This is a genomic window from Fictibacillus arsenicus, assembly GCF_001642935.1.
In the GTDB taxonomy this organism is placed as follows: Bacteria; Bacillota; Bacilli; order Bacillales; family Fictibacillaceae; genus Fictibacillus; species Fictibacillus arsenicus_B.
The window spans coordinates 3052093-3109763 of the sequence record NZ_CP016761.1; the positions used below are offsets into that span (position 1 = coordinate 3052093).

The 57671-nt window shown below is 39.1% G+C and carries 59 protein-coding genes, 1 pseudogene and 2 riboswitches; of the genes and pseudogenes, 9 read left to right on the forward strand and 51 right to left on the reverse strand.

Annotated features, from left to right (window positions below):
- Positions 1–37: 37 nt before the first annotated feature.
- The 6 genes from ABE41_RS21110 to ABE41_RS15650 all read right to left on the reverse strand — a co-directional run bounded on the left by ABE41_RS21110 (position 38) and on the right by ABE41_RS15650 (position 6037).
- Positions 38–142, reverse strand: a complete 105-nt coding sequence (locus ABE41_RS21110; protein ID WP_156774290.1) for a MetS family NSS transporter small subunit — start codon at positions 140–142, stop codon at positions 38–40.
- A 1-nt stretch (position 143) separates the two neighbouring features.
- Complete coding sequence (locus ABE41_RS15630) at positions 144–1646, reverse strand: sodium-dependent transporter (protein ID WP_066292262.1); 1503 nt, start codon at positions 1644–1646, stop codon at positions 144–146.
- 189 nt (positions 1647–1835) lie between these two features.
- On the reverse strand, positions 1836–3425 hold the full coding sequence (locus ABE41_RS15635) for a Na+/H+ antiporter NhaC family protein (RefSeq protein WP_066292265.1): 1590 nt from the start codon (positions 3423–3425) through the stop codon (positions 1836–1838).
- Between the two features lie 142 nt (positions 3426–3567).
- Positions 3568–3749: riboswitch (Lysine riboswitch) on the reverse strand.
- A gap of 103 nt (positions 3750–3852) precedes the next feature.
- Positions 3853–4707, reverse strand: coding sequence for a sporulation protein YunB (gene yunB, locus ABE41_RS15640; RefSeq protein ID WP_066292269.1), 855 nt, complete (start codon positions 4705–4707; stop codon positions 3853–3855).
- Positions 4708–4763: 56 nt separating this feature from the next.
- Entirely contained in the window at positions 4764–5246 is a 483-nt protein-coding gene (locus ABE41_RS15645) for a dihydrofolate reductase (protein WP_066292270.1), read from the reverse strand.
- Positions 5243–6037, reverse strand: coding sequence for a thymidylate synthase (locus ABE41_RS15650; RefSeq protein WP_066292271.1), 795 nt, complete (start codon positions 6035–6037; stop codon positions 5243–5245). The genes ABE41_RS15645 and ABE41_RS15650 overlap by 4 nt, the downstream gene beginning before the upstream one ends.
- A gap of 392 nt (positions 6038–6429) precedes the next feature.
- Here ABE41_RS15650 and ABE41_RS15655 point away from each other — a divergent pair, with 392 nt between their 5' ends.
- The gene (locus ABE41_RS15655; RefSeq protein WP_066292272.1) at positions 6430–6732 is read left to right on the forward strand and encodes a YunC family protein; all 303 of its coding nucleotides are present in this window, start codon (positions 6430–6432) and stop codon (positions 6730–6732) included.
- A gap of 34 nt (positions 6733–6766) precedes the next feature.
- Here the strand turns inward: ABE41_RS15655 and ABE41_RS15660 are convergent, their stop codons facing one another.
- The 7 genes from ABE41_RS15660 to sspL form a co-directional block, all read right to left on the reverse strand.
- On the reverse strand, positions 6767–6979 hold the full coding sequence (locus ABE41_RS15660; protein ID WP_066292275.1) for a hypothetical protein: 213 nt from the start codon (positions 6977–6979) through the stop codon (positions 6767–6769).
- A gap of 95 nt (positions 6980–7074) precedes the next feature.
- The gene (locus ABE41_RS15665; RefSeq protein WP_066292278.1) at positions 7075–7917 is read right to left on the reverse strand and encodes a DUF72 domain-containing protein; all 843 of its coding nucleotides are present in this window, start codon (positions 7915–7917) and stop codon (positions 7075–7077) included.
- 27 nt (positions 7918–7944) lie between these two features.
- Entirely contained in the window at positions 7945–8691 is a 747-nt protein-coding gene (gene nfsA / locus ABE41_RS15670) for an oxygen-insensitive NADPH nitroreductase (RefSeq protein ID WP_066292280.1), read from the reverse strand.
- A 122-nt stretch (positions 8692–8813) separates the two neighbouring features.
- Positions 8814–9263 carry an SRPBCC family protein gene (locus tag ABE41_RS15675; protein WP_066292282.1) on the reverse strand — a complete coding sequence of 150 codons (450 nt, stop codon included), beginning with the start codon at positions 9261–9263 and terminating at the stop codon, positions 8814–8816.
- Positions 9264–9529: 266 nt separating this feature from the next.
- Positions 9530–9979, reverse strand: a complete 450-nt coding sequence (locus ABE41_RS15680) for a VOC family protein (protein ID WP_066292285.1) — start codon at positions 9977–9979, stop codon at positions 9530–9532.
- 54 nt (positions 9980–10033) lie between these two features.
- Positions 10034–10222, reverse strand: coding sequence for a hypothetical protein (locus ABE41_RS15685; RefSeq protein ID WP_066292287.1), 189 nt, complete (start codon positions 10220–10222; stop codon positions 10034–10036).
- Positions 10223–10537: 315 nt separating this feature from the next.
- Positions 10538–10675, reverse strand: coding sequence for a small, acid-soluble spore protein L (gene sspL, locus ABE41_RS15690; protein WP_066292290.1), 138 nt, complete (start codon positions 10673–10675; stop codon positions 10538–10540).
- 676 nt (positions 10676–11351) lie between these two features.
- Between sspL and bla the strand changes: the two genes are divergently transcribed.
- Complete coding sequence (gene bla, locus ABE41_RS15695; protein ID WP_066292293.1) at positions 11352–12287, forward strand: class A beta-lactamase; 936 nt, start codon at positions 11352–11354, stop codon at positions 12285–12287.
- Positions 12288–12725: 438 nt separating this feature from the next.
- Here the strand turns inward: bla and sufB are convergent, their stop codons facing one another.
- The 16 genes from sufB to ABE41_RS15770 form a co-directional block, all read right to left on the reverse strand.
- The gene (gene sufB, locus ABE41_RS15700) at positions 12726–14123 is read right to left on the reverse strand and encodes a Fe-S cluster assembly protein SufB (RefSeq protein ID WP_066292294.1); all 1398 of its coding nucleotides are present in this window, start codon (positions 14121–14123) and stop codon (positions 12726–12728) included.
- 54 nt (positions 14124–14177) lie between these two features.
- Complete coding sequence (gene sufU, locus ABE41_RS15705; protein ID WP_066292297.1) at positions 14178–14618, reverse strand: Fe-S cluster assembly sulfur transfer protein SufU; 441 nt, start codon at positions 14616–14618, stop codon at positions 14178–14180.
- A complete protein-coding gene (locus tag ABE41_RS15710; RefSeq protein ID WP_066292300.1) occupies positions 14608–15828 on the reverse strand; it encodes a cysteine desulfurase in 1221 nt (406 codons plus the stop codon). Before ABE41_RS15710 ends, sufU begins: the two co-directional genes overlap by 11 nt.
- Position 15829: 1 nt before the next feature.
- Complete coding sequence (gene sufD / locus ABE41_RS15715; protein WP_066292303.1) at positions 15830–17128, reverse strand: Fe-S cluster assembly protein SufD; 1299 nt, start codon at positions 17126–17128, stop codon at positions 15830–15832.
- A gap of 19 nt (positions 17129–17147) precedes the next feature.
- Positions 17148–17933, reverse strand: a complete 786-nt coding sequence (gene sufC / locus ABE41_RS15720) for a Fe-S cluster assembly ATPase SufC (protein WP_066292305.1) — start codon at positions 17931–17933, stop codon at positions 17148–17150.
- 245 nt (positions 17934–18178) lie between these two features.
- Positions 18179–18331 (reverse strand): YuzK family famiily protein, encoded by a 153-nt coding sequence (locus tag ABE41_RS21275; protein ID WP_165389351.1) that lies wholly within the window; start codon positions 18329–18331, stop codon positions 18179–18181.
- Positions 18332–18577: 246 nt separating this feature from the next.
- A complete protein-coding gene (locus ABE41_RS15725) occupies positions 18578–18958 on the reverse strand; it encodes a carboxymuconolactone decarboxylase family protein (RefSeq protein ID WP_077359601.1) in 381 nt (126 codons plus the stop codon).
- 85 nt (positions 18959–19043) lie between these two features.
- Complete coding sequence (locus tag ABE41_RS21470; protein ID WP_301336190.1) at positions 19044–19169, reverse strand: hypothetical protein; 126 nt, start codon at positions 19167–19169, stop codon at positions 19044–19046.
- 63 nt (positions 19170–19232) lie between these two features.
- Positions 19233–20051, reverse strand: coding sequence for a MetQ/NlpA family ABC transporter substrate-binding protein (locus ABE41_RS15735; protein ID WP_066292311.1), 819 nt, complete (start codon positions 20049–20051; stop codon positions 19233–19235).
- A 25-nt stretch (positions 20052–20076) separates the two neighbouring features.
- Positions 20077–20745, reverse strand: coding sequence for a methionine ABC transporter permease (locus ABE41_RS15740; protein WP_066292313.1), 669 nt, complete (start codon positions 20743–20745; stop codon positions 20077–20079).
- Complete coding sequence (locus tag ABE41_RS15745; RefSeq protein ID WP_066292314.1) at positions 20738–21763, reverse strand: methionine ABC transporter ATP-binding protein; 1026 nt, start codon at positions 21761–21763, stop codon at positions 20738–20740. Before ABE41_RS15745 ends, ABE41_RS15740 begins: the two co-directional genes overlap by 8 nt.
- Before the next feature lie 342 nt (positions 21764–22105).
- A riboswitch (SAM riboswitch) is annotated at positions 22106–22230 on the reverse strand.
- Between the two features lie 77 nt (positions 22231–22307).
- Positions 22308–22652 carry a PNPOx family protein gene (locus ABE41_RS15750; protein ID WP_066292319.1) on the reverse strand — a complete coding sequence of 115 codons (345 nt, stop codon included), beginning with the start codon at positions 22650–22652 and terminating at the stop codon, positions 22308–22310.
- 127 nt (positions 22653–22779) lie between these two features.
- Positions 22780–23901 (reverse strand): anti-sigma-I factor RsgI family protein, encoded by a 1122-nt coding sequence (locus tag ABE41_RS15755; RefSeq protein WP_066292326.1) that lies wholly within the window; start codon positions 23899–23901, stop codon positions 22780–22782.
- Positions 23902–23990: 89 nt separating this feature from the next.
- A complete protein-coding gene (gene sigI, locus ABE41_RS15760) occupies positions 23991–24746 on the reverse strand; it encodes an RNA polymerase sigma-I factor (protein WP_066292328.1) in 756 nt (251 codons plus the stop codon).
- A gap of 453 nt (positions 24747–25199) precedes the next feature.
- Positions 25200–25541, reverse strand: coding sequence for a thioredoxin family protein (locus ABE41_RS15765; RefSeq protein WP_083207835.1), 342 nt, complete (start codon positions 25539–25541; stop codon positions 25200–25202).
- A gap of 610 nt (positions 25542–26151) precedes the next feature.
- Complete coding sequence (locus ABE41_RS15770; protein WP_066292329.1) at positions 26152–26499, reverse strand: toprim domain-containing protein; 348 nt, start codon at positions 26497–26499, stop codon at positions 26152–26154.
- A 254-nt stretch (positions 26500–26753) separates the two neighbouring features.
- Between ABE41_RS15770 and ABE41_RS15775 the strand changes: the two are divergent.
- Positions 26754–27053 (forward strand): annotated as a pseudogene (locus tag ABE41_RS15775) (KGG domain-containing protein); the annotation flags it as partial.
- Positions 27054–27243: 190 nt separating this feature from the next.
- On the opposite strand, the gene ABE41_RS15780 reads toward ABE41_RS15775, so the two are convergent.
- The 13 genes from ABE41_RS15780 to pyrH all read right to left on the reverse strand — a co-directional run bounded on the left by ABE41_RS15780 (position 27244) and on the right by pyrH (position 42204).
- Positions 27244–27483 (reverse strand): YusG family protein, encoded by a 240-nt coding sequence (locus tag ABE41_RS15780; RefSeq protein ID WP_066292337.1) that lies wholly within the window; start codon positions 27481–27483, stop codon positions 27244–27246.
- Between the two features lie 64 nt (positions 27484–27547).
- Entirely contained in the window at positions 27548–27934 is a 387-nt protein-coding gene (gene gcvH / locus ABE41_RS15785) for a glycine cleavage system protein GcvH (RefSeq protein ID WP_066292340.1), read from the reverse strand.
- Positions 27935–28007: 73 nt separating this feature from the next.
- Complete coding sequence (locus tag ABE41_RS15790) at positions 28008–28367, reverse strand: arsenate reductase family protein (protein ID WP_066292342.1); 360 nt, start codon at positions 28365–28367, stop codon at positions 28008–28010.
- A 683-nt stretch (positions 28368–29050) separates the two neighbouring features.
- The gene (locus tag ABE41_RS15795; protein WP_066292345.1) at positions 29051–30835 is read right to left on the reverse strand and encodes an acyl-CoA dehydrogenase family protein; all 1785 of its coding nucleotides are present in this window, start codon (positions 30833–30835) and stop codon (positions 29051–29053) included.
- 18 nt (positions 30836–30853) lie between these two features.
- Positions 30854–32035, reverse strand: a complete 1182-nt coding sequence (locus tag ABE41_RS15800) for an acetyl-CoA C-acetyltransferase (RefSeq protein WP_066292348.1) — start codon at positions 32033–32035, stop codon at positions 30854–30856.
- A 15-nt stretch (positions 32036–32050) separates the two neighbouring features.
- Positions 32051–34447, reverse strand: a complete 2397-nt coding sequence (locus ABE41_RS15805) for a 3-hydroxyacyl-CoA dehydrogenase/enoyl-CoA hydratase family protein (protein WP_066292353.1) — start codon at positions 34445–34447, stop codon at positions 32051–32053.
- A gap of 419 nt (positions 34448–34866) precedes the next feature.
- On the reverse strand, positions 34867–35784 hold the full coding sequence (locus ABE41_RS15810) for a proline dehydrogenase family protein (RefSeq protein ID WP_066292354.1): 918 nt from the start codon (positions 35782–35784) through the stop codon (positions 34867–34869).
- Between the two features lie 169 nt (positions 35785–35953).
- Positions 35954–36205, reverse strand: a complete 252-nt coding sequence (locus ABE41_RS15815; protein ID WP_066292355.1) for a YusU family protein — start codon at positions 36203–36205, stop codon at positions 35954–35956.
- A 21-nt stretch (positions 36206–36226) separates the two neighbouring features.
- On the reverse strand, positions 36227–37312 hold the full coding sequence (locus tag ABE41_RS15820) for a copper resistance D family protein (RefSeq protein ID WP_066292356.1): 1086 nt from the start codon (positions 37310–37312) through the stop codon (positions 36227–36229).
- 145 nt (positions 37313–37457) lie between these two features.
- Positions 37458–38324, reverse strand: a complete 867-nt coding sequence (locus ABE41_RS15825; RefSeq protein WP_066292362.1) for a hypothetical protein — start codon at positions 38322–38324, stop codon at positions 37458–37460.
- 430 nt (positions 38325–38754) lie between these two features.
- Complete coding sequence (locus tag ABE41_RS15830) at positions 38755–39843, reverse strand: Ger(x)C family spore germination protein (protein ID WP_066292364.1); 1089 nt, start codon at positions 39841–39843, stop codon at positions 38755–38757.
- A complete protein-coding gene (locus ABE41_RS15835; RefSeq protein ID WP_083207836.1) occupies positions 39840–41363 on the reverse strand; it encodes a spore germination protein in 1524 nt (507 codons plus the stop codon). The genes ABE41_RS15830 and ABE41_RS15835 overlap by 4 nt, the downstream gene beginning before the upstream one ends.
- A 106-nt stretch (positions 41364–41469) precedes the next feature.
- Entirely contained in the window at positions 41470–42204 is a 735-nt protein-coding gene (gene pyrH, locus ABE41_RS15840) for a UMP kinase (protein WP_066292365.1), read from the reverse strand.
- Positions 42205–42532: 328 nt separating this feature from the next.
- Here pyrH and ABE41_RS15845 point away from each other — a divergent pair, with 328 nt between their 5' ends.
- The gene (locus ABE41_RS15845; protein WP_066292366.1) at positions 42533–43102 is read left to right on the forward strand and encodes a hypothetical protein; all 570 of its coding nucleotides are present in this window, start codon (positions 42533–42535) and stop codon (positions 43100–43102) included.
- 158 nt (positions 43103–43260) lie between these two features.
- A complete protein-coding gene (locus ABE41_RS15850; RefSeq protein WP_066292369.1) occupies positions 43261–43926 on the forward strand; it encodes a DUF2642 domain-containing protein in 666 nt (221 codons plus the stop codon).
- Positions 43927–44027: 101 nt separating this feature from the next.
- Here ABE41_RS15850 and ABE41_RS15855 read toward each other — a convergent pair whose 3' ends face one another.
- A complete protein-coding gene (locus ABE41_RS15855; RefSeq protein ID WP_066292374.1) occupies positions 44028–44756 on the reverse strand; it encodes a ZIP family metal transporter in 729 nt (242 codons plus the stop codon).
- Positions 44757–44868: 112 nt separating this feature from the next.
- A complete protein-coding gene (locus ABE41_RS15860; protein WP_083207837.1) occupies positions 44869–46617 on the reverse strand; it encodes a mechanosensitive ion channel in 1749 nt (582 codons plus the stop codon).
- A gap of 329 nt (positions 46618–46946) precedes the next feature.
- Between ABE41_RS15860 and ABE41_RS15865 the strand changes: the two genes are divergently transcribed.
- Genes ABE41_RS15865 through ABE41_RS15875 form a run of 3 tightly spaced genes read left to right on the forward strand, consistent with a single transcriptional unit; the run spans position 46947 to position 49548 of the window.
- Positions 46947–47972: an ABC transporter ATP-binding protein gene (locus tag ABE41_RS15865; RefSeq protein WP_066292376.1), complete on the forward strand. Its 1026-nt coding sequence runs from the start codon at positions 46947–46949 to the stop codon at positions 47970–47972.
- A complete protein-coding gene (locus tag ABE41_RS15870) occupies positions 47956–48744 on the forward strand; it encodes an ABC transporter permease (RefSeq protein WP_066292380.1) in 789 nt (262 codons plus the stop codon). The genes ABE41_RS15865 and ABE41_RS15870 overlap by 17 nt, the downstream gene beginning before the upstream one ends.
- Positions 48745–48756: 12 nt before the next feature.
- Complete coding sequence (locus tag ABE41_RS15875) at positions 48757–49548, forward strand: ABC transporter permease (RefSeq protein ID WP_066292382.1); 792 nt, start codon at positions 48757–48759, stop codon at positions 49546–49548.
- Between the two features lie 282 nt (positions 49549–49830).
- On the opposite strand, the gene ABE41_RS15880 is transcribed toward ABE41_RS15875, so the two are convergent.
- The 4 genes from ABE41_RS15880 to ABE41_RS15895 all read right to left on the reverse strand — a co-directional run bounded on the left by ABE41_RS15880 (position 49831) and on the right by ABE41_RS15895 (position 53356).
- Positions 49831–50421, reverse strand: a complete 591-nt coding sequence (locus ABE41_RS15880) for a superoxide dismutase family protein (protein ID WP_437435454.1) — start codon at positions 50419–50421, stop codon at positions 49831–49833.
- A 63-nt stretch (positions 50422–50484) separates the two neighbouring features.
- Entirely contained in the window at positions 50485–51168 is a 684-nt protein-coding gene (locus ABE41_RS15885) for a Type 1 glutamine amidotransferase-like domain-containing protein (protein WP_066292387.1), read from the reverse strand.
- 180 nt (positions 51169–51348) lie between these two features.
- Positions 51349–52668 carry an ABC transporter permease gene (locus tag ABE41_RS15890; RefSeq protein WP_066292390.1) on the reverse strand — a complete coding sequence of 440 codons (1320 nt, stop codon included), beginning with the start codon at positions 52666–52668 and terminating at the stop codon, positions 51349–51351.
- Entirely contained in the window at positions 52652–53356 is a 705-nt protein-coding gene (locus ABE41_RS15895) for an ABC transporter ATP-binding protein (protein WP_066292392.1), read from the reverse strand. The genes ABE41_RS15890 and ABE41_RS15895 overlap by 17 nt, the downstream gene beginning before the upstream one ends.
- Positions 53357–53825: 469 nt before the next feature.
- Between ABE41_RS15895 and ABE41_RS15905 the strand changes: the two genes are divergently transcribed.
- The gene (locus ABE41_RS15905; protein ID WP_066292398.1) at positions 53826–55460 is read left to right on the forward strand and encodes a M20/M25/M40 family metallo-hydrolase; all 1635 of its coding nucleotides are present in this window, start codon (positions 53826–53828) and stop codon (positions 55458–55460) included.
- Positions 55461–55522: 62 nt separating this feature from the next.
- On the opposite strand, the gene ABE41_RS15910 is transcribed toward ABE41_RS15905, so the two are convergent.
- The 3 genes from ABE41_RS15910 to ABE41_RS15920 are packed head-to-tail and all read right to left on the reverse strand — an operon-like array spanning position 55523 to position 57563.
- Complete coding sequence (locus tag ABE41_RS15910; RefSeq protein WP_066292401.1) at positions 55523–56290, reverse strand: DUF4931 domain-containing protein; 768 nt, start codon at positions 56288–56290, stop codon at positions 55523–55525.
- A 42-nt stretch (positions 56291–56332) separates the two neighbouring features.
- Positions 56333–57010: a hypothetical protein gene (locus ABE41_RS15915; RefSeq protein ID WP_066292404.1), complete on the reverse strand. Its 678-nt coding sequence runs from the start codon at positions 57008–57010 to the stop codon at positions 56333–56335.
- Positions 57011–57014: 4 nt separating this feature from the next.
- A complete protein-coding gene (locus ABE41_RS15920) occupies positions 57015–57563 on the reverse strand; it encodes a sigma-70 family RNA polymerase sigma factor (RefSeq protein WP_066294920.1) in 549 nt (182 codons plus the stop codon).
- Positions 57564–57671 lie beyond the last annotated feature (108 nt).

The window sequence follows — 57671 nt, forward strand, 5'->3', positions numbered from 1 at the left end:
AAAAGCTGATTCCTCAAACGAGAAATCAGCTTTCTTTTTATTTTTTTCTAGAAACCCGTACCACATTCCCTATACTAGCCAGCAAGCCACCCCAAAGGATCACCATGCCGATAACCATCATTGCAATCGCACTGCCTGTCATATCAGCTGACCTCCCTTTTCTCTTGTACAGCATTTGTTTTCCATTTCACTAAGCTTAGTAAGAACCCAAGTACGATAACACCAATAGCAACAGCTAATCCATACGTAACGACTAATCCAGTCGGATATCCGCCATAGTTTTCAGCAATGTTTTGTTTAATGTTATCAAACATCATGTAGCCAAGAAGAATTGGTGTTATAACACCAAGGCATATTTTCCACCATAATCCTGTTCTTAAATCCGAAATAACATTCGCATGATCTTGAAGTCCCTTCATCTGTTTGAAGAACCAAGCGATAAGTACAACTTCAACAAGACCTGCTAATGTAATTCCAAAGTTGTTAATGAAGTAGTCTGTAATATCAAGCATGTACAATCCGCCTTTTGTTGCGAAAAGTAAAGAGATTACAGAAGCAACTCCTCCACCCATAAGTACTGCTTTTGTTCTGGAAATTCCGAATTTATCTTGTAATGCTGCAACATATGTTTCAACGATTGAGATTAGCGATGTCATACCCGCAAATACAAGTGTTAAGAAGAACATTGTTCCGAAGAAGGCATTTCCTCCTGGGAACTCATTAATAATTGCCGGGAAGACTTCAAAAGCGAGTCCGATACCGCCTTTTACAACTTCAGCAACAGGCAGCCCTTGCTGCATAGCCATGAATCCTAGTGCTGCAAAAACTCCGATACCAGCAAGAAGTTCAAAACCTGAGTTTGCAAATCCAGTTATAAATGCATTGTTATTAATATCAGATTTCTTTGGCAGATAGCTCGAATACGTCACCATGATTGCAAAAGCAATAGATAATGAGAAGAAAATCTGACCGTAAGCCGCTACCCATACCTTACCGTTATTGATCATACTCCAGTCAGGTGAGAAGAACGTATTTAATCCTTGACCTGCACCTTCAAGAGTTACTGCACGAATAACAATTAATAAGAACATAATCACTAGAGCAGGGATAAAAATTTTATTGAATCTTTCAATACCTTTTGAAACGCCCTTATATAATACTAATAGCGTTACTACCCACACGATTAAAAGCGCAATTACTACTCCTGGAACAAGACCGCCAACCTCGCCTGGCTTAGCACTTAATTGCAGCACTTCACCGTAAAAGAAATCAGAAGGCTTGTCTCCCCATGTAAGATTTAAAGAGTAAATAGAGTACTTGAGTGCCCATGCAATGATTACTGCATAATAAGTTGAGATGACAAACGCTACAAATACTTGCCACCATCCAAGCCATTCCGCATTCTTGTGAAGACGGAAATAAGATAGCGGTGCTGATCCTCTGTACTTATGTCCTAGTGTAAATTCCAGGATCAATAAGGGAATACCTGCCGTTAATAGTGCTACTAAGTAAGGGATAAAGAATGCTCCTCCACCGTTTTCATAAGCAACAGCTGGAAATCTCCAGATGTTACCCAATCCGATCGCAGAACCGACTGCTGCTAAAATAAAACCGTAGCGGCTTCCCCATTGTTGCCGATCTTCCATTGTTGTTTCCCCCTTTTTGATAAAGTCAAAAATTTTACAATTGTTACTGTTTTCTGACTATTCTGGGTTTAGTATATTACAATTAAATGAATCCTGTCAAAATGTTTTTAGTAATTTTGTCGTAATATAGCGAATCAGGTCGTATAAATATAAGAAAAAGTGCCCGGTTTAAAACCGGGCACTTCCAAATTAAGCTCTTATTGTATTTTTATTAACACTATCTTTACCGGACCATTTTTTTATTAGGACTATTGAAACAGCGAAAACAGCAAATGCTGCAAGCAGTCCGATCCAAACACTTCCTGTTAATCCTAATGCTAAATAGCCAATGGCTGAAATAACAGCGGCAATTAAACTATAAGGAAGCTGCGTCATTACGTGATCGATATGATGGCTTCCCGCTCCTGTAGAAGAAAGAATGGTTGTATCAGAAATTGGTGAACAATGGTCTCCAAATACTGATCCAGCAAGTACTGCAGCTAATACAGGCAGCATAAGTTCAACATTCGTAGAAGCTGCAATCTCTGCAGCAATAGGAAGCATTACACCAAAGGTTCCCCATGATGTACCTGTCGCAAAGGCCATAAGACCAGACAATACAAATAATACTAACGGCAGATAAGCCAGGTTCATGTGCTGATCCACTAATCCAGCTAAATATTTTCCTGTTCCGAGACTATCGATTACTGAAATAATCGTCCACGCAAAAATTAAAATCGTTACAGCACCCATCATGGATTGTGCGCCTCTACCCAATCCTCTTGCTAATCCAGAAGCTCCCATCTTTTTAGGCAAGAAGAAAAGGATTGCTGTAGCTAAACCAATTAATCCTCCATAAAGCAGAGACTTCGGTACATCTGTATTTTCAAAAATGGATAGAAGAGTAACCTTTGTAGGTTCTTCTAGACCCTTTACATTTTCAATACCAGTATAGAACATGAAACCAACTGTTGCTGCGATTAAAAGAACGATCGGCCACACAAGGTCTCTCACTTTTCCTTTATCACTTTCTTCAAGCTTAATGCCTTCACCAATTGCTCCTTTTTTCTCTGGATCAATAACTTCTCCAGTAGCTAAAGCACGTTGTTCATGCTGTTTCATCGGACCGAAATCCAATTGAAAATAAGCAACTGCAAATACCAAAATAAGTGCAAAAACTGCATAAAAATTCATTGGAATCATTTGAATAAAAGCACTAAACGCTGAAATATTTGTGATCTCATGAGTTGCTAAAATCGTTCCAATAATACCGATAATATAAGCACCCCAGCTTGATACCGGAGAGATTACACAAACAGGCGCAGCCGTTGAATCTAGATAATAAGCAAGCTTAGCACGTGAAATTCTGTGGCGGTCTGTTATAGGTCTGCTAACATTTCCGACAGCTAATGAATTGAAATAGTCATCGATAAAAATTACTAGTCCAAAAACCACTGTCAGAATTTGAGCACCTCGTCTAGTCTTTACTCGGGAGATAGCCCATTCACCAAAAGCGCGGCTTCCGCCAGCCATGGAGATAATACTTGTCATCATTCCCAAGATCAATAGGAACAATAGAATATAGACGTTCCACTCGTTCAGGGCTCCATCTGAAATAAAATGCCCTTTAACAATCGTTCCAATCTCTTTCAATGTTGCTCCAATATTAAAGTCATGAAGCAGTAATGCGCCTGCTACAATCCCCGCCCCTAGCGAGATAAGTACTTGCCTAGTTAAAATAACCATTAATATGGCTAATACTGGCGGTATTAATGAATAAATCGAATTCTCAAATTCCATGATGTTCCTCCTTCTTCTAATTAGCCATCCATGTTGAGGAGTTTATACAGGACGCTGAGGAAAAAAAGACAAAATAAAAAGCGATTAATAGACAAGGAAATAACCTGCTATCAATCACTTAAGTAATTTATGGTTTTCCTCATCGATCAGTAGTCCTCCACTGCGTAGTTACCCTCGCAGTGACAGTTTTACACTTATTTAGTGTAAACCCAGCAAAAATGAACAGACCGTCATTTTTTGCTTCGGCGGAAGTTCCTTTCCTTTTTCTTCACAGACGTCACTCTCTGAAAAAGTACTCTTAAAATCCGCTCCTCTACCCCATCGGTGATAGGCTTAAAGACATATAAAATTTAAAATTCACTTATCATTATAACAAAGTTCGCATATTGGTCAACCCTGATAGAAGTTGTTAATTTAAGGAAGCCTTTTATTCAGCTGATTCATCTGCAACTTCATCGGCAGCACTTTCCTCTATTGCCTCAGCATTTTCTTCCTTCTTCTTTTTAGCATCTTCTTTATCTTTTATATTGGGATCAATTGGAAGTGCTGGCTGAATCGGATCTCCTGATTGATTATAATAAATCGGTACTTCTCCAGGAATAAACTGTCCCATGATCTGTATCGGTCTCGTAACTGTAGCTGTTTCAGTAGCAAAAGGGATAACTACTTTCGCCTTTACCGTGACAATGATATTAATTGAGATCCACGTATTATTAATACCAACCGTTTCAATTTTCTCTTCGATGTCTGTGTTTACATCGCCTACGATCGTAAACTTAATCGGAATTTTCGGACCTAAGTTTGCGAGTAAAGAGTTTTCAGTTGCCTGCCCCAATGGGATAGACATAATTACTCCGGGTTCATTTGAATGATTTTTTGATAAACCTAATTCATTTGACTCAATACTTTTCGGAATACGGCCTTCTTCAATTTCCTTCAAAAACTCTTGAACAACAATGGCTGATTGATTTTGTACTTTATTCACTATTTGCTGGTTCACACCTGCATATACAATATTCCCATCTTTATCTTCTTTAGAGACTAGAATGTCTTGCATATCAATCGAATCAAACAATTTATTAATAATGGCTTCATTAATCGCCAAGGATGCGATCTCTTCTGTTTTTCTTTGAGCTACATGCATCAAAGTAGGTTCAATTCCACGGTCCACCAGCCACAATCCTTGAAGTGTGATAAATACAAAAAGAGTAAAGGAAATAAGCACAACATATCGAAACGGAAGCGGCCCTTTTCGCAGTCTCATTTTTTTTCGTTTAAACAAAAGGTAACCCCCCTTTCCTACAATGTATGCAGACAAGAGGGGGGCTCATTCGAGTTTTAAGACTTAATTTTTTCGTATACTACCAATTCATGAGGATATTTGTTTTTTTCATCAACGATTCCTTCTGTCCGGGATACCTCTTTCCACTCGTTATCATTTAATTCAGGAAAATAAGTATCGGCTTCAAACGTATGATGAATCTCGGTAATATATAAGCGGTCTGCAACAGGAAGAAACTGCTTGAAAATCTCTGAACCGCCTATTACACATATTTCTTCAGCATTTATTTGCAGTACTTCATCTACAGAATGAACAATAGTTGTCCCTTCTGCCTCATAACTTTGATCTCGGGTAACTACGATATTTTCTCGACCAGGCAGCGGTTTGCCGATCGATTCATATGTTTTTCTGCCCATAACTATTGGTTTCCCCATCGTTGTTTTCTTGAAATGCTTTAAATCATTAGGAAGGTACCACGGCAGATCATTATCTTTTCCGATGGCCCGGTTTTCATCCATAGCTACGACAAAAGAAATCATACACTCACCTCACCTTTAATATGAGGATGCGCCTCATAATCAACGAGTTCAAAATCATCAAAAGTAAAATCAAAGATATTTGTAACACTCGGATTCAATTTCATTTTAGGCAGTGGCTTCGGTTCCCGTGTCAGCTGCAGCTCAACCTGCTCGATATGATTCAGATAGATATGAGCATCACCAATCGTATGAACGAATTCTCCAGGCTTCAGACCGGTCACCTGAGCCACCATCATCGTTAATAGGGCATATGAAGCGATGTTAAACGGAACACCCAAGAAGCTGTCAGCAGAGCGCTGGTATAACTGACATGAGAGCTTTCCATCTGCAACGTAAAACTGAAACAGCAAATGACATGGAGGCAAAGCCATATTTGGTACATCTGCAGGATTCCATGCTGAAACAATCAATCTTCTTGAATCAGGGTTATTTTTAATATCATTAATCACGTTTGAGATTTGATCGATTGTATCCCCGTTTGGAGCGGACCATGAACGCCACTGATGGCCGTAAACAGGTCCTAAATTTCCCTCTTCATCTGCCCATTCATCCCAGATTCGAACTTTGTTTTCTTTTAGATAGGCGATATTTGTATCACCTTTTAAGAACCATAAAAGTTCATGAATGATTGATTTTAAATGAAGCTTTTTTGTTGTCACGAGGGGAAAACCATCTTCCAAGTCAAATCTCATTTGACGTCCAAATACAGAGACCGTTCCAGTGCCTGTCCGATCTTCTTTTTTCGTGCCATTATGTAAAATATCTTGAAGAAAATCCAAGTATTGTTTCATTTTTATCGCCTCCTATTTTTCTTGGGCAGTTTTCGTAACTGTGATTGCTATTGGAAGATGTTGATTTCCGCTCCAGGTGCTCGCTTTCCGCGGGGCGTGCGGTGAGCCTCCTGGCGCTTTGCGCCGTTAGGAGTCTCACCTGTCCGCTCGTCCCGCAGGAGTCTCGCACCTTCCGCTCCAATCAACTTTTCAACGAAGATTTTTCTAAAAATGTCCGTAGCAATAATCTTTTAGAAAAAGCCATTTCCTATTATCGTATCACAGAGGGCAGTCCTGTCCAATCTTTAGATTAAATTCTTTTTTGTTCATTATTTCGCCTTAAAATTAGCTTCAACACCTAACACTTTTTCCTTTTTTACACATAAAAATAGTAAGGAGAAAGGAGTGGAAGCATGTTAGAGATGAACCCGATTTTAATAGAAGGACATCCGTTTACCGCTGTCACCCTTCGTTTGCCAAAAACAAATTTTATGGCTGTTTTTAACGAGAATGGATATATTATGTGCGGAGCTTTAGATGTAGCCTTATTGAACGAAAAGTTAGCAGACCGTAAAATTATTGCAGGGCGTGCTGTAGGAGTAAGAACGATCGAGCAGCTGCTGGATGCACCTTTAGAATCTATTACACTTGAAGCAAGGGAAAAAGGTATTGAGGTTGGTATGCAAGGGAGAAAAGCACTTTTAAAGATGCTTTAAAAATAAAAAACTGCGCAGCATCGCGCAGTTTTCTTTATGCTTTAAAACGGTCTCTGGTGACTTTTAATGAGATTAGATTGATACATAACACCAGTGTCAGAAATTGAATCCGTTCAGAGTTGTTTGTAAATATGTAGATAAATAGCAAATAAACGCCACTGACGACAAACGCAATCTGTAAGTAGTACATCATCTGAATCAATTTTTTGAAATCCAAGGTGATCCCCACTTTCTTCATCCAGCTCACGTTATTTAATTCACCTTAATAGTATATCAGGCTGTTTACTAAATTGAATCTTTTATTACCTTTTGAAATTAATTTGTAATATTAGGAAATTAATTTTAAAATAAATCGAGCTGGCGGGGTGCCAGAAAATCGTATTGTATATCTAAAAGATCGATCATTTCCTTTGCATTATCTGCTGCATCTCCGCCTGAATTGTTGTTAAACAAGATTGTAAGGTTCTTAGTTTCGGAAGCTAACGTCTGAATGCGCTCTTTCCACTCCAGCAGTTCTGCTTGATTATAACGGTACAAATAACGGACTTCTCTCCAATTTGGCTGTCCTGAATTGTTCCATCCGTATACGTTTCTGCCATGCAAACGAATCAGTGTTTTTTCCTCTGTTGTATGCATGACAATCGGTATAGAACCGCTCCCTGCCTGCGGCTCATCGCAAACCGTGTGTATCCACTGTTCTTCGTCTATGAACCGAAGTGTTTTTTCCTTCATCTCTTCACTAAACCATGTTTGATTCCGAAACTCTAAAGCTACTGGAATATCACCCATCATCTCTTTTGCATATCGAAGATCCTGAACATTTTCTTTTTTACAGTCGAACCATGGCGGATACTGAAAAAGAACCATCTCCAGTTTTCCTGAAGTGATCACCGGCTGGATAGATTGTATGAACGCGTCGAACATTTGTTTACCAGAATCAAAAGGCAGCTTTCCTCTCGAATGGCCTGTCATCCCTTGATACGCTTTAACAACAAAGGAAAAATCCTTTGGTGTAGCTGCAACCCACTTTTCATAGTTTTTTGCAGGCTGAACCGCATAAAAGGAAGAATCCACTTCTACAACAGGGAAATGACCGCTGTAAACCGCCAGTTTATCTCTTGCAGGAGTACCGTCCGGATAAAGTGAATCGTGATCTCCCCATCCCGTTACACCTATTTTTATCATTCTCTAAACTCACCTGCCTGTAAGTTTTTAAGTTTTATTTAATCCCTTTTCACGAACAAATTCTTTCATATAAGCTCGCTTCGGAGACGACATTGAAGTGGTGATTTGTGTCACCCATCCTTCCGTACGTTTGCCGCCAGTTCGCTTCTTATAATATTCAGCTGTTTCCTTTTCATATTGATTTAAAAGTTTTTTCGTTTCCTCATTCTTCTTATACCCGTTTTTATGAAAAACAGACTGAATTGGCAAACGAGGTTTCTTACCGGGCTCAGCATCTGGATACCCTATAGCCATGCCAAACAGGGGCAGCACATGTTCCGGGCAATCGAGCAGTTCGGAGACTTCTTTAAGATTGTTTCGTATTCCGCCTATGTATACGATTCCCAGTCCTAGGGATTCAGCTGCAACCGCCACATTTTGTGCAGCAAGGGAAGCATCAACTGTACCTACCATGAAAGCTTCTGTTGATTGAATGGTGTCGTTAATATTCTTGTCTAGCATTTCAGCAGCTACTTTATGACGGTTATAATCTATACAAAAAACAAAGAAATAGCCGTTGTCAGCAACATAAGACTGATTGCCTGCAAGTTCAGCGAGTTTTTGCTTCTTCTCCTGATCTTCAACCCCGATAATGGTGCATACCTGCTGATAGCTTGATGTTGAGGCAGCCTGTGCACATTCAACAAGTGTCGTAATCATTTCTTCACTTATTGATTTGTCTTTAAATTTACGAATTGATTTATGAGCTAGTATGGTCTCTATCACTTCATTCATGAGGGTGGATGCTCCTTTATTTTATAGTGATTGTTGATTGCATTATATACTTTTTTAAAGCAAAAAAGCGAACCCAAGGAATTGGATTCGCTTTGAAATTACATATAGAATTAAAGAATTATTCAGAAACTGCTTAACATTCGTTTGTCTAGATGTTCAAGCACTAATGGCCAGGCATCTTCATGCTTGTCTCTCGATACTCCATCTGAAAATCCTGAATGCGTAAGGCGGATTCTTGTTCCACTCTGAACCGCTTCCATTTCAACGGTCACAACTGTTTCAGCACCCTCTGTTCCACCAGAACCTGTTACCCATGTTATTTCAACGAGTCGGTCTTGTTCAAGCCTTAGAAAACGTCCGTAATGAGGGTGACGCTGTTCTTCAAAAACTGTTTCAAAGTAAAATGGTGTATTAACTTCTCCATACATTAATAATGTCCCAGGAGCAGCAAACCATAGATCAAACTGCTTCGTCCAAGCGCGGAATAATACGTCAGGGCTTGCATGCATTTGACATTCTACCGTTAAGCTAAAAGGTCTTTTTGTTAAATCGGGAATGGTAATTGGTTTCATAAGGTCTCCTCCAAAACTAAAAATAATTTCTTTGAAAATGCCAGGTAAAGAATGGTGAAATAACATGTCGAGCAGTTTTACTCAAATCTCTATCGATCCAAGCATCTTGTTTTAATGAGAAGATTCGGTTGATAGAACCAATTATAAGCCCGAACTAATTAATGGTTTATGAGCCTTTTAAAATAATTTATGGTTCTTCAAAAAGATTTATAGGCTTTTCGACACGTCATCGACAGCATTTCATATTTAGGTTCTCAAGACCCTTTTTATAAAGCCTCCCATTCGCTTAACAGCATTACATCTTTGTCCGTCTTTTTACCTTCTGGCAGTAGACAAAGAAACTCCAATGAGTTTCCGTCCGGGTCCCGAAAATACAGATTGGCGGAAGGTGTCCATGTTTGCACCATTGGTTCGGTCGGTTCCAATCCAAAAGCCGCCCTTAGTTCAATCCCTTTTTCTAATAACCATTCCCGGGCGTTCTTAATCTCCTCATACCCGATCTTAAAGGCGAAATGACTCGTATGGAATTCTTGTTCTGACACTTCCCAAACCCCTAGCATCTGCTCCCTTTTTTGGTTTTTATCAAACCAGAAGAAGGCTACCCTTCTTTCTTCAATCGTATGAGCGATATCCATACCAAGCTTTTTATAAAAAACAATGGCTGCTTCTAAATTCCTTGTCTTCACATGTGTTTCATATAACGTACCAGGCATCATGATGCATTTATCCTCCTTGCTCTCTATATTCCTACTAGAATCATTTTTCTAAGATTATAAAGCCCCTCTCTCTAAAACAGGGATACCGTTTATTGAGATATATTTGTATATTTCACCTTTACTCACAGTAAAGACTTTATCATACTTCTGATTACTCATATCTTTAACACCAAGAATTTCACATACAAATCTTAAAGGATCTCCACAGTGTAGTACCTTTATCTGAGTTTCTTTATCAACCATTTATATTTCATTCCTTATAAGGTATAAATACAGTTTCAAGATTTAACCCTAAAAGTCCTCCCTTATTCCACGATCTGGCTCGTTTATTGAATAAAAAGAATTTTATAACTAAAAGAGAAAAAAATTTTCTAGTTGGCACAAAGTTTGCACGACACTAATTGCACATAAAAAAGCCTCGGTATATACCTTATATACCAAGGCTTCTCGAATTTTATACGATTGAACCTTCCATCTGGAACTTGAAAGAAATGCAAGCGAAAGCCTAAATGGGCGACCTTGGGAAGGACTTGAAGATCCTTATGAGGTCGCCAAAATTTAGATTTTTGTGTTTTTCTTTTTCGCACGATTTGCAAGTTCTGATACAGGTTCTTTGCTGAATTCAACATCGGGGCTCATTCCCTGTGGATTTACACTTGATGCCTTTCGACCCTTTCCTGTGCTCTTCTTTGCCATATTTTTCACCCCCTGTATCTATAGGATTAGCCGTAAGATATATTTATATTTTACATAATTTTGTCTGTATACCATTTGAAAATATCGATCCCTTATCTTCTTTAAAACTTTTTATTCCATTTAAAGTTGCACATTTTACTATAAGCTGATTTCGTGGATTAACTACTGCCCTTATTATTATTAAGAATTTTTCATTTTTAATTTCATGATCTCAAAGTTGGCACGACGCTAATTCCCACATAAAAAAAGCCTTGATATATTCCTTATATACCAAGGCTTTTCAGACTTTATCCGATTGAACCTTCCATCTCGAACTTGATTAACGAAGGATTTCACAACATATTCAATAGATGTAAATCCTTGTTAAATCAAGGTTTTTCCGTGTTTTGATTTTAAAAACATTTCAATACTCTTCAAATTCAGTTGGCACAAAGTTGGCACGAATAAATTTCACTACAACTATTGAAAATCTAGTAACTCCCTAAATATCACTACTAAAGAACGAAACTGGTATATAATTTTCTAAGTAAATCATATGGATAAACCTGAATATTCTTTATATTTAGTTTTTTATCATGAAAGTATGATTAATATTTTATGTCCATTATTGTGTATAGTTGATAAAATAGCTTTGTTATTTGAAAGAGAATACATAATAGAAAGAGGTTGAATTTTAATGAAATCGTTGAGCAACATTTTTAATTCATCTACATTTAGAAAAATTGTGCCTGTACTATTATTTCTTTCATGTGCAACGCTTGTATGTTTATCAAACAATAACGTTGATGCTAAATTAACAAAACCCCAAAAACAAGGAACTGAAAATAATCATGTTTTTGCCAAGCTTGGAGAAAAATTTGATGCTAAACTCGGAGTCTTTGCGTTGGATACTGGTACAAACCAAACAGTAAACTATCATCCAGATGAGCGTTTTGCTTATACATCTACTCATAAGGCTCTAGCTGTAGGAGCACTTTTACAACAGAAATCAATAGAAGACCTTAATAAAACAATTACGTATACACGCGAGGATCTTGTCACTTATAGTCCGATTACAGAAAAGCATGTTGATACGGGGATGACTCTTAAGGAGCTTTCGGATGCTTCTCTTCGATACAGTGACAATACTGCTGGAAACCTTATTCTTAAACAACTGGGGGGACCGACTGGATTTAAAAAAGCACTGGAGGAAATTGGTGATAATGTTACCACCCCTGAGCGATTTGAGCCAGATTTAAATGAAGTTAATCCAGGTGAAACTCATGATACAAGTACACCAAGAGCACTTGCTACCAGTCTTCAGGCTTTTACACTGGGAGATAAACTCCCAACTGAAAAACGTGAACTTTTAATAGGTTGGATGAAGAGAAATACTACTGGAGATGCGTTAATTCGTGCTGGAGTGCCGAAAGGGTGGGAAGTGGCTGATAAGACTGGAGCAGGATCATATGGTACGCGAAATGACATTGCCATCATTTGGCCACCAAAAGGAGACCCAATTGTTCTTGCTGTACTTTCGAGTCGTGATCAAAAAGATGCTGATTATAACGACAAGCTTATTGCTGAAGCAACAAAAGAAGTAATTAAGGTCCTCAAAGTCAAAAATAAATAGAAAATCATTGTACTAAAAAAGGTTACATTAAGCAGCCCTGTGCATATATGAGCTGAACTTTGTAATTACTAAGAATATGTGGTTGTTTTCCAAAAGATGGAGTAGATAAAAGCTATTAAAAACATTTCAAAAAAACTTTTCATATGAAGGAAGCAGTAAAAAACATAAATTAATTTATTTAAATTGCAGGATAACTTTTATCTTGCAATTTTTTTATGCTCTTTTAAGGTGTGTCGTTGTAATAGAAGAATTAAAAGTACGCGGTGTTAAAAATTTTTTTTGCTCTCTCTTATTCCACATTCTGGGCCGTTTGTTGAATAAGAAAAATTTTATAATTTAAAAAGCAAAGAAAAAAATTCCGAGTCGAGTTGGCACAACACGAATTTACACACAAAAAAAGCCTCGGTATATTTCTTATATACCAAGGCTTTTTATAATTTATCCGATTGAACCTTCCATCTCGAACTTGATCAGGCGGTTCATTTCTACTGCATATTCCATTGGAAGCTCTTTTGTAAATGGCTCGATGAATCCCATTACGATCATTTCTGTTGCTTCCTGTTCAGAAACACCACGGCTCATGAGGTAGAATAACTGATCTTCTGAAACCTTAGATACAGTTGCTTCGTGCTCAAGCGTAATGTTATTGTTTAGAATCTCGTTGTACGGAATTGTATCTGATGTGGATTGGTTATCCATGATAAGCGTGTCACACTTAATGTTGGATTTTGATCCGTCAGATTTACGTCCGAAGTGAGCAATACCACGGTATGTTACTTTACCGCCATGCTTAGAGATCGACTTGGATACGATTGTAGATGAACAATCCGGTGCAAGGTGCAATACTTTTGCTCCTGCATCCTGATGCTGTCCTTTACCAGCGATTGCGATAGATAGAATTGTACCTTTCGCACCGCGGCCTTTCATGATAACAGCAGGATATTTCATCGTTAGACGAGACCCGATGTTTCCATCTACCCATTCCATCGTTGCGTTCTCTTCAGCTACAGCACGCTTTGTAACAAGGTTGTAGATGTTGTTCGCCCAGTTTTGAATCGTTGTGTAACGGCAATAAGCGTTCTTTTTAACGATGATTTCAACAACCGCACTATGAAGTGAGTTTGTTGAATAAACGGGCGCAGTACAACCTTCTACGTAGTGTACTGAGCTGTCTTCATCCGCAATGATAAGCGTACGCTCGAACTGACCCATGTTCTCAGAGTTGATTCGGAAGTATGCTTGAAGCGGAGTATCACATTTTACGCCTTTTGGTACGTAAATGAATGATCCACCAGACCATACTGCAGAGTTTAGAGCTGAGAATTTATTATCTGAAGGTGGAATGATTGTTCCGAAATACTCACGGAAGATCTCTTCGTGCTCTTTTAAAGCTGTATCTGTATCTGTGAAAAGAATCCCTAAATCAGAAAGGTCTTCTTTCATGTTGTGATAAACAACCTCAGATTCATATTGTGCAGATACACCTGCAAGGTATTTTTGTTCAGCTTCTGGAATTCCAAGCTTGTCAAAAGTAGCCTTGATTTCCGCAGGTACTTCATCCCAAGATTTCTCGGATTTTTCAGATGGCTTAACATAATACGTAATATCATCAAAGTTTAAGTCCTTCATGTCTCCGCCCCATTGCGGCATCGGCATTTTGTAGAACTGCTCTAATGACTTTAATCGGAATTCAAGCATCCACTCAGGTTCACTCTTCATGCGTGAAATTTCTTCAACGATCTCTTTTGTCAAACCACGCTTAGATCTGAAAATGGATACGTCTTTATCTCTAAAACCATATTTATATTCGCCGATATCCGGCATCTTCTTAGCCATTGCAGAATCCCTCCTTACTGGATTGGCACTCTAATTCTTAAACTCAAGAGGAACTTATTCTTCCTCTTGTTTACCTACTCCCTGTTCCATAGCCTTCCACGCAAGAGTGGCGCACTTAATGCGGGCAGGGAATTTTGATACTCCTTGCAGAGCTTCGATGTCACCTAAATCGTAGGATCCATCATCATAATCGTTCCCTAACATCATATCATAAAAAATCTTTGCAAGTTTCAGGGCATCTTCTACAGGAAGCCCTTTTACTGCTTGCGTCATCATTGATGCTGATGCCAGACTGATGGAACATCCTTCACCATCAAATTTAGCAGACTCGATCTTTCCATCTTCTACTTTTAAAGTAAGCTGGATACGGTCGCCGCATGTTGGGTTATTCATATTAATATTTAACGCACCATCTTCCAAAATCCCTTTATTGCGGGGATTTTTATAATGGTCCATAATGACTTGCCGGTAAAGCTGATCTAAATTAGAAGACATGACCGAAATACTCCTTTGCTGTTGTGAGTCCTTTTATGAAAGCATCGACGTCATCTTCAGTGTTATACAGATAAAAACTAGCTCTGGCTGTTGCTGTTACTTCTAACCATTTCATGAGAGGCTGTGCACAATGGTGGCCGGCACGGACTGCAATTCCTTCTGAATCAAGGACTGTAGCTACATCATGTGGATGTACATCATCAAGGTTAAAAGTCACAAGTCCGGCCCGATGCTTCGGTCCAAAAATCGTAACTCCATCAAGTTCAGATAATCGTTCCATCGCATAATCCGCAAGTTCATGCTCTAATTTTAAAATGTTATCCAGCCCGATATCTTCGAGAAAATCGATTGCTGCACCTAACCCGATCGCACCTGCGATAATAGGAGTACCGCCTTCAAACTTCCAAGGAAGCTCTTTCCACGTCGATTCCTGCAAACCAACCAAATCGATCATTTCTCCGCCGAATTCTACAGGCTCCATTTTATTAAGGAGTGCTTTCTTCCCGTATAGAACACCAATGCCTGTCGGTCCACACATTTTATGAGCAGAGAAGGCAAAGAAATCACAGTCAAGATCTTGAACATCCACTTTCATATGCGGCGCGCTTTGAGCACCATCAACAACCATCACAGCTCCGTTCTTATGAGCGATCGCCGCGATTTCTTTAATAGGATTGATTGTTCCCAAAACATTAGAAACCTGCATAACTGAGACAATCTTAGTATGCTCTGTTACTGTTTTCTCAACATCTTGGAGATCAATTGTCCCATCTGGCTGTAAAGGGATGTATTTTAGCGTTGCTCCAGTCACTTTCGCAACCTGCTGCCATGGAATGATGTTGCTGTGATGCTCCATAGGAGTGATCACAATTTCATCACCTTCAGAAAGGTTTGCCATTCCATAGCTTCTTGCAACAGTATTAATCGCAGTCGTTGTTCCGCGTGTGAAAATTATCTCTTGCGTTGACTTAGCACCGATAAAACGGCGTACCTTCTCACGTGCTCCTTCATATCCATCTGTAGCACGAGTTCCAAGAGTATGAACACCGCGGTGAACATTCGAATTGTATTCCTTATAGTACTTATCTAAAGCTTCTATAACTTGTATCGGTTTTTGTGAAGTGGCCGCGCTGTCAAGGTAGACAAGAGGTTTGCCGTTAACTTCCTGATCGAGGATAGGAAACAGCTTTCTCCATTCCTTTGCACTCATGTTAGCGCACTTTCCTTTCAATAACCTCTACTAGACGATTTTTAACAGATTCTAAAGGCATTTGGCTGACCACTGGTGCCAAGAATCCATGAATGATTAGACGTTCTGCTTCCGCTTTTGAAATTCCGCGGCTCATTAGATAGAACATTTGCAGCGGATCGATTCGGCCTACAGATGCAGCATGCCCTGCTGTAACGTCATCTTCATCGATTAAAAGAATCGGGTTAGCGTCACCACGTGCTTTTTCACTTAACATAAGAACACGTTCTGTCTGCTCACCATGAGATTTTGTAGCGCCGTGCTCAATCTTCGTAATACCGTTAAAAATAGAGCTGGCACTATCTTTCATTACCCCGTGAGTCAAGATGTAACCTTCAGAATGTTTTCCGTGGTTAAAAATTTGAGCAACGAAGTTTTGCTTTTGATCACCGCGTCCGATTGTTACCGTCTTCGTATCAGTAAATGATCCATCTCCAATTAGGTGAGTCGTATTATCTGAAACCGTATTTCCGTCATTAAATTGTCCAAGCGCCCACTCAATTCGAGCATCTTTTTCAGCACGGCCTCTGCGGTTCACGTATGTTGTCATTCCTTTTGCAAGGTTATCAACTGCGCCGTAAACAACTTTCGCACCGCTGCCTGCATATACTTCAGACACGATGTTTGCTACTGATTCTGTGTTTTCGTTTGTAGAAAGGTAGTTTTCTACATACGTTACTGAGCTATTGTCTTCTGCTGCAAGGATTACATGGTTAAACAGTGCTGCTTCATCATCTTGATAATAAACAGCTTGAATCGGTGCAGACAGTTCTACATTTTTAGGAACATAAAGGAACGCACCATTCATAAATAGTGATGCATGCAAAGCTGTTAAACGGTTTTCATCAGCTGAAACAGCTTTCATGATGTACTTTTTAACTAAGTCTTCATGTTCTTTTGCAGCTGTTAAGAGATCCGTGTAGATAACTCCTTGATCCTTAACTTCTTGTTCCAATGCGAAAAACACTGGTGTACCGTTATGGATTACAAGAACGTTCTTCGCATCTTCTTCTGAACCAATCAATGCTTTAACGTCTTCTGGAAGTTCATTGAAAGCTACAGCATTACCCGTTGCTTCATGTTTGAAATCTGTAAAGTTCCATTTATCAATCTTTGTTTTGTCCGGTTTAGGCATTGGAAGATTTTGAGCCAATTCCAATGCTTGCAAACGAAGCTCCTGCAGCCAAGCGGGTTCCTGTCTGCTGCTTGAAAAACCGTTTACGTAGTCCTTATCAAATCTTAGGCTCGTATCAACTGACATGTATAGTCCCCCTTATTGCTTACGCTTCTTGACCGACAGTTTCGTCTTTAATACCTAACTCTTCTTTAATCCAGTCATAACCTTCAGCTTCAAGGCGCTGAGCGAGTTCAGGTCCTCCAGATTTCACAATACGGCCTTGCATCATTACGTGTACTTTGTCTGGTGTGATGTAGTTCAATAAACGCTGGTAGTGAGTAATGATTAAGCATCCGAAATCAGGGCTGCGCATTTCATTAACACCTTTTGCTACTACTTTAAGAGCATCGATATCTAGTCCTGAGTCGATTTCATCAAGGATTGCTAATTTCGGCTCAAGCATCATCATTTGCAGAATTTCGTTACGCTTCTTTTCTCCGCCAGAGAATCCTTCGTTTAAGTAACGGTGAGCGAAAGCGTTATCCATTTCAAGGTGATCCATCTTCTTGTCTAACTCACGGATGAACTTCATTAGTGAAATTTCGTCGCCTTCTTCACGCTTTGCATTAATTGCAGAACGAAGGAAGTCTGCGTTGGTAATACCGCTTACTTCTGATGGATATTGCATAGCTAGGAATAGACCAGCTAGTGCACGCTCATCAACTTCCATTTCTAAAAGGTCTTCACCATTGAATGTAACCTTCCCTGATGTTACTTCGTATTTCGGGTGCCCCATTAACGCTGCAGAAAGAGTAGACTTACCTGTTCCGTTCGGCCCCATGATCGCATGGATTTCTCCACCATTTATTTCGAGATCTAAACCTTTAATAATCTCTTTATCTTCAATCGATACACGAAGATTTTCAATCTTTAAATTAGGTGCTGACATAATACAACCTCCATTAAGAAATCATTCTTAAGATTTTTGAAATAAGGCATTAAATAGCCATTCTCAATTTATTCTCATTCTAATCTTATAACAAATGAAAAGTATGTTCAAGGGAACGAGCCATGAACTTTACCATTGTGTTCATATAATTCATTGTTTATTTGAGAAATTCGAAAAAAGGCTAACTCATCAGGCATTATATCACCTTTTGAGTCAGCCTTTTGTTTTTATTCCCTATCTTATCTTTACGGCGTATGATTTCTAGTTGCATCAGCCGCTACTTCTAAACCTTTTTTATATTCCTTTTCACGGTCTTTCTCAACATCTAACCGCTTCTCCAAGTCCCTTTCATACTCTGCAAAACCGCAACCATGTGATTGGTGCATTGCTTTTTCCATTTCAGATGTATGCTTTACTTTTATGGGGTGGATAATGAATCAATCCTTTCGAGTTTAGATAGTTATAGCTTATCAGCAGCTCTTCAGATCCACAACTTGCATATGATACAATGCCAAGTTTTGTGAGAGGGTACTGCGTGCTTTCATCTATAGAAGATGAACATCCCTTTATAATCCTGCTGAATCCGCTACATTACTTCCATTACCTTTTTTAATATAAATAAAACATGTTAATGTATGGAAAAGTTAATGGCGTGGTTTATTCAACTCTTTAATACACTCTTGAACAAGGGTTACTCCCTGGCTCATAGCTGCTCCACCGCCGAATGCGGCAGACACGCCTACAGCTTCCAGGATTTCATTTTCAGAACATCCTTGGTCAAGACATCCCTTTGTATGATAAATGATACAATACTCATCTTGTGAATAAATACTGATCCCTAGCGCAATAAGCTGTTTATATTTTTCGGAAATTTCGCCTTCCTTAAAACAGTGGCGCGTAAATTCGTTATATGCATGTGTTAATTCAGGCATATTTTCGTTATATTTTCCTAAACCTTCTTTATACCGGATAAGATGATATTGTGCAGAGTTTGATCCTGGCATTTGTTGATCTTCTTGTTTCATTTTGTCGTTACACTCCTGTCACGTTTTAGTAAACAGGATTAGTATGGGTTTTTTTTGTGGGTGATATGTAAGGAGAAAGGATTCTTTAAAGAAATACACCATCATATAAAAAGTCTGCATAATTACATAAAAAATGACTATCATCACATAAAAATGACTTACTATCACATAAAAATACGTCCTCATCACATATTTTTTCAATTCCATCCATTTATTGTCCACCTTAAATTAAACATAAAGGGTGCCTCATCAAGTGGAGACACCCTTCATTCATTTATTCAGTTACAGGCACTACTGCACCTTCGTATTTCTTTTCAATGAAATCTTGAATTTCTTTCGAACGCAATACTTCAACTAGAGCTTTAACAGATTTCTTATCTTTATCTCCTTCTCGTACTGCAATAATGTTTACGAATGGAGAATCTGAGCCTTCAATTGCGATAGCGTCTTTTTGCGGATTTAGACCTGCATCAATCGCATAGTTCGTGTTGATCAGTACTGCATCCCCTTCACCGTTTTTATATGCTTTTGGCAGCATTCCTGCATCAACATCTGCTTTGAACTTTAATTTCTTTGGATTTTCTACAATATCTTTAACTTGCGCTTCAGTACCAGCGCCTTCTTTAACTTTGATTAGACCTTCTTTTTCTAAAAGACCAAGCATACGCCCGTGGTCAGCTACAGAGTTAGACATGATGATCGTAGCACCTTGTGGCAATTCATCTAGAGACTTGTATTTTTTAGAATAAACTCCGATAGGCTCAATGTGGATGCCGCCTGCGTTTTCAAATTTATAACCGTGGTCTTTCATTTGTGATTCTAAATAAGGAACGTGCTGGAAGTAGTTTGCTCCGATTTCTTTTTCATCCAGAGATTTGTTTGGAAGTACATAATCCTGGAACGTTTTGATCTCGAGCTCTACACCTTTTTCTTTTAGAAGTGGTTTTGCTTCTTCAAGAATTTCAGCATGAGGTACGTTTGATGCCCCGACAATCAGCTTTTCGTCGCTGATGCCACCTTCTGTTTTATTGCCGCAAGCTGCTAGTGCTGCACCAACTACAGCAAGCAAAATAATAGAAAATACTTTTTTCATGTGATTTCCTCCTTGTTGTATGTGCTTATCTTTTATCTAAAGCTGTTGTGAATTGATCTCCTATCCATTGAATAACAAATACGATGACCAAGATCAGAACAGTTGAAACTAAAGTTACTTCTGCATTATCCCGCTGGTAGCCTTCCATATAAGCAAGGTTTCCAAGTCCTCCTGCTCCAACTACACCAGCCATTGCTGTGTAGCTTACAAGAGCAATCGCAGTAACGGTAATACCAGAAATAAGTGCTGGGGTGCTTTCGGGAATAAGTACTTTGAAAATAATTTGAGTGTTTGTTGCACCCATTGATTTCGCTGCTTCAATTACTCCTTTATTAATTTCTCTCAAAGCAATCTCAACCATACGCGCGTAAAATGGAGCTGCTCCGACAATCAAAGCTGGCAGTGCTGCTTCTGCTCCAAGCATTGTCCCTACAATAAAGCGCGTAAAAGGAATCAGCAAAATAATTAATATAATAAACGGAATAGAACGGAACACGTTAACAATAATGGCAATGATGCTATTTAAGAATTTGTTTTCCCACAGGTTGCCTGGAGCGGTTAAATATAAGGCAAGCCCCAAAGCGAGACCTAAAATGAATGTTACAAAAACGGAAATAGCCGACATATATAAAGTTTCTTTCGTTGCTTCTAAAACAACATCCCACTGAACGTTCGGGAACCAAGTACTAAGCATTATGAATCACCTCAACTTCTACCTGAACACTATTTAAAAATTCCATAGCGTTAGAAAGTGCCGCTTCAGAACCTTTTATTTGGATAAATAATGTACCGTATGGACCATTTTGAGTTTGAGTAATTTTACCTTGCAGGATATTAACATCCACTTCAAAGTTTCGGATCAGCTCTGTAATTAAAGGCTGCCCGGCACTGCCTCCTACAAAAGTAAGCTGAACAATTCTGCCTTCAGGAAACTCCTCTATAAATTGCTTTATGGTATCCACTGTTTCTTCTGGTTCTGTAACTTGTTTTACAAAATCCTTTGTAATGGATTCTTTAGGGTTTTTAAAGACGCTCAGTACATCGCCTTCTTCTACCACTTTTCCTTTTTCCATTACTGCAACTCGGTGACAGATTTTTCGTATGACGTGCATTTCATGTGTGATCAACACGATAGTTAGACCTAGCTTCTGGTTGATTTCTACTAGAAGATCTAAAATACTGTCGGTTGTTTTTGGATCAAGTGCTGAAGTGGCTTCATCACATAATAAAACTTTCGGTTCGTTGGCAAGTGCTCTCGCAATACCAACCCGCTGTTTTTGGCCCCCGCTCAGCTGTGAAGGATATGAACCGCCTCTGCCTTCTAGTCCGACAAGATCAATCAGCTCGTCAACACGCTGCTTGATTTTCTCTTTCGGATATCCAGCGATTTCTAACGGGAAAGCAATGTTCTCTCTAACGGTTCTCGACCATAAAAGGTTGAAGTGCTGGAATATCATACTTATTTCCTGTCTAGCTTCTCTAAGTTTTTTAGAAGATAGCTCAGACATATTTTTTCCGCCGATCGTAACCGTACCGCTTGTCGGTCTTTCCAGCATGTTAAGAATTCGGATAAGTGTACTTTTCCCTGCTCCGCTGTATCCAATAATGCCGTAAATTTCACCTTGTTTTATGTTTAAATCTACCGAATCAACAGCCTTCACTTCACCATCTTTGGTTTGAAAGACTTTACGGACTGAATGTAAATTAATCAATAGAACTAACCTCATTTCCATCTGTAATACTTTAAATTGCAATTAGAAGCTGTTGATTTCCGCTCCAGGATGCTCGCTTTCCGCGGGGCGTGCGGTGAGCTTCCTCTGCGCTTTGCGCCGTTAGGAGTCTTAATAAAACCTGTGTGCTCCTGCGTCTACAAGCAACTCCTAACGAAGTGAGTTTCCTCGTCGCATGCCTTGCGAGGAAGAATACTCAAGTAGCTGGCACGCTAATCCCGCTGGAGTCTCGCACCTTGCAATCCAATCAACAAACCATTCAAATAAAAAAATGCCCTCTGCTTCAATATGAGCAGAAAGGCATATAATATTCTATGCGCGTTCTCCTCATCTCCCAAGACAATTGAATGCCTTGCAGGAATTGGCACCTTTCTAGTCAGTATGGATTACATACAGCTAGCGGTTGCCGGGTTTCATAGGGCCAGTCCCTCCACCTCTCGTGATAAGTTAAAGCGTTGCGTTATTAAGTTAAAACGATGCATTTTTGAATCACTGAGATGAATAATATCACCGCTGTCGATTCGTGTCAAACATTTTTAACACTTTTAATCAAGACGCCTGCAGATATTTGTTCCCAATGAGAGCTTAAATAGAATATGGCTTCCCATTTCAGCCGCTGTCTTAACGTCCCGTGAAACTCGATCATCTCTTGGCGAAGGAGTGTTGTAAGCTTCATTTTCCCATCTAGCATCATAGATAGATACTTTGGATTTCCTCTGAAAACAACGATACGATTACGTTCTCCTTCTCTGTAATCAATCCTCAAGGTAGTTTCATCATTGAGACTAAATCTAGGTTTAACCGGAATGTTATACAATGGCAAGTATGGACTTTTTCCAATCTGTCTTTCAAAAAAGGTGACATCCAGCATATAAAATCCCCCCGAATTGGTTGTTATTTCACCTTTTCGAGAGGAACGGAGTGTTTACCTTTATAAAGCGTTCGACAGTCAGTAAAAATCGTTTTTGTAATTACGACAGTATTAACCATATTTAGTGCTAATGTTTGTTACGATGTTTGTCGCGATCTTGCTTATTGCGGTCCTGTTTATTGCGGTCCTGTTTATTGCGGTCCTGCTGATTTTTCTTGTGATGATTATTCGCGTTTCGGTTTTGATGTTCATTATTCTTTTGTTTATTGCTGTTAAACGCACGATTTTGATGCTTGTTATCGCTATTATTTAACTTTCTTTCTTTAGGCTTCACCAATTTTTCTTGTTTCTTGTTATGGTGATTATCTTGATTGTGATGCTTTTCTCTGTGCTTTTTAACTTCTTTTGGTTGGCTAACTGCTTTTTTAGGGACTGCTATTTTTATGTCATTCTTTCGTTCATGGGCTTCGGTGTTAATTTTCCTTGGGTGCGGTAAGCTTTGTATGTCATTAGAGGATAAAGTATTTACTTTTAGCTCTTGAAAGTTAACCTCTTTTATCTTCTCTTCTGTTAAAGTCTTGCCGTTTATGTTTGCAGTTTGAAATGCTTTATATTTTCCTGAAGACACTCCAAGCTGCTTTGCTTTTTCACGAGTGTCAGGATTAGACTCTGAAACAGTGATACGGACAGGGTATTTTACAACAGTCTTCTTCACGATTGAATTTACTGCTTCATCTAGAGCTGCTTCAGTCTTATCATTGCCTTCTTCACTGGAAATGGTTGTGATGAGCATAGAATGGTCTGATTCCATATAACCTTCTTCTTCATATGCCTTAATAAGCTGATCAGCAAAGTCTTCAAATGAAAATTGATTTTCAACGTTCAGATCATATTTATCTATGATTTTTTTTGCCTCGTCATTAAATGCATCAATTTGGATAACCTGCATTTCCTCATCTACGCCCACTTCTAAGCTTGGATTAATATCAAAGCTTACATAAGCCGCTGCCGCTGACTCGCTTCCAATCGGGATCAAACCTGATAGAAGAACAACAGCAAGTATCGCTGCTACAGATGGCACCACAAAAAGACTTCTTTTCCTTTCCGAAAAATAAGAAGCCTGATATTCTCTGCCCACTGATGGATTTTTGCCTGCTGGTACTCTTACCGTTACAAATGTTCCATCTTTCATAAGCAAAGTCGCTTTTCTGTTGTTAACCTCTATTACAATGCCGCTGCCGCTTTTCAATTGTATCCCTCCCGCAAGTTGCAGGATCAGTAGTAATTACAGGCAAGAGGAAGTAATCCCCCTTACCATGCAATCATATATACCTCACCTTAAGGCTGAATGTATGATTTCAGCGCTTGGAAATCGCCTAAATATATTAATGATACCGCTATTATATACTTTCGATTTCTCTCTATGGTTTTACGACTACAGGATACCATATTTAATAAATCTTTTATCGGCAATTGCTTTTTTTCCTTTAAAAATGCGGCAAGTTCTTCATTTTCTGCTAAAAGGCGAGCAATTTCTTTGGCATTTTCACGTGCATCAACGTGTTTTGGACAATGTTTGCTTAAAACTTTAAAGTTTAGTCCGAATGTTTTTAAAAGCTTTTGATACTCTTCTATTTCATAAACACGGTTTTCTACTTGAATCTGATCTTCAAAATGATCCATAGCTGCCTTTTGTTCAGCATAGCTTTCTTCTAAACGGCCTTCTTCATCTTCTTCATCCGGCTGGAGAAAAATCAATCTGTTTTGACGAACTTCTTTACGGATATAGTCAATGACACGGCGTCTGATTACCATATCTGCAAAGGATAAAAAGCGGCTGCCTTGTCCTTCTTGATATTGATCTATCGCTTCATTAAAGGCAAAAAGACCTACACTAAACTCATCCATTGTTCGATCTATATATTGACTGCACACTTTTGATGTAACTTTTTTAATGAATGGTTGGTAATCACCAATTAGTTCATTTCTTAATTTTTCATCGTTTCTTTCCTGGATCGTTAATACTTTATCTTCTATGCTTGTCATTTTGTTCTTTGCTATAGGAAATACTGCATTTAAATTTAAAGATGTCATGATTATCAATCACCCCTGCTAAAAAAATTACTTGTTTTATTCGATCTTCGTTTGTTTTTGTTTTCATAAAATCATTCTTATTTACCACTAATCGTTCGGGAGCAAACATGTAACAAGCTCTCCTATTCATTTATACCACGACTTTTGACATTTGTAGGATACAGTTCTATAACAATATTACAGCCCTCGTAACAATTGTGACTTTCTTGTTAAAAAACTGAATAGACGAAAATAACTGATAATTAACTCTCTAACTGAGAAACCCCTTATTCCGACAAGGTCTGACTAATTTTTGCATTTAAAAAAACACACTATCTAATGTTACAGATAAGTGTGCAGAAGACATTAATTTACCATATTTTTCTTAAGGAAAAACCCCCTAAAAAATCATTTTTCAAAAGAATTAGGAGGACTTTAATGAAATATGGGGCTTTTCCCACATTTTATTACAAATTATTTTTCCTTATTTAAGAAATCTATCATCGTTTGATAAATATTTCCTGCCGATTGAAGGGCATAGATCTTTTTCACTGCCATCCCTCTCGATAGCACCATTAGACAAGGGACACTCGTAATTCCATATTGATCTGCAAGTTCGGGCATCTCATTAATATTGCATACTCCAGTCTGCATATTGTTTCCTCTTTGAGCTCGAACTGTTTCTATTGCTACTTCCATCATTTTTTTTCCCATCTTACATGTACCACATAATGGTGTTTCCAAGTAGAGAAAGAAAGGCTTATGTATGGATTGTTCGATAACATGTTCCCAATTCGTTCTTGTGATTTCTTTCATATATTACTCCGTTATTTATCTGAAGGCAGATTAAGCAGCCTGTCATATTCATCAGAAGGCTGTTTTTTCCATCAGTTATTTATGATTTTTATTTTGATCTCTTGTATAAGAATATCACGAATTATTATATGATGGTTAACTGCTTTATTTTTATTGTCTTTTTCAAGAATGATTTCACCTTTTTAGCATCGCTGATCCAGTAAATAGAGGCTGTTTTCCAAAAGATTGTTGTTTCCTCGTCATTCAGTGAATCCTCTACATTGACAAGTTGATAGGAGTGTAAGATGCGAGACTCCTGCGGGAGTAACGGGACAGGTGAGACACAGCAGGTGCAAAACGACAAGGTAGCTCACCGCACGCCCCGCGGAAAGCGAGTATCTGAAACGGAAATCAACCTCTTTCAAGAGTAACAATGATTGCGAAAACAGCCTAAATAAACAAGAAAACCTCTTTTCCCTTCATCAGAAAGCACCGATGAAACGCAGGGGAAAAAGAGGATTTCTTACGACCCATTGAAACAAGCCTCCCATTCTTCTCATTTATCCAAATTTCTTTTTGGGAGCAGTTAACATGCAAAGGTATATTTAATTCATGTGAAGCTACCATTATTTCATCCTAAACAGTTTTTATGAATATTAAAGTGAGCACCTACTAATACTTTTGCCAAGTACATAAGAGGTGTCGTCGCAACTTCTCTGTACATCTTATTAATATATAAATGCTCTGCATTCGGGAGCTCCCGCTGAAGCTGTTTTCGTAGCTTATGACCTGCTTCATCAGCATCCACAAGGATATAAACATCTCTATCTTCGATTGCTAATGCAAGCTCTTCTAATTTATCCAAACCTAATGTGCCATTCGTACAAATAATTTCAACCGGTTCATTTAAGATTGCGGAAAGCTTTTCTTTATCGGATTTCCCTTCGACAATGATTACTTTATTCATGCTTCCATTCATTACTCATCTCTCCTATACATTGAAGAACTATTAAATGAATGCATCGCTTAAATATATATATTTGCTTTATATTATTAAAATCCTGCAAGAGATGTTCTTTATTACTATTCCCCTTTTTACTATATTACTACCCCAAATTTAAAGCAGTAAGCTAATCGGCCTAATTGCCTTCAATCGCGTTTTAATCTCTTCAATAAAGGTTATTCAAGGAATACATCCAGAAATTTAATACGTTCAAAAGGAGGAGATTACCAATGGCTTTGACTGAAAAAATGACGAGGGAAGAAGCAGGGCGACTTGGAGGAAAAAAGACTTCGAAATCTCATGGCAAGGAATTTTTCCAGCAGATCGGAAAAAAAGGGGGAACAACTACTGCGGAATCTCACCAAGCAACCTTTTACCAGGAGATCGGCAGAAAAGGCGGGAAATCAACGTCCCTTTCACATAACAAAGATTTTTATCAAAAAATCGGCCAAAAAGGCGGACAAGCCACCTCAAAAACCCATGACAAGAGCTTTTATCAAAACATCGGTGCTAAAGGCGGAAGTGTAAGCCGGTAAATGTCTACTAATGATATGAATATGTGGGCTTTTTGAATTAATTTGAAAATTGGTAATGATAATTTGACGACTTTCTTTAATAATTTGACGAATTATCCAATTAATTTCACCTAATGGCTAACTAATTTCACCAATCCATTTTCTATAAAAAAGAGGATGATTATCATATCATCCTCTTCGTCTGCTAGCACCAGCCTTTATCGCACTCGTCTACATATTTTGTTGGGTTAGGTATTTCAGCTGGTTTTTCACGTTTATAGATTTTGTCTGCATCGAATTCAAAACCCTCAGCCATTTCATACATATTCCCTTGATTCGTAAATCGAATCTGGCCGATCTCATCTTGGTCAAGGTACAGCGACATGGAGCCGCCTTTCATTTTGCCAAATACTCTTGAAGTCACATCTCGTCTATCTTCGTTCATAAAAAAATCCCTCCAAAAAAGAAATGAGCAATACGCCTATTCTTTCCTGAAGAGATTCTTTTCATTAATCTTCTTTAATTAATTCCTCATATTGTTCAGCTGTCATTAATTTTTCAAGCTCAGAGGAATCTGAAAGTTCTACTACTACCATCCATGCTTTCTCATATGGAGATTCGTTAACTAGTTCTGGGCTGTCATCAAGGTCTGTGTTTACTTCTACAACTTTTCCAGATACAGGAGCGTAAAGCTCAGAAACTGTTTTTACAGATTCTACACTGCCGAAAGGCTCGTCCGCTGTAAGCTCATCTCCAACTTCAGGAAGCTCAACAAACACGATATCTCCAAGCTCGTCTTGTGCAAATGCCGTAATACCGATACGAACTTTATTGCCGTCTTCTGTTTTAGTCCACTCGTGTTCTTCTGAATAGCGTAACTCTTTTGGAAATTCCATGTGTAATCCCTCCAGCTTTTCTTTGTTTTTATAGTAACTACAATAAATTTTTTTATCATAGTCAGCAACAATTTTACTTTTTCCAAGTGTTTTCGTACTGATCTTCTTTAAAGCCCACTGTTACGCTTTGCCCGTCTGTTGCGATTGGCCTTTTGATCAGCATGCCATCAGATGCTAATAGTTCAAGAAGTTCATCATCTGAAGCCGTTTTCATTTTCTCTTTCATACCTAATTCACGATACTTCATGCCGCTTGTATTAAAGAATTTTTTAATCTCCAACCCGCTCTTTTGAACTAAATCTATAAGTTCTTCCTTTGAAGGTGGGTTGTCCACGATATGTACAGGCTGAAAGGCTACTTCATTTTCTTTAAGCCATTTTTTTGCTTTTTGGCATGTTGAGCATTTTGGATATTCGTATACTGTCAGTAGCATTATATCACCCCTTTTCATAGTACCACAAACTAGTGTCACCAATAAAACAAGAAATTTTACACTTTTTAAATTGCTCTTTTTTTATAGTTAGCTGTTATTCGATCGTTTTTGTGCCATTGACAAAAACGTGCAATCAACCGTAACGGCTTTGCAGCAAACGTTAATTTTGTAAGCCTTTCAGAATGGAGCTGGAGGGCTTTTTTTGGTTGTTCTATAATGTCGGCGAGGGTATAAGAAGGGGGCAGAATTTGTCGAGGATTGTAGACTCGTGGATAAACAGGTGAAACTTTTCGATTGAGGGATAAAACTCGTGGATAAACTGGCCAGATTTCTGGATTGATGCCGCTTTTTTCTGGAATCGAACTCTCGGACAAATCTGAATACCCCGTTAGGTATCGTATTAAAACAGTTTCGGCACCCGAAACTGCACCTGTTTTGAACGTTTTACGATCGGTTCAACCTGACTTACTTAGATTTTTGTAGAATCACCTCATTTTCACCCTGAAAATTGAATATTCCTTTTAAAAATGGATGGGGGTGGAAAACTACGTCTAGAAGCAGCGTGCCAACCATCTGGGGATCCTTCTCGCAAGGCATGCGAGGTATTAACAAAATAAAAAAAGGCCCTCCTGCAAAGCAAGAGGGCAAAGTTTTTTTTGAAGGTTGGCGTAAATAAAATTTAATTAAACAACGTAGCGTTCTTCTTCAAGAAGCAATACAGCGATTTCCCGCTTCTTCTTGATAACATTCACAGGCGTATGGCGTGTCAGCTTCTTTAATGCAGAAAGCATCATGCGCAGCATATCCCCTTCTTCAACAGCAATAATGGATTCCTTCGCATGTGCTTCAATGCGGTTGAATGCTTCCTGGCAATACACTTCTGTGTATAGAAGCTTTTGTTTTGCCTTTTCTGCTCCAGACTTATTGATGGCTTTTTCCGTACGTAAAAGTACAGATTCCATGCTGTAGATCTCGCTGATAATATCAGCAAGATTAGCTAATACCTCTTGCTCTTGTTCAAGCTTTGGACCGAATTTTTGAACAGCAAGGCCAGCAGTCATCAAGAAAATTTTCTTAGCCATAGAAACTAAGTACTTTTCTTGATCCAGCGGTTCAGTACCGACTTCTACAGGCATAAGCATCATCAGTTCTTGCTGAAGAGCTGTTGCTTTTTGGATCAATGGCAGTTCATTTTTCATCGCTTTTTTAACGAGTGTCCCCGGAACAAGCAAGCGGTTGATCTCGTTCGTTCCTTCAAAAATACGGTTAATACGTGAATCACGATATGCTCCCTCGATCTCGTATTCTGACATGAAGCCGTATCCGCCATGGATTTGAACGCCTTCATCTACTACATAATCAAGTGTTTCAGAAGCAAATACTTTGTTTAAAGAACATTCAATCGCATATTCTGCAATCGCTTTTGCAAGCTCACGTCCGTCTTTTTGCTTTTCATCTGAAAGTGCGCCTAACCGGTTTTCGAACAGCCCTACTGTTCTGTAAACAGAGCTTTCAGATGCGAATGTCGAAATTGCCATGTTCGCAAGCTTTTCTTGAATCAAGCTGAAAGAACTGATTTTGCGTTTGAACTGCTGGCGTTCGTTTGCATATTTTACAGAAACCTCAAATGCTCGTTTCGCAGCTCCCACACATCCCAAAGCTAGCTTGTATCGGCCGATATTCAGAATGTTAAATGCGATCAAGTGCCCTTTGCCAGCTTCCCATAACAGATTTTCCTTTGGTACAGCTACATCTTCCAAAATCAATGTACGTGTAGATGAACTCTTGATACCCATCTTCTTTTCTTCCGGTCCAGTAGAGACACCTTGTAACCCTCTTTCAACGATAAAAGCTGAGAATTTTTCGCCGTCGATTTTTGCATATACAACGAAAACATCAGCAAATGCAGAGTTCGTAATCCACTGCTTTTCACCATTTAAAATATAATGAGTACCTTCAGCATTAAGCTTCGCTGTTGTTCTCGCCCCAAGTGCATCTGATCCTGAACCCGGCTCTGTTAAGGCGTAAGCTGCAATTTTTTCACCAGTTGCTAACTCTGGCAGATACTTTTTCTTCTGTTCTTCGTTTCCAAAAAGAACAATTGGAAGAGAGCCGATACCTACATGAGCTCCATAGCTGATTGAAAAACCGCGTCCGCGCGCAAATTTTTCAGTGATCAACGATGACGAAATCTTATCTAGACCAAGTCCGCCATATTCTTCTGGAACATCTGCGCCTAAAAGACCAAGCTCACCTGCTTTTGTAAGCAATTTGCGTGATACCTCAAAGTCATGGTCTTCCATCTTTTCAAGGTGCGGCACCACTTCTTTTGCTACAAAATCTTCAGTAGTCTTTGCGATCATTAAATGTTCTTCTGAAAAATCTTCCGGTGTGTAAATATCTGCTGCAGCGAGGTCTTCGATTAAAAAACTTCCGCCGATGATCTCTTTTTCCACTGTGTTTGACATAATTATTCTCCTCCTTTTTTATCCAACAAGTTCAAATACGCCTGCTGCACCCATTCCGCCGCCGATACACATTGTCACAATACCGAACTGCTCGTTTCGTCGCTTCATTTCGTGAAGCAATGTAAGCGTAAGTTTCGTTCCGGAGCATCCAAGCGGATGTCCAAGTGCAATGGCCCCGCCATTCACGTTTACTTTGCTTTCATCGAGGTTCAGTTCACGGATAACCTGAACTGCCTGCGAGGCGAAAGCCTCATTCAATTCAAATAATCCGATATCTGAAAGCTCCAGACCTGCCATTTTCAATGCTTTTGGAATAGCAGCAACAGGGCCGACTCCCATAATATCCGGCGCCACTCCTGCCACCGCAAAGGAACGGAATTTCAACAGAGGTGTTAATCCTTCGGCGATCGCTTTTTCTCTGTTCATTACTAACACAGAGGCTGCTCCGTCACTTGTCTGCGAAGAGTTTCCTGCTGTTACAGAACCTGTCGGAGTAAATGCCGGGCGCAGTTTGCCTAACACTTCTAAAGAAGTATCTGGACGAACACCCTCGTCGACAGAAACCGCGATTTCTTTTTCAACAAGCTTTGATTGCTCATCCAGCCAGCGCTTCATAACGGAAACCGGAACGATCTCATCATTAAACTTTCCTTCTTTAATAGCCGCTGCAGCTTTTTGGTGGCTTCTTACTGCAAATTCATCCTGATCCTGACGCGAAACGCCGAATCTTCTAGCCACTTCTTCAGCCGTGTGCCCCATTCCCATATAATATTGAGGAACCGTTTCTACCAAATAAGGATTTGGTTTTACGACGTGCCCCACAACGGGTACAAGACTCATAGATTCTGCTCCGCCTGCAATGATAGCGTCAGCAGCGCCAAGCATAATCTTTTCTGCACCATAAGCAATACTTTGCAGACCCGAAGAACAGAACCGGTTGATCGTAATAGCCGGTACCGTTTCAGGCAGACCAGCACGGGCTCCAATCAAACGAGCCATGTTCATTCCTTGTTCTGCTTCAGGAACAGCACATCCAATGATCAGATCATCGATCGGACCATCGTAATTTCCAGCACGCTGTAGTGTTTCTTTAATCGTTACTGCCGCTAATTCATCCGGTCTCATATGTGCAAAAGATCCTTTTTTTGCTTTCCCGACAGCTGTACGAGCACCTGCAACTATGACTGCATCTTTTAACATTCGTTTCTTCCCCCCTTAGTTTCTTAGCGGCTTGCCTTTTACAAGCATATGCTGCATTCTTGCCTGGCTCTTTGGTTCTCCTGCAAGGCTTAAAAATGCTTCTCTTTCAAGATCAAGTAAATATTGTTCATCCACATATGTTCCTTCAGGCACTCTTCCTCCTGCTAAAACAAATGCTAGTTTCTTAGCAATTTTTAAATCATGTTCAGAAATGTATTGGCTGAAATGCATCGTTTGTGCACCGAGTGCGAGCGTTGCATATCCAGCTTCCCCAACCACTGGTATCTTCTTTTTAACAGGCGCAGTGTAACCAAGGTCTGAAAGTGCAAGGACCTGACTTTTCGCATCATGTAAAATATGATCGCCATTTACTGAGATGTTGTCTTCGTTTCGTAAGAATCCTAGTTTTCTAGCTTCTTGTGCTGATGTTGAAACTTTCGCCATGGCGATCGTTTCAAATGCCTGATTCGCCACCTTTTGCAGATCGCCTTTCGCACCTTCCGGAAGCTGTTCTAATAGGCGGATATAGAGCTCTTTGTTTCCGCCTCCCCCAGGAATGAGTCCTACTCCAGTTTCTACGAGACCCATGTAAGTTTCAGATGACATCTGCAATCTTGCAGCCGGCAATGATACTTCAACTCCGCCGCCTAGTGTCATTCCGAAGTTTGCAGCTACAACAGGCTTTGAACTGTATCTCACTCTTGCCATCGCTTGCTGGAACTGACGGACCATCATATCGAGTTCAAAAAAGTTTTCATCTTGTGCTTCCATTAAAATGAGCATGAGATTTGCTCCAACACAGAAGTTCTTACCTTGGTTTCCGATGACAAGCCCTTTGTAGTTTTTCTCTACTTCGTCGATCGCCTGATGAAGCATCATAATGATCTCAGGTCCGATCGCATTATTCGGTGACGTAAATTCAAGGCCCGCTACATCATCACCTAAATCGATCAAGGTAGCTCCGCCATTTTTCGTGATCACATTGCCTTTTTCTTTAAGACGGCTTAAGTGAACCACTTTCTTATTTTCTTCTACAGGCAAATAGGTTCCATTGTGGTAGTACGACACTTCACCTTCAGCTTTTGAGTAGAATGATGTCTTCTCTGATTGAAGCAATTCTTCCACCCATTGTGGAATCGTCTCTCCTTCAGCCTTCATTCTTTCTACCGACTCTGGCAGACCGATTGCATCCCAAATCTCAAAAGGTCCGTGTTCCCAGCCAAATCCCCACCTCATCGCCTGGTCGATCGCTACAAGATCGTCCGCAATTTCATAGCATTTCTCTGCCGAATACAAAAGAACGGGTTTAATGATGTCCCATAGGAGCTTGCCTGCACGATCTTCACTATATAAAAGCGCTTTCACTTTCTGGTTTGTTGTTTTCATTTGTTTAGCAGCTTCAAGTGTTGCTGTTTTCATCTTTGAACGCGGCTTGTATTCGAGTGTTTTAGGGTCAAGCTCTAAAATTTCGCTGCCTGTTTTGCTTCTTTGCTTTAAATAGAAGCCCTGGCCATTTTTGCTTCCTGTCCACCCTTTATCAACCATTTCATTTAGAAAATCAGGAATTTCAAAAACTTCTTTTTCTTTCCCGTCTACTTGTTCGTACACGTTTCGAGCTACATGAAGGAATGTATCAAGACCAACGACATCCAGCGTTCTGAACGTTGCTGATTTTGGACGGCCGATAAGAGGTCCAGTTACAGAATCCACTTCACCGACAGTATAGCCTTGTTTCATCATTTCCTGCATCGTTACCATAAGTCCATATGTGCCAATGCGGTTCGCGATAAAGTTCGGTGTATCTTTTGCTTCAACTACACCTTTTCCGAGAACGTTCTCACCAAAATTTCTGATGAACTGTACGATTTCAGGTTTCGTATCTTCAGTAGGAATGATCTCCAAAAGTTTCAAGTATCTTGGAGGATTAAAAAAGTGAGTTCCTAAAAAGTGAGATTTAAAATCTTCGGATCGGCCTTCAGCCATCGCACGAATGGATATACCAGACGTATTAGAAGTTACAATGCTTCCGGGCTTGCGGTATTGATCAACCTTTTCAAAAAGCTTTTGCTTAACATCGAGACGTTCTACGACAACCTCAATGATCCAGTCTACTTCTTTCAGCTTCTCTAGATCGTCCGTTAAGTTTCCAATTGTAATTAAATCAAGGTTTTCTTTCACCGCCAGCGGGGCTGGTTTTTGTTTAAGTAATTTTCGTGTTGCTGTTAAGGTAAATTTGTTACGGAATGCCGGGTGATCTTCTGTGATCCCCTTTGTTTTTTCTTCTTCACTTAAAGAAGGCGGGACAATATCCAATAACAAGGTTGGGATTCCGACGTTCGCTAGATGAGCAGCAATGCCCGATCCCATTACACCAGACCCTAGTACGGCGGCTTTTCGGATTTGACGAGACAAAATAGACTTCCCCCTTTATTGAATGAATGCTCATTCATTTTTTATCCATAAAAAAATTAATTAGCCTATACTCAATATAAAATATATTCAGAATTTTAGCAATAGTTCAGAACTATTTCTTTAAAATTGTTTCTAAAGGATTGTTGCTTTTGGCTTTTGCGATTTTCATCATTTGCAAGTTGATTGGAGCGCAAGGTGCGAGACTCCTACGGGACGAGCGGTCAGGTGGAGACTCCTAATGGCGCAAAGCGGCAGGAGGCTCACCGCACGCCCCGTGGAAAGCGAGCAGCCTGGAGCGGAAATCAACTACTTTCAATGGCAATAATGTATGATAAAACAGCTTTTAATAAAAAAAGAACTCCCATGTAGAGAGTTCTTTTGCAGTCTATTGTTATTTTTGCTTAAAGTAATATACTAAATTACTTTCCGAATACACCTTTTAGTACAAACATAACGTTTGCTGGTCTTTCAGCAAGTCTTCTCATGAAGTAGCCATACCAGTCGTTTCCGTATGGTACGTAAATACGCATCTTGTACCCTTCTTGCATCAGCTGATCCTGGCGTTCTACACGAATGCCATAAAGCATCTGGAATTCGAATTGGTCGTAAGGAATGTTGTGCTTATCAACAAGTTCCTTTGTATATTGAATGATCTCATCATCATGAGTTGCGATTGCAGTATAATTGCCGTTTAACAGGTGTGTTTCAATCAATTTTTTAAAATTGTTATCCACGTCACTTTTTTCAGGATAAGCCACTTTAGGAGATTCTTTATAGGCACCTTTAACAAGACGCAAGTTAGGCTGATATTCATTAAGATTCTGTACATCTTCTAATGAACGGTACAGATATGCCTGAATTACAGTCGAGATATTATCATATTCTTTTTTCAGCTGTTTAAAGATCTGTAATGTTTTTTCACAGCGGGAATAATCTTCCATATCAATCGTGATAAAGACATTATGTTTTACAGCTGCATCCATGATTTTTTTCATGTTGCTGAGAACCAGTTCATCGCTGATGTCTAATCCCATCGAAGTCATCTTTAATGAAAGCTGTGAATCAAGCTTTTCTTTTGCAATCGCTTTGATCGCTTGAATACAGTGTTCTGTCATCTCAGCTGCTTCACGTTCGCTGTCTACAAATTCACCTAAATGATCGATCGTAACAGGCATACCTTTTTCATTTAGTTTTTTAATTGCTGAAATCGAGCTTTCAAGTGTTGCTCCTGCTACAAAACGCGCTGCACCAAAACGCAAACCATACTTTTTAGCCAAGCTCGTCATAGATTTGTTTTTAGCTAAAAATAAGAAAAAATTACGCATTGCTTGTTCCAATCTAATTGCCCCCTATTACACTTTCTTATATATTAAATTTGGTTAATTTCTTATTCGATGTAACCGCTTTAAATATATCATTCTTTTTGCAAAGTTTGTCGATTTTGCAAAATTTAAATTTTTTAAATGGGCAAAAGAAAAAACAGCCTAAATGGCTGCTGCTTTTCTCTTAATTATGATTTGTTCTACGATGCTCTTCGTTTAATTTCTTTATTTCGCTGATCAGGTCCTTCATCGCTTCCTTTGCATCAGGATAACTCTCGTTCCAGTGCTTGGCTAGCGGCGGCATACTTTTAGCAATACTAGAATACAAAACATATGCTTTTACCATTTCAACATGCTCAGGTTCTGTTTTGCCGATCAAGAGTTCAGTATATTTTTCAATCAGCCCGTCAAGCTGAGATTGCAATTTTTTATCCAAGACTAACTCCTCACTTTCTCTTTATAGGAATAGTGATGACATCACTGCTAAATAGAGTGAACATGCAGCTAAAATAGAACCGCCGAACACTGGCAGGAATTCTATTTTTCTCTTAATTCCAATGAAAACTCCTGTTAAAAGAATCATACAAGCAAACAGCCAGCCAAGGCTCATCAGCGATATTTCAATTCTCAACATTGGATTGTCCCCGGGATTCAATCCTGTTATGAAGGAGAATAATGGCGAAGGCTTCTCCATTTTCAGTGTTTCCGCTATATCATGCGGAGGAGTCTGCTGGCTCATCACAGCTGTTGCTGCAAATACAAAGAACAACAGGATTCCTTCAGCTCTGATCCATTTCTTTAAGGACAAAGAGCTGTCCCCATCTTTGAGCTTCTTTTTTAACCACACACCATTAATAAGACTATAAAAGATAACAACAAAAAGCAAAATATGCTTTATCAATAACGCTTGTCCATAATTCAGTAAATATCCGTTTACATATTCAGGTACGATGTATGACATCAGCCATATTCCAGCCCCGATTACGATGAAAAGACAAACAAGCGCGAAAGGTGTAAACCATTTATAAAAAGATAACCCTGGTATCTTATCTTTGCTAAAAAAACCAACTGCAAGAAGGGTACCTGACCATGCAGTAACGGCTAAGAAATGAAGAGAATGCGCAAAAATACCTAATGAATTTAAACTGGCTGCATGGCTGGCATAACCGATGGATAGTGCCATCCCTGTTAACAACACTAAAGAAAGCCCTGCAAAGAACCGCTCTTCACCTACGTCGTTAAACATGACCATAAAAAATAATAACACCGATATGCCGGTTAAAAACAGCCAGCCTTTTCCTATTTCAAAACTGAAAACGATATTTTGAAATGTAAGCCAATACCCGATACCCTCTCCTAAATGAAGAGTAAGCCTCATCAGTTCTCCGATGCCGAAAACAGGTACTAAGGCAATAAGGAAAAGCAGCCATCGTTTCTGTATATGAACTTCAGGTCTTTTTGTTTTAGGAACAGAATAAAGGATACATGTACCGATGAGAATGGAAAAACATAAATACAGCATTGCCTTAGCAACAATAAACATACTAATAAACTCCTTCACAACAAGTCTATATCTATTGTAGCAGGGATTGGAAGAAGACGAAAAAATAAGATTGACAATATGACGAATTCCAATAAAAAAGCTGATTCACCCAGCTTTAACAGCTTTTTTGTGAATCAGCTTTTATTTATCTATTTCCTCTTTGAACGACTTTCGATAGAAATTTTACACCGTCTTCATAACTAAACTTCTTTGCAGCACGTCTAAATTCTTTTAAGCCTTTGCGTGTTACATTAAAGTATGGATCGATCAATCCCTCTTCCTTCAGATGGTTAGCCGTTTCTAACGTAATCGAATGCTGTATCTCTCTCATCTTATGGTTGAACTGTTCTAGACTTGCATTCAAAACAAATTCTTTTCCTAAAAGCTGCACTACATCTTTAGCGGTAGCCGTTTGAACAGTATGTTCATCCTGATTATCTTCCAGGTGCTGTTCGTCCTCTTCGTATTCTTCTTCAATCATTTCTTCCGGTTCAAGCAACGAAGTAATACGTACGACCTCTTGTTTTGCCAGCATGATTTCTTTTTCTTTCTGTAAGAGATAATCAATATAATCTCGCTTATCATCTTCATGAAGATCTTCATCGATTAATCTGTTTGTGATTTCTTTTTGAACTTGTTTCATTCGTTTAACTTGTTCTTCTAAAGTTAATAATTGGCGTTCCATTTCTTCTCTGTCTGATTCATTTAGTGTAACTTCTGGTTCGATCATCTCTTCCGCTTCTTCTGTCACATTCTGTTTATTTTTTTTAGTAACAGGAAGTAAAAATTTTCCGGCTGCTGAAAAAGCCTGGAGCGCTTCATTTATTTTTACATAAAACATACTGCAGATCCCGATTGCAAAAATGGCTAGAATAAACGCCAGCATATCGGAAAAATGAAACGTAAATTTAGTTACAGCAATTTTAAACATTAAGACCATTGAAAAAAGACTGATTAAAATAATTTTAAACCAATGATTGCGAAGTTTAATTTTCTCATCTGTTGTTCTCAAAGTAATTGCCCCCTTTAAACTCGCTACTCTATAGCTCTATATAGGAATAACTTTATAACTATTCGTAAGAGATCTGTTTTTTTGTCCGCGTTTTTAAAAAAGACTGTTTTCTTATACTTTGATGCTTTTGAAAGAGGTTAATTTCCACTTCAAGACTCGCTTTCCGCAGGGTGTGCGTTGAGCCTGATCGAAGATATTAAAGATATGGAGTCATAGAAGCGTATTGCTCCTGCGTCTACAAGATAATTCTATCGAAGAGGACTTCCTCGTCGCATGCCTTACGAGAAGGTTACTCAGGTGGTTGGCACGCACCTTGCACTCAATCAACTTGTCAATGAAGAGAATGAAAAATGAACCAAAAGCAACAATCTATAAGAAAGCATCAAAAAATGAAAAACAGCAGACACAAACAGCTGCTGTCCAAATTCCATTATTCAATTACTCCCGATTCAACGATTTCAATTTCTGTTGATACGGTTATCTTCATATCAGGGTACTGTTTCTGAAATCTTTTAAAATCCCAATTCTTTTCCCGACGTCTTACCTGGTCCCCCAATCCTAGCGGGTCAACATTTAACATCTGAAACTTAGTGATTATTCTTTTGGCATCTTTATTAATTTGTTTTTTAAATGTCTTTTCAATAAGTTCGATATTCGGCTTTTCTTCTAAGTTTAACCAAGGGGGATATTCATGGATCTCACCTAAAATTTTCACCTTAATATCGAATTCAGGAACACCATTTACTTTTCTTACCTTATAAGATGTAGTTCCTTTTATATTGCGAATAACTGCATGCCCCTCTTGTTTTCCTTTTTTCAGTTCAACTTCATAGTGCCCAGTCTTTGATCCATCGACCATCACTTTAAATACAAAAGATTCAATGTGGTTAATTTTTCCTGCGTATTTATCATCCTTAAAAAGGGCGATTCCCTCAAGCTGCATTGCCTTTTTTTCTGTTCTAACGATAGGCAAAAACGGATCTATTCCTTCTCCGTAATAACTGTATAAAAAAACATGCAAATTTGTTTTCGGGAGATTTTCACTCTCAATATTTTGTTCGATCAAATTCATAAGATAAATGGAAGGAAGAGGTGCAGCCGTATATTTTGTTGTTAATAATTCGTTTGTACTGTTATCTACAACTGATAAATATAAACGATTACCTACGTTTGGGTCACGGTATAGTGAGTTAACGATGTCTAATATTCCTTTTTTTGCAAATTTTTTGTTAAAGAGCACGATTCTTAATTGTCCTGTAGACAGAGTTTTGGGTGATTTTGTGTTTAGCTTTGAACGAATAAAACGGCTAGTATGTGATACTGCTGAAAGTGATTCAACTCGAACCGTGCCATCAGGATCAAAGATAGGATAGGTTATCGTTCCCTTAATATTATGATTAGGAAGCTCATCAAAACCAACAGCATGAATGAGCTGTACTTCATCAATGATTTGTTTTGGTACACATCCGATTAATAAGGAAAGAATAGAAACTATGAAAATGCTCTTTATTTTCATCATTCATCGATGTCCTTCTTTTTTCTCATTTCTTTTATCTTGTTTTTAGACGGAAGCTGAGTGCCTAAGCTAATTGGCCTTTTTAACATCCTATTGTAAGGCAGCCTGATCACTGTGTCTGTCATGTCTAAAAGACGCGGAGGATAGAGCGGTGCCATATATGGTCTTCCGAGTGACTCCAGTCTTAACAGGTGAACCAGGATAAAACTCATCGCAAGAACGATACCAACCCCGCCCCAGATGGCTGCAAGAAAGATAAACGGGAAACGCAATATACGGATTGTGTTGGCCATCTTATAGATCGGTGTAGTAAATGAAGCAAGAGCTGATAACGATACAACGATTAGTAAGATGTTACTTGTCAATCCAGCCTCAACCGATGCCTGTCCGATAACAATACCTCCAACAATACCCAGTGTCTGGCCAACCTTAGTCGGCAAACGTGCTCCCGCTTCCCGCAGCAACTCAATGGTTAACTCGAGAAACAATACTTCTAATATGGGAGGAAACGGAATATTAACACGTGATGAAATTAAAGGAGCAAGCAGATCTTTAGGAATCATCTGATAATGGAACGTTAACACAGCTACGTAAATAGGCGTCGCGAAGGTAGAAAAAATAACAGAAATAAATCGGATGAACCGGAAGAGTGAACCAAGCACCCACGATAAATAATAATCTTCAGGTGATACAAAATACTCTGAAATTCCTGTCGGTCCAAGCAATGCTTGAGGTGAGCCTTCTGAAAGTATAGCTACCTGTCCATAATTCAGCATAGAAATAACCCGGTCAGGACGTTCTGTTGTAACGAGTTGTGGAAATACTGATTTTGAGTTATCGGAGATCATTTGTTCCAAATACGAACTGTCTGGAATCACTTCAGACTCAATATCTTTTATTCTTTGAATAACAGTATTAATATTTTCTTTTTCTGCTATTCCTTCTAAATAAGCAATTATTACACGGGTTTTTGAAAACTTGCCTATTATTATTTCTTTAAAGCGAAGCTCGGGTACCGGCAGTCTTCTTCTAATTAAATATAGGTTGCTGTCCAGATTTTCTATAAAGGCTTCTTTTGGTCCGATAACGGAAAATTCAATTTCAGAAACTGACACTGGACGGTTAGTAGAAAAATTCTCAGCTCGGATAACAGCACATTCTTCATCATATTCACCGAACTGTACGACAATAAATCCACGCAGGAGCTTATTTTGAATTTCTTTTATATCATTTGTGATTGTTACACTTTCAATCGGCAAAATATCTTTTAAGTCTTTGAGGTCTTTAAAATCCTTGCTGTGAATAAGGTAAGGGAGAAAATCACGATGCAGCAATTCACCGTCAATCATAGCTTTATAATAAGAGATGTACACATTGTGATGAACCGTTTTTTGAGGATAATGGATAAAATCTGCCGAGTCTTTCGCATTATCAATCAATTCTGTGATATTTGCATATGTATTATTAGATAAATCAATCGTATGACTCTGCTCTTTCGGCTTCTTTTTCAGCCATTTCATCATGATGTACACCACCTCTTTTCTCTTTCTTAATATGAGAAAAGGTTAGAGTAAATATACAAAAAGGCATTCCAGCAGCTAGCTTTGGAATGCCTTTTTAAACACTTGTTTAAACAAGTGCTGTTTCTATATTATTGCTAATAAACGTCCCAATATCTTCACCGCTGCATATTTTCAAGAACGAGCCCTCTTGATTAAAATCGAAAAGGTGGATCGGCAAACCGTAGTCTCTTGCCAAAATAAGTGCGGATTGATCCATAACTTTTAAATTATTTTTTATCGCTTCATCATAATGAAGCGTAGCGTATTTCCTTGCTTCTTTAAATCGATTTGGGTCGCTGTCATACACCCCGTCAACACCTTGTTTTGCACAAAGAATGGCATCGCAATTCATTTCTAGAGCCCTTTGTACAGCAGGATAATCGGTTGTGACGTATGGCTGGCCATTACCGCCTGCAAAAATGAGGACATATCCTTTATCTAAATGATGAACAGCTCTCAGCCTAATATAAGGTTCCGCAACTGCACTTATTGGAACAGAACTCATCACTCTTACTTCCCGGTCCATCTTGCTCTTCAAGACCCCTCTTAACATTAAACTGTTTATAACTGTTCCTAATGTCCCGATCTGATCTGCTTCTACCCTTTCAATTCCCCAATATTCGGCTAAGTTTCCTCTGAATATGTTGCCTCCTCCAACGACTATTGCCACTTCAATCCCTTTTTCAATGACGGATAAAACTTCTTTTGCAATGTGATTTAAAGAAAGATGATCAAACCCTGTTCCTTGATTTCCAGCAAGGGCTCCGCCGCTTAGTTTAATTAAAACCCGTCTATAACGCATCTTCTTCTCCTCCTCTATATAAAAAAAGAACAAATGACAATGAATATGTCATCTGTTCTCCCTGGATAAAAGACGGCGGAATTTCAAGTTTTGCTGCACTATTTTTTGTACATTAACCATCAATTCCGCCTCCTCTTCTTATTCTTCTTCCATTATATACTTACCAGCTTGTGTAAGTGAAATGTAATTATCCTAACCATCATTCATTTTATATTAAACGTTTGACCATTTTTTTGAAATATAGACACGTTACCTATGCCCTTTTAGTAACAAGATACATATAATGCATGGACAAGAGTAGTCAAAATCATTATCAGGAGGAAATATTTTGAAAAACAATAACTGTCCAACAATGCTATCTTCAAGAGAGTTATGCAAATTATTGGGCCAAACAATCCGGGTTAATACTGGCGGCCCAGAATCAAGAGTAGGGAGATTAGTTTGTGTAGGCAAAGACTTCCTTGCCATTGAATCGTCCGACAAAGACGGTAAAGGTAAAGGTAAAGGAGGCGACGGCAAAGGCAAAGACGGTAAAGGAAGACATAGAGATAAAAATTTAATCTTTTATCAGCTTCGCCATGTAAAAGCCATTGTCCTTGAAGCAGACGAAATTTGCTGCTGGAACAATTCTAAGAAATGCACAAATGATACATTCTGCGATGTATTGAATCATTTCTTCAACCACAAAGTAAAAGTTAATCGTGGAGGACCAGAAACCGTAGAAGGTGTACTTGTAGGAGTAAACAACAGTACGATTAAAGTAATCCGAGGCGACGAAGTTATCTTTATCACAATTGAGCACATCAAGAGTTTCAGCCAAGTTGGCGGATGCCATGATGAAAGCAGCAGCCACAAGAAAGAGTCTTCTAGCAAGAAAGAATCTTCATCTAAAAAGTAAAGATCTGCTGTGGTGAAACGCCATGAAATTTAGCTGAGCTTTATTAACAAGGCTGTTACAGACTTTTATTTTTAAAGCCATGTCCTGTTTTATTATTAAAACAGGACTTTTTTAAAGATGAGAGATTTATACAAAACTTCCATTAAAGGAGGATTATTTTGAGCATTTTCAATAATTTTGTTGAAGAGACAGTGGACCTCTTCATAAGTGGTAACAAAATCATCACGGGAATGATGATTGATATCGGATCAGATGTAATCGTTATTTTTGACGGGGAAGATTTCGTCTATATACCTAAACTGCATATCCATCGAATTAATACCAACACAGAATACGAAACTGAAATTAAAAAACCTGAGTATTCCCCAATTGATTTAGTGGATGAAACGTATTCACTCAGGAAAGTTTTAACGAATGCAAAAGGTTTATTTTCAGAGGTGTTTATCACGAGCAATCAATCGATCCACGGATACATCACAAACATCATGAATGATTATTTCATCTTTTACTCTCCGGTATATAAAATGATGCTGATTCCAATGAACCATCTAAAATGGCTTATTCCCTATAAAGAAAGTGAACGGCCATATACCCTTTCAAATGAAGAACTGCCTTTAGTTCCCCTAAACACGGCTTTAGCCCGAACGTATACTGAGCAGTTAAAAAAATATGAAGGAAAACTGGTTATTTTCGACCTAGGGAAAGATCCGAACAAGATCGGCAAGTTAGTCAGAGTAGACCAAAATCAGCTTCAACTGACAACCGGAAGAAATAAATCTGTGTATCTTAATATTCAGCATATTAAAACCTTGCACCTTCCGTAAAAAAACAAAAAAACTTCGCAATGAAGTTTTTTTCATTCCATATCAGTAATACATATTTTTATGTGCAGCTACAGAAGGGCTTGATGTAAGCCAAGTGTTCCTTATGAAAAATGAGTTAACACTAACGAACTAAGAAGACCGATCGATGTTATTAAACCAACAGCTGCGCCTGCATCTTCGTGTGCTTCAGGAAGCATTGTAGAAGCTACCATCGCCATAATCGCTCCTCCTGCAAATGCACCAATTAATGAAAGAGATGCTACAGATGCTCCTTCTAATAATACGAAACCCAGTAGAGCGGCAATAGCAGATATAACGAATACCGATATCCACATACCTATTATTTTCTTTTTGGAAAAACCTTCTTTTAACAATCCAATCGAGCTGGACAAGCCTTCAGGAAAATTACTTAAAAAAATGGCTATCACGAGCAGCCAGCTTACTTTGCTTTGTTCAATCAAACTAGCACCGATCAAAACAGATTCCGGTATAGCATCTAATAGAGTTCCAAAGAAAATGGCCATGCCAACACCTTTAGCCTTTTTGACACCTGACTTTTTTCTTTCGTGGCCACCCTTTTTTGAAAGAATGCTATTTATAATCGTAAATATGGCAGAGCCAGAAATAAATCCAATGGCTGTAATCATTAAGTTGCTTTGTTCAACAGCTTCAATCAACAATTCAAATGAAACAGCTCCGATTAAAATACCCGTTCCAAAAGCCATTATCCAGGCTGTCCATTTTTTAGGAATATGAAGGGCAAGTCCTGTAAAGCATCCCAGCAATACAGCAGAACCTGCTACTCCTCCCCAAAAGGCGGCTTGCAGCATGCTTCATCCCCTCTCTTTTTTTATCACCTTTTCCTTAAAGCATTTTTTCTATACACAATAAAAAAGAATAGTGGATGCACAAAGGGCTCATCCACTATTCTCAGTTATTTCTTTAAAAGTCGTTGCGTTTAGGATCGTTGTTTTTATTAATGCCAAATTCATCACTTGGCGTATTTAAATGGTTAAATTGACGATCACGTGCAATCGTATGAGGTTTTTCTAAATCAACGTTCCCAGACTCTTTTTCAGTTTTAGAGCTGTCCGTACGGAAATCCTTTAAGCTTGTTTTGTCTTTCCACTCGGCCGGGTCTGGACTTTGAATCGTAGTCTGCTCCATTCTTCTGCTTAATTTATTCAGCGTGCGTCCTGCTGCTTCACGTCCGCCTAATCCGAAAGCAAGTCCAAACGCAATGGTGAATCCGCCTAAGATCAGGATGAACGCAGCGTTTACGATTGTCTTCGCAACACCAAGCTGGTCAAGAGCCATGAAGAACGCAAGCGTAATGATTGTATATTTCGCAATGTTGCCAAGCAGCTTGCCCTCTGTTTGTTGTTTTACCATGCTCATCACAACACGTTTCACAAGGTCACCTGCATAGAATCCGATACCAAGGACCAGTACTGCAGTTAACACCATTGGGATATAAGCAAGAACAACAGATAGGATACTTACTAAGCTTTCAAGGTTAACAAGCTGAAGTGCTTCAATTGTAAATAACAATACAACAAGAATCTGTGCAGCGTAACCAATAATTTGTGAAATGGTAAGCGTTTGATCGCTCTTATGAAGAGAGCCAAGACCCATCTTATGGAAGATGCCGTTAAAACCAACGCGTTCCAATAATGAAGTTACAGCATTCTTCACCCATTTACCAATCCATAGCCCTGCTGCGACAAGAATAATCGCTACGATGATATTTGGAATCATATCCATGATCTGGCCAAGCATTCCGATAGCAGGTCCGGAAATTCCGTTAATATCAAGCGTCTCAAGCGCTGAGATCACGACTGGAATCAAAATAAATACATAAACGATCGTACCAATGATTTGTGATAATGATGTTTTATCTAAAGCACGTTCAGCACCTAATTTTGATGCTAAGCGATCTGTACCGATGCTTTGTAAAAAGTTTACTAGGATCTCTTTTACAACCTTAGCTACAATCCAGCCGACAAACAGGATAATAGCTGCTCCTAAAAGTTTAGGTAAGAATGCAAAGAATCCGGAGAGCATTCCTTCTAGAGGTTCAGAAATGGCATCAATGCCTAGTGCAGCTAATACTGCAGGAAGGAATAGCAGAAGCGTCAGATAAAATACGGCTTTTGATGCAGAAAGTACGGCTTTGTTAGACTGCCCTGGTTCACGCGTCAGTTTCCAGCGATTAAGAAGTCTTTCAAATGCTGTATTCTGGCCTAGTTTTCTTACTAAGATGGATAATCCAGAAGCAATTAACCAAGCAACCGCTGCAATTAACGCTGCTTTTAATAGATTTGGAATAGCAGCTGCGATAACGCCCAGTGCATTTGAAATTGGCTCAGCTACATATGGAAGGCTAAGCATGTTCAAGAACATAACAATAGCGACAGCCATAAGAATCCAAAATACCACTTTGCTTATGATTTCTTCTGAGGAATATTTACTGGACCTCGTTTTCTCAACATGGTCACCCTCTGTATCAGGTTTCATCCATCTTGCTACTTTATTATCAAAATCTGTTTTATGAAGTGCTTTCTTCACTGCTTTTGAAACTAATGAGGCGATCAGCCAGCCAATTAATAAGACAAGAATAGCTAGAAGCAAATCTGGCAATCTACCTAAATAGGCCATCCAAGAATCAGTTACTCCGTTGTAATCGTACATTTTATTCCTCCTTTTATGCTTGATATAAATATCTCTTCATAAGCTGTACTTTCCCAATGAGATTGTCAGTTAAACTACATACATAAAAAAACGGTAGGAGGATATATTTTACAATTTTCAAAGAATCCTATATAATAGGGTTATTGCCGTCTAGTGCAAACGCTTTCAAAAGGAGAGGGATTAAATGTGGACTTTATACATAGACTCTAAGTAATTTTATATCCCTTTATGACCTGACGCCTCATAGTGAGCAAATAATTTTATATGCACACATGCCCGCAGGAATTTGTCTGTGGTTTTTTTGTGCCCATTTTTAAGGAGTGACACATATGATCGAAGTTAAAGATCTTGCCAAACATTATAAAATTGCAAAGCGTGACCCCGGACTTCGCGGGGCTGTTAAATCATTGTTTTATAGAAAATATGAAACGAAAGAAGCGGTTAAAGGAATCAGCCTAACTATTAATGCAGGTGAAATGGTTGGTTACATCGGTGCAAACGGAGCTGGTAAATCGACCACGATTAAAATGCTGACCGGTATCCTTACCCCTACCTCAGGTGAAGTAAAAGTAAACGGTATCGTTCCTTATGAAAATCGTAAACAAAATGCTTCGCACATCGGTGCTGTATTTGGCCAGCGCACTCAATTGTTCTGGGATATTCCTGTTAGAGAAAGCTATGAGCTGTTAAAGCATATTTACGAGATTCCTCAAAAACAATATGAAGAAACACTGGCTGAATTTGTTGATGTGCTCCATCTTGAACCATTGCTTGGTATCCCCGTCAGGCAGCTCTCTTTAGGACAAAAGATGAGATGTGAGCTTGCAGCGGCCTTTTTGCACCGTCCAAAAGTGGTCTATCTCGATGAGCCGACAATCGGACTGGATGTTGCAGTTAAAGTGAGGATCCGCAGCTTTATTAAGCAGATGAACGCCAGGTATGGGACGACTGTACTTCTAACGACTCATGACATGCAGGACATTGAAGAGATCTGTCAGCGAATCATTATCATTGATGATGGAAGAGTTATTTATGACGGGTCTATCCAAAATATTAAATCGCAATTTGGCGACAAGCGCGTTATTCATTTTGAATTAGAAAACTCGGATGATTTTGCTTTGCCTCAAGAACTTGCACATGTTGCACAGTTGATGCCTCGTGAAGAAGAGGAGCTGCACAAAATTTCGATCACTTTTAGCAGCAGGGACATATCCGGAGCAGAATTGATCAGTATCATAATGAATCACTATACCGTTGCCGACCTTACGATTGCTGATCCAAAAATCGAAACTATCGTTGAAGAAATATACGGCAAAGGGATGAAAAAGGAGGTGCATCATGAGGAAGTACATTGAGTTTGCCCGTGTACAGATGCAAGTTCATGCGGCCTATTCTGCATGGTTTTGGGCAAATACGTTTTCAGTTCTGTTGAGAATGTTTGTTATCTATTTCTTCTGGCGGGCGGTATACAGCAATCGTTCAGAAATTGAAAGTTTGTCTTTTGATGGAATGATTACCTATATCATTATCGCGATGTTTCTGCAAATGTTCGTTTCTGGTGTTGGCCGGGAACTTGCTCATACAATCAAGGATGGTAATGTTGCCATTGAACTTATGCGCCCTTATCACTTGATCACTCGCCTTATTGCTATGGATATAGGCGATAAAGTAATCTACTTTATCCGTGGTGCGCTGCCTTTAGGAATACTTGCATTTGTTTTTATGGATGTAACTTTGCCTGCAACCTGGCAATCTGGAATCTTATTTCTCCTTAGTGCACTAATGGGAATATGGATTGGAACATTCTTTGATTTATTAATCGCCATCCTTGCCTTTTGGACTATTAATCTATGGGGACTGGAAGTAATGAAAGAAGCGGTTGTTTCTTTTTTCTCTGGTGCACTCGTTCCGCTTATTTTGTTTCCAGAATGGTTTCAGACTGTAAGCCTCTTCTTGCCGTTTCAGGCCATGGTGTATGTGCCCGTAGCGATCTACACGGGAATTTTGACTGGAACAGAAGCTTGGCTTGCAGTGGGTTCCCAGATTATATGGGCTGTTTTACTGTTTGGATTACTTAGAGTTTTATGGTCGGTGGCGATGAAGAAAGTAACGATTTTCGGAGGATAGGAGGGGACATTCTTGATACGGTACATGAAATTATATTACTTGTTTTGTAAACAGAATCTGAAAGTTATGATGGAATATCGAATGGATTTTCTGCTCGGCGTATTGTCTGTTATGCTTCAGCAATTTGCCGGTATATTCTTTGTGAAAATCGTTTTTGACCACATTCATGAACTGAACGGCTGGACGTTTTATGAAATTTTATTCATTTACGGTATTGCAGCTACCGGCAGATCGATTCACCATATTTTCTTTGATAACCTATGGACACTTGGCTGGCAATACATTCGCCCAGGAAAGTTTGACCGCCTTCTGATCCGGCCGATCAATCCGCTGTTTCATTTTATCGCAGACCGCCTTCAGCAAGACGGGTTTGGCCAGCTGTTTATTGGAATTATTGTACTCGGAACGGCGATGCCGCACTTAGATATTTCATGGGGTTTCATGGAATATTTCATTCTTGTCATTATGATTATTGCATCTGGTTTTATTTTCGTAGCGGTGAATCTCTTTTTTGCGACACTGTCTTTTTGGATGGTTGATAGCCTTCCAATCGTTTGGACGATCTTTAATTTAAGCGATTTTGCACGATATCCGCTGACGATCTATCATAAAGGAATCCAACACTTATTAACTTGGATCATTCCTTATGGATTTACAGCTTTTTATCCTGCCGCATACTTTATAAAAGGTTCAGGATTTGAAAACCTCGCATTGCTCACACCTGTTATTGCAATCGTATCGTGCGCTTTAGCATACTGGTTTTGGAATCGAGGGCTTAAAGCCTTTACGAGTACAGGAAGTTAAGAAAAAAGCCGGCTTCTATCCGTCTCTTTAAGCGGATAATGAAGTCAGCTTCTTTTTTCGGCCTCTTTTCTAAAAGATTGTTGCTTCCGATTCTTTTTTGAAAACACTTCATTGGCAAGTTGATTGAAGCGGAAGGTGCGAGACTCCTATGGGACGAGCGGTCAGGTGGAGACTCCTAATGGCGCAAAGCGGCAGGAGGCTCACCGCACGCCCCATGGAAAGCGAGCGCCTGGAGCGGAAATCAACCACTTTCAACAGCAACAAAATTTACGAAAACAGCCTTTATTTTTTAATTACTCCGCACAAAACGCGGTCCCCCGAATTTCCAGCAGGATCTGTTTTGTAATCATCTGCGTCTGCGTGGATGACGAGCGCCGTCCCGCCGTTAGAAAACAGCGAATTTGATTTTCCTTCAGCAAGTGAAACCATTGTTGAAAGAACTTCCTCGTGGACGACACCGCTTTCGTCAGCTGTAATATTATGAATATCTCCAACATGTGGTCCTTTTGGATTTAAAAATCCATGCTTTTTATCTGTCGGGTTAAAATGGGCTCCTGCTGACTTGAAATCTGGCGGTGTGCATATTGCTTTTTCATGAAAGTGAATCCCATGTTCACCTGGTTTTAAACCAGTGGCATTTACTTCTACATTGACCCCTTCCGCTGTCTGGGTCAGCGTTGCTTCTCCCGCTTTTTTCCCTTTTGTGTCTACTAGATTCACAATGTACGATCCGCCTTTTACTTTACTGGATGCTGCTTGTGATTCTTCCATCTCATGATCTTTATGCTCGTCTTCTTTTTTGTTTCCGCATGATGCTAGTATGGCTACTAGTACCATTAGTAACATGATTTTTAGTATTTTTTTCAAAAGCATTTCCCTCCTGATGATTAGCGATATTCTATTCTCCGCCCAATCATCCGAACTTTAAACATCAATTTAAAGAAAATGGGTTTCGAGTACTGTTTCAACAACTTCCCCATTTTTTAGTTGTATATAATAGGCTTTAGCATTTTCTCGGGAACTTACAGTCTTGTTCAGTTTTCCGTTAATAAAATGCAGTGCGGCTCCATCATCTGCTGCGTATCCAGCTTTTAATCCTTCTTTTATCAGGCGGTGATAAGCCGGCCTTCTTTCTTCTTCTCCATCATAATGAGGACAATGACTTCCTTTGAGAAACCCTAAACATGAAAGCCCGCGAAGCGGTCCAAAGGAATCTGTAACCCCTTCTTCAAACCAGCAAAGAGATCCTGCACTTAAACCTGCTAAGATCTTTCCTTCTTCGTATGCCTTTTTGAGCAGCTGATCCAGTCCCCACTCTCTCCAAAGCGCGAGTAAATTCTTCGTGTTCCCTCCTCCCACGTAAAAAATATCCTGCTTCTTAACAAATTCTTCTAAGTTTTTGGGAGGAGAAAATAAAGAAAGATGCTCTGGCACACAGTTCTCCGTTTCAAATGCTTTATAGAAGCGTTCGATATAACTGTCCGAATCTCCGCTTGCTGTCGGAACGAAACAAATATGAGGGTTTTCAGCTTTTGATTGCGCAAGTATATAGTGATCGAGCATTTTGTTCTCAGGTTCCATCGAAAATCCGCCGCCACCCATTGCGATGATTTGTTTCATTTTGGTCTTCACTCCTTTTTTAGTCCATTTCGCTTATACTTGTCATTCTCCTGTTCAAGTCTGGAAAATTTTCTTTCTGAAAAAAACAGATTTAGAATGCATATTTATTTATCCAGAAAAATGACACATGAATACAGCTCATAAAAAACACCAGCCGCTTCCAACGGCTGGTGCTCGCTCTTAAACATCTCTTCTTAAAGCTTTTAGTACATCTACTGTTGTTGCTTTTGCAGCTGGTCTCCATCCTGAAAGCAAGGTAACACCCATACAGATCGTGACCGCTATTGCTGTCAGACTCCAAGGTATATAAGAAAGCATGAACCCTTCCGGCGGTGTTTCATTGATGAACTGCTCAATAATAATAGGAAGAGCAAAATTCACGCCATAACTGGTTATATAGGCTAAAAGGGTACCTAATCCCACACCCCATAAACCGATATAGGCGCTTTCTAAAAGGAAGATTCGTTTAACTGTTTTCGGAGTAGCACCGATCGCTTTCATGATTCCGATGTCCTGTGATCTTTCCGTAACAGCCATCGTCATCGTGTTAAAAATACCGATAGAAGCGATTAGAACGGCAATTGCACCGATAAAAATTAACCCTGCTTTAAATAAAGTGAAATAAACGTTCATCTGTTTTAACTCTTTAATAATCGAATACGTCATGTAATCCAGCTTCTCGATTCGATCCGTTACTTCTTTCACATCATCCGCTGATATAGTGAATGCTTTTACTTCACCATAGTTTTTTAATTCATCAGCTGATGCGATTTTTGGATCTTGTTTTCCTAAAATTGAAATAACCTCATTATATAAATCTTCTGTAATAAACACGGAATTATCATGCGCCCATTCTCGTGTCGGCTTTTTACCGATTCCCACGATTTTCACATCAACTGTTTGGACAGGTCCTTCTATTTTTATATCAGGATTGTCTGTCTTTAAATGATACGTTAGTGTCTCGTTCAACAACTTGCCTTTATAGGAAAGCTCCTTCATCTTTTTTTGAGCTTCTTCTTCACTCAAACCTTCCAAATAGTTTTCCGGCTGGTCCTGTCTTAATTCCTCTGCAAAATGGTAGCCAACAACGATTTCATTTTTATTCTTAGGCATGCGGCCTTTATCAAGTTCGAATCCCGCTTTTTCTTCAGAAGGCATATAAGCACTCATCACATTAGCAAATGTATTATATTCACCAATAGATAACTGATTTGCCGGCGTATATTTTTTTCGCGTTACCGCTTTTACTCCTTCAATCTGTTCGAGCTTCTTCACATCGTTTTCTGTCATCATGCCGCTTTCTTTTTGAACTTGAATTTCGTTCACCATGCGAAAGCTCATCACATCGTCAACAGCTGTTTTATGAATCGCAAATCCGATGGATGCCAGCATGATTAAGAAAGCACATCCGATTGTTGATGCTAGGATCGTCATCCAGACTCGTGTTCTGTTTTTCTTCATATTACTTCTTACAAACCGATGCTTATCTTTGAACTTCATGAAGCATTCTCCCCTCTCTTAAGTATCCATCAATGATTTCAACTTTACGATGAGCGATGGAAGCTACCTCATGGTCATGTGTAATCATTAAGAATGTAATTCCGTATTTTTCGTTAAGTTCTTTTATAAAAGATAATAGTTGTTTCTCATTTTCCGAATCTAAGCTTCCTGTTGGTTCATCCGCCAAGATAAGCGGCGGATTCAAGATTAATGCTCTCGCAATACTTACTCGCTGCTGCTGCCCGCCTGACAGCTCTCCTGGGTAATGATTTTGGAAAGATTCAAGACCTACACGTTTTAACATTTCTTCCGTTCTCTTTTTTCTTTCGTGCTCGCCGACTCCTTTTAAAACAAGCGGGAGCTCCACATTTTCAAACGCTGACATGGACGGTATCAGCTGAAAGCTCTGAAAGATAAAACCAAGATGGTTCAAGCGGAACTCCGCCCATTTTGATTCAGAAAATCTGCTTACATTTGTTCCATTAATCGTGATGTTTCCTACTTCTGGCTGGATAAAACCAGAGATCAAGTTTAATAATGTTGATTTACCAGAGCCGCTTCTTCCAACAACAGCAACGATTTCGCCTTCTGCAACTTGAAGATTAACATCATGAAGCACAGGGACGATATTTTCTTTCCCTTTCTTTCCAATCTTAAATGCATAAGATAAATTGCTTACAGAAATCATTTTCCCACCCCTTATGTATTAAGTGTACTATTTAGTGTAATACACATATACCATGCACACCCACTAACTGTCAATACATTCCAAAATATTTTTTAAAAGGCTCTTTTTAAAGGATTGTTGCTTCTCGGTGAATTTTTATGATTAAATCCATTGACAGTTGATTGGAGTGTAAGGTGCGAGACTCCTCGAAAATGAAAAATCACATTTTCTTCGTGCGATGTAACGCTGTCGTAGCCTTCCTTGTCCTGCGGGATCGCGGGGCAGGTGATACTCCTAACGGCGCAAAGCGCAGAGGAGGCTCACCGCACGCCCCCCGGAAAGCGAGCAACCTGAAACGGAAAACAACTACTTTCATAAACATCCTGTAACTGAAATCAACATCTCTCATTTCGAACCACCTTTTTAAAAAAAGGATTTAAAGGGAAAGAGTAGTATAGTAAACAAAGGCATACATCAAGGAGGGACATACATGTTAAAGTGGCAGTCTAAAGAGGGTTATACGAAACTATTAAAAGACCTTGTATCTATACCGAGCATCACAAACCATGACGGAGAAATGTTTATGGCTGAGCATCTCTACCATACTCTTTCTTCTCTTGAATATTTCACGAAGAATTCGGATCATCTTCGTCATCACCCAACTCCTGATGGTCGGAAACTGGTTACAGCTTTCGTTCAGAATGATCCTTCTGTAAAGGAAACTATCATTCTCTTAAGTCATTTTGACGTTGTTGCGGTTGAGGACTTTGGTGAGTGGAAACACCTGGCTTTTCGTCCTGATGAATTGACTGAAAAGATAATAGAAAACAAAGAGCTTCTCCATCCTTTTGTGCAGGATGATCTAAACTCTGGCGAGTGGCTTTTTGGTCGAGGAACAATGGACATGAAAGCAGGAGTTGCCCTTCATATTTCGATGATAGAAAAAGCGGCAACTGGTCATTTTAAAGGCAATGTTCTGATGATTTCTGTTCCGGATGAAGAAGTTCATTCAGAGGGCATGCTGGCAGGAGTCAGTGTTTTACGCCAGCTTCAAGAGGAATATGATATTAAATATATCGCGTGTTTAAATGGAGAGCCGAGTTTCACAAAATTCCCCGGGGATACCTCTCCTTATATGTATACGGGATCTACTGGAAAGATTCTGCCCGGCTTTCTTTGCTATGGAAAAGAAACGCATGTCGGAGAACCTCTTGCCGGCATGAACGGAAATGCGATGGCAGCAGAGATTACGAGAGAACTAGAATGGAACGTTGATTATGTTGAAACCTTCCGTGATGAAGCAACTCCAGTACCTGCTAATCTCATTCAAAAAGATTTAAAGGATCACTATTCTGTGCAAATTCCGCACGCAGCAGTAACGCTTTTTAATTTAATGCTGTTTAACAGACCACTTTCTGAGATTACGAATATGCTCATTAATAGTGCACAAAAGGCAGCCGCATCATTCGAAAACAGACTATATAAAAAAAGTCAGCAAGTCTCAAAGATTATTCCTTTTACCCCTATAAAAGAAAAAATCAAAGTGATCACATTTAATGAACTTTATGAACATGCGGTAGAAAAATACGGTCAGGAAGAACTCGACCGAAGAGAAAACATGCTTCAGACCAACAATCCGAATGCAGACGAAAGAGAATTAACGATTCAATATGTGTTCGAACTTGCCAGCCTCTGCAGAGACTTAGCGCCAATGACGGTACTATTTTATACTCCGCCTTTTTATCCGGCTGTATGTTCAAGCGACCATCCATTAATTAAACACACTACCGAAAAAGTGGTTCAGCATGCTCGAGAAAAGTTCAACAGCAAGCTCGTGAACGTGCATTATTTCAGCGGTTTATCTGATTTAAGTTACATCGGTTTTAAAGGGGATGCTCATGACCTGTCTTCGTTCACAAGCAATTTCCCTCTATTGGGATCAAGGTACAACATTCCTTTTGATGACATGAAAGAGATCGACATACCGGTAATCAATATCGGCCCTCTCGGCAAGGATGCTCATCAATGGACCGAACGGCTTGAGATTAATAAAGTGATGGATGAAACTCACCCTCTAATTGTTTATGCAATGGAAACATTGTTTGAAAACAGCAGAAAAAAATAAAGAAGCCTTGGCTGAAGCCGAGTGAAAGCGAAAAACCAGATCTGCAATCAACAGATCTGGCTTTATTTTTCGGAAAAATAGATTTCCTTGATTTTATGTGCAATCTTTTCTATATTGTTTGCCACCTGCTGCACGCCATACCCCATGTAAAGAGGTGATGTAACAAACCGAGGCATAATCTTGCAGTACGTCGTTCCGTGATTTTTATAGAAAAATAAATTGTAACTTGTACAGTTCCTATGAAAATGATTCAGCAAGAAATGCGTGCCTGCTTGTATGCAATCTGCGAATAACGAAAGCTCGGCATCTTTTTCCCAGATAACATTCAGTTCATAAAAGCCTACACGAGGCTTATTTGAAACGGTAAATCTGACGCCTTCCTTTTCAAAGACAGGTATTCCTTCAAACTGACTTTCTGAAAAGTCATGCTGACAATCAACCTCGTTCAATCCGATTATCTGCATATGCGGATGCCTGATTGTCCCCCCGGATAATGGTCCATGATTTTTAAAGAACATGACAGAACGGTATTTTCCGCTTTGAATCATTCGCTCCCAATGTTCGATTCCGAAATGAAGAACTTTATAGAGGTGTTCCTTTGTATACTCAGATAATTCCCCTTCACATTCTTCCGTTTCAATCAGGACGGTTTGGAAGGCTTGATCGAGCACGGTATATTTATTTTTTACTAAAATAATTGAACCGCTCTTATCGAGGACTTCTTCCAGCTCATCGATGCGACAAAAAGGACAAGGAGTTTCTCTGTTCTTAATGCTGTTAGGTTTTTGTGCTCCTATATCAGTAAAGAAAGTAATATGTGTATTTTTCATGCTTTTCACCGCTTTTGTTTGTTTCCTTTGTATCTTCTATTTTTATTGGATATTTCCTTTTTCCATGTACGGTTTATCAGAAATTCTCTCCCACTTCAGTATACCTTCATTTTTATCAATTGAACCGAGCCAGTCAAATCTGAATTCAATCTGAAGTCTTTCAGCAAGCATGTCATCATCAGTTTCCCCAGCTGTATACACTTTTACATTAACATAATTCCAAAGCTCACCCAAGTAATCCTGTGTTTCGTATGGTTCATTCAATGTTAAATGGGATACTTCTTTTAAGTAGGATTTCGTTAAGTTGATTTGTTCTTCTCGCGACAAATTGTCAGGAAATATAATGTGTACCGATAATGTATCACCTTTTTGGTAAGCATCTACACCTGTTACATCATGATGGTTTCTCATATCGTGCCTTGCTTTTGTCAAGATCGCCTGATTGGCATAGGGAATCTTCACCATCTGTTCAGCTTCCTTTTGTTCCACTTTTGTTGGTGTGCTCTGGGCGAACTGAATAAATATAAAGATGAAGGCTACTCCGAGTGCCAAACTCAGACTTTGGTGAAACCAATGATATAACCAGTTTTTTGGAGCAGGAGGTCTGTTTAGATCACGGGTCTTCTGCAAAACCTTCTGTCTATGTTCTTCTTTAAAAGTAATATTTTTCATTCGGCCGTTGTTTAATATTTCAGGCAGCTGCTTTAGAGGATCTTCCATGATTTCATCTCCCCTTCTCCAATTTTCGCCGCAGCATTTCTCGTCCGCGCTGAAGCAATGTTCGGATCGTCGGCTCTTTTTTATGTAAAATCTGGCTTATTTCACTAACGGATAGTTCCTTATAATAGAAGAGAAGTATAACTTCCCGATATTTGAGAGGAAGTTTTAATACTTCATCTGCTAAAGCTTCGTGTTCACTTTTTTGTACAATCGTAAGTTCTGGCGTTAAAGCAGAGGACTGTTTGGATTTTCCTAAGCGGTCAATAACATGAATGTACTTTTTCCAGCCGCTTCTTAAGTAGTCTTTACAGATGTTAACGGTAATTGCGTAAACCCACGTTTTAACAGATGATTCACTGCGGAAATTATCTTTATGGACAAAGCATTTCACAAACACTTCTTGAGCTAAATCTTCTGCTAGTTTTCTGTCTTTAACATACGTATAAGCAAGTCTGATCACTTTGTCTTCATACAGTTCCATGATCTGTATCAGCCATTCTTCTTGACTTAGCCCTTGTGAAAAAAGCTCTTGTTCCCCGCTCCTGTGTATCATTTTCAAGTCCTCTCCTCCTTTCCACCCTTACATAATACTTAGACGATTGTACGTATCGATTTTATTCATTATTTATTATCTTTTCAAAAGATTGTTGCTCATGGTTTA

Excerpts from the sequence above, each read along its gene's own strand:
- ABE41_RS15915 (WP_066292404.1), bottom strand. The coding sequence starts at position 57,010 with ATGGAAGATCCTCTAAAGCAGCTGCCTGAAATATTAAACAACGGCCGA.
- ABE41_RS15765 (WP_083207835.1), bottom strand. The coding sequence starts at position 25,541 with ATGAAAGAAATCACAAGAACGAATTGGGAACATGTTATCGAACAATCC.
- ABE41_RS15920 (WP_066294920.1), bottom strand. The coding sequence starts at position 57,563 with ATGATACACAGGAGCGGGGAACAAGAGCTTTTTTCACAAGGGCTAAGT.
- ABE41_RS15905 (WP_066292398.1), top strand. The coding sequence starts at position 53,826 with ATGTTAAAGTGGCAGTCTAAAGAGGGTTATACGAAACTATTAAAAGAC.
- ABE41_RS15680 (WP_066292285.1), bottom strand. The coding sequence starts at position 9,979 with ATGATGCCTGGTACGTTATATGAAACACATGTGAAGACAAGGAATTTA.
- ABE41_RS15855 (WP_066292374.1), bottom strand. The coding sequence starts at position 44,756 with ATGCTGCAAGCCGCCTTTTGGGGAGGAGTAGCAGGTTCTGCTGTATTG.
- sufB (WP_066292294.1), bottom strand. The coding sequence starts at position 14,123 with ATGGCTAAGAAGATGCCGGATATCGGCGAATATAAATATGGTTTTAGA.
- ABE41_RS21110 (WP_156774290.1), bottom strand. The coding sequence starts at position 142 with ATGACAGGCAGTGCGATTGCAATGATGGTTATCGGCATGGTGATCCTT.
- ABE41_RS15685 (WP_066292287.1), bottom strand. The coding sequence starts at position 10,222 with ATGGTTGATAAAGAAACTCAGATAAAGGTACTACACTGTGGAGATCCT.
- bla (WP_066292293.1), top strand. The coding sequence starts at position 11,352 with ATGAAATCGTTGAGCAACATTTTTAATTCATCTACATTTAGAAAAATT.
- sufU (WP_066292297.1), bottom strand. The coding sequence starts at position 14,618 with ATGTCTTCTAATTTAGATCAGCTTTACCGGCAAGTCATTATGGACCAT.
- ABE41_RS15630 (WP_066292262.1), bottom strand. The coding sequence starts at position 1,646 with ATGGAAGATCGGCAACAATGGGGAAGCCGCTACGGTTTTATTTTAGCA.
- ABE41_RS15725 (WP_077359601.1), bottom strand. The coding sequence starts at position 18,958 with ATGAAACAAGAAGATCAACAAATGCCAGGATCAAACTCTGCACAATAT.
- ABE41_RS15645 (WP_066292270.1), bottom strand. The coding sequence starts at position 5,246 with ATGATTTCTTTTGTCGTAGCTATGGATGAAAACCGGGCCATCGGAAAA.
- ABE41_RS15650 (WP_066292271.1), bottom strand. The coding sequence starts at position 6,037 with ATGAAACAATACTTGGATTTTCTTCAAGATATTTTACATAATGGCACG.
- ABE41_RS15795 (WP_066292345.1), bottom strand. The coding sequence starts at position 30,835 with ATGTCAAACACAGTGGAAAAAGAGATCATCGGCGGAAGTTTTTTAATC.
- pyrH (WP_066292365.1), bottom strand. The coding sequence starts at position 42,204 with ATGCGTTATAGACGGGTTTTAATTAAACTAAGCGGCGGAGCCCTTGCT.
- ABE41_RS15800 (WP_066292348.1), bottom strand. The coding sequence starts at position 32,035 with ATGTTAAAAGATGCAGTCATAGTTGCAGGTGCTCGTACAGCTGTCGGG.
- ABE41_RS15860 (WP_083207837.1), bottom strand. The coding sequence starts at position 46,617 with ATGTACGATTACAACGGAGTAACTGATTCTTGGATGGCCTATTTAGGT.
- ABE41_RS15780 (WP_066292337.1), bottom strand. The coding sequence starts at position 27,483 with ATGAACGAAGATAGACGAGATGTGACTTCAAGAGTATTTGGCAAAATG.
- sspL (WP_066292290.1), bottom strand. The coding sequence starts at position 10,675 with ATGGCAAAGAAGAGCACAGGAAAGGGTCGAAAGGCATCAAGTGTAAAT.
- gcvH (WP_066292340.1), bottom strand. The coding sequence starts at position 27,934 with ATGGAATTTCCAAAAGAGTTACGCTATTCAGAAGAACACGAGTGGACT.
- ABE41_RS15665 (WP_066292278.1), bottom strand. The coding sequence starts at position 7,917 with ATGATAAAAATAGGTGTAACGGGATGGGGAGATCACGATTCACTTTAT.
- sufD (WP_066292303.1), bottom strand. The coding sequence starts at position 17,128 with ATGTCAGTTGATACGAGCCTAAGATTTGATAAGGACTACGTAAACGGT.
- ABE41_RS15635 (WP_066292265.1), bottom strand. The coding sequence starts at position 3,425 with ATGGAATTTGAGAATTCGATTTATTCATTAATACCGCCAGTATTAGCC.
- ABE41_RS15895 (WP_066292392.1), bottom strand. The coding sequence starts at position 53,356 with ATGATTTCTGTAAGCAATTTATCTTATGCATTTAAGATTGGAAAGAAA.
- ABE41_RS15740 (WP_066292313.1), bottom strand. The coding sequence starts at position 20,745 with ATGCTTAGTACTTGGTTCCCGAACGTTCAGTGGGATGTTGTTTTAGAA.
- ABE41_RS15770 (WP_066292329.1), bottom strand. The coding sequence starts at position 26,499 with ATGAATGGAAGCATGAATAAAGTAATCATTGTCGAAGGGAAATCCGAT.
- sufC (WP_066292305.1), bottom strand. The coding sequence starts at position 17,933 with ATGTCAGCACCTAATTTAAAGATTGAAAATCTTCGTGTATCGATTGAA.
- ABE41_RS15710 (WP_066292300.1), bottom strand. The coding sequence starts at position 15,828 with ATGAGTGCAAAGGAATGGAGAAAGCTGTTTCCTATCCTCGATCAGGAA.
- sigI (WP_066292328.1), bottom strand. The coding sequence starts at position 24,746 with ATGACATCTTTAAATTTAAATGCAGTATTTCCTATAGCAAAGAACAAA.
- ABE41_RS15910 (WP_066292401.1), bottom strand. The coding sequence starts at position 56,290 with ATGAAAAATACACATATTACTTTCTTTACTGATATAGGAGCACAAAAA.
- nfsA (WP_066292280.1), bottom strand. The coding sequence starts at position 8,691 with ATGAATGAAGTGATAGAGACCATACTAGCTCATAAATCAATTCGTAAA.
- ABE41_RS15870 (WP_066292380.1), top strand. The coding sequence starts at position 47,956 with ATGAGGAAGTACATTGAGTTTGCCCGTGTACAGATGCAAGTTCATGCG.
- ABE41_RS15880 (WP_437435454.1), bottom strand. The coding sequence starts at position 50,421 with ATGCTTTTGAAAAAAATACTAAAAATCATGTTACTAATGGTACTAGTA.
- ABE41_RS21275 (WP_165389351.1), bottom strand. The coding sequence starts at position 18,331 with ATGGAAAAAGCAATGCACCAATCACATGGTTGCGGTTTTGCAGAGTAT.
- ABE41_RS15865 (WP_066292376.1), top strand. The coding sequence starts at position 46,947 with ATGATCGAAGTTAAAGATCTTGCCAAACATTATAAAATTGCAAAGCGT.
- ABE41_RS21470 (WP_301336190.1), bottom strand. The coding sequence starts at position 19,169 with ATGGATGGAATTGAAAAAATATGTGATGAGGACGTATTTTTATGTGAT.
- ABE41_RS15835 (WP_083207836.1), bottom strand. The coding sequence starts at position 41,363 with ATGATGAAATGGCTGAAAAAGAAGCCGAAAGAGCAGAGTCATACGATT.
- ABE41_RS15750 (WP_066292319.1), bottom strand. The coding sequence starts at position 22,652 with ATGCTGGATGTCACCTTTTTTGAAAGACAGATTGGAAAAAGTCCATAC.
- ABE41_RS15790 (WP_066292342.1), bottom strand. The coding sequence starts at position 28,367 with ATGCTACTGACAGTATACGAATATCCAAAATGCTCAACATGCCAAAAA.
- ABE41_RS15890 (WP_066292390.1), bottom strand. The coding sequence starts at position 52,668 with ATGAAGTTCAAAGATAAGCATCGGTTTGTAAGAAGTAATATGAAGAAA.
- ABE41_RS15675 (WP_066292282.1), bottom strand. The coding sequence starts at position 9,263 with ATGAAACCAATTACCATTCCCGATTTAACAAAAAGACCTTTTAGCTTA.
- ABE41_RS15655 (WP_066292272.1), top strand. The coding sequence starts at position 6,430 with ATGTTAGAGATGAACCCGATTTTAATAGAAGGACATCCGTTTACCGCT.
- ABE41_RS15830 (WP_066292364.1), bottom strand. The coding sequence starts at position 39,843 with ATGATGAAAATAAAGAGCATTTTCATAGTTTCTATTCTTTCCTTATTA.
- ABE41_RS15820 (WP_066292356.1), bottom strand. The coding sequence starts at position 37,312 with ATGTTTATTGTTGCTAAGGCAATGCTGTATTTATGTTTTTCCATTCTC.
- ABE41_RS15735 (WP_066292311.1), bottom strand. The coding sequence starts at position 20,051 with ATGAAAAAAGTATTTTCTATTATTTTGCTTGCTGTAGTTGGTGCAGCA.
- ABE41_RS15885 (WP_066292387.1), bottom strand. The coding sequence starts at position 51,168 with ATGAAACAAATCATCGCAATGGGTGGCGGCGGATTTTCGATGGAACCT.